Raw genomic sequence first — 56886 nt, 5'->3', positions numbered from 1 at the left:
CAGCGCGCCACAAGCCAAGCCGGTCGATTCGGGATGCAGAGCGGCCAAGTCGCTCAAAGTTCGGTCGAGCACGGCCCCGTCGTTCATTCCGGGGCAAAGCACGATCTGACAATGCGCGTCCACGCCGCCTTCCGCCAGCGCGCGCAATCTCGGCAATATCGGGTCCGCGCCCGCCCGCCCTAGCATCACCGCCCGCATCGAAGCATCGGTCGCATGGACAGAGACATAGATGGGCGAGAGGCGTTGCTCGATCAAACGATCGAACTCCTCCTCGCTCATGTTGGTCAGCGTAACATAGTGGCCGTGCAGAAAGCTGAGACGATAATCGTCGTCCATCAAATAGAGCGAACGGCGCATGCCCTTGGGCATCTGGTGGATGAAGCAAAAAACGCACTTGTTGTTGCACGTGTGAATCTCGTCCGCCAGCTCGAACTCGAACGAGAGGCCGATCTCTTCGTTCTCTTGGCGACGGATCTGAAGGGCCAGCGTTTCGTCGTTGCGCTGGACGGTCAGTGTCGAACGTTGCTCGGCGGTCTGGAAACGAAAGTCGATCAGATCGCGCACAGTCTGGCCGTTAACACTGACTATCCGGTCTCCTGGCAATAGTCCGGCGCGATGCGCGGGGCTGCCGGGCTCTGTGCCGCCAACTCTCAGGCCGTCATACTTGCGCGTTGTCGCCTCGCCCATCGCCGCCCATTATGGCACGGGGGGACGCAGGCCATAATGGCGGCATGAGGACCTATCTGCGGTACATCAATCCCTTAGTGGCTTTGGCCGTGCTGGCTCTATGCGTCTACGCCGGCAGTACGCCGGAAGAAAGTGTGTTTAGACTAAAGGCCATTATGGACGGCGGCTTTGCGACCTACTTCCTCGCCAAGGGGCTCTTCTGCTCTGCCGCGCTCTTCATCCTGGGCCAACTGCTGTTGCATCTGATGGATAAGAACGCCAGCAACCCTTAGAGGCCTACCGCCAAGGCGAAGGCAACGGCCAGCAGAACACGCCCATCGCGCCGCTCTGAGTCTTCAAGTCCAAATCTAGCACGGTGTGATGAAAGCCCGGAACGTCGATCATGACGTGCTCTTTGAGATAGCTTGTGCGCGCGTCTCCCGGCGCCACGGCCAACGGAATGTCGCCTACATGCACCAAACCCCGCGCGTCGGGACTGAACAGCGTAATGGGAACTTCGGCCTCCATCTCGCCGGTCAGCATCATGGCCGCATGGCCGCGAACCATCGCCCGCTCTTGCGCCCCGCCCGGCAAAAACTCCGCCGGCGCCATGCCGCGCCTTTCCAACTTGCGCAGACGCTCCAGCAGCTCCAAATCATAGACGCTGATATAGTTCTCAAAGGTGTTGGTAACATAGGCGTAGTAGCCCTTTCCGCCCGTAACCGGGTTGCTGCGACCGAACGACACGCCGTGCGAGCCCAGCCCGCACGGAAACGTATAGATCGCCTCGGGCATCCCATTGTCGCCCAGCGCGATGATCGTAACGTTGAAGCTCGCCTTGTTACAGACCACCATGTAGCGTCCGTGCGCGCTGGCGTCCGGCGGGCTGACGGCGCATTGGATCGGCATGTGCGCCCAGCGCATCGGTTCCATCATGGGGTCGCTCAGCGCGATGTTGCCCGCCGCGTTGCCCAGCGGCGGCGGCACGTTGACCCGAACGATGCTCTCGAAGCCGGGCGTTGTGTCGACCCGATAGACGCTGATGTCGTCCGTGCCCGCGTTGTTGGTATAGACCGTGTACCGCCGGTCGCCGCGCTTGCCGCTGTTAAAGACCGAAGCGGCCAGAGGCGTCCGACCGCCGGTGGACGCCTGCGCCAGCTCCATGCCGACGCCCGCTCGGCCCTGTTCGTCCGACCAAGCCTTATCGGTGGAATAGAGCGATGCTGTGTTGGCCAGCGTGTTGGCCGTGATAAAGTATCGCCCGTTGTCCAAGAACCAGATACCGTGGGGCGAGAAGGCGGGCTGTCCCAGAAGGCCGCTGGCCTGAGAGATCGGCGGCAGGTTCGGCATCCCGGACACCAGATCCATCAACGGCAGCGCCTCCTGCACCTTGTTGCTGCCCATCAGGGTGATAAACCATCGATCCGCGCCCGTTATGGGATCGACGACGCCGGGCGCGGTCATCACGTGCGCGCTGGCGGCGCCGACCGGAAAGTCGCCCAAATGTTCCTTGGTGTCAATGTCGATGACCGATGCCGTAATGTCGTGCCAATTGGCCCAAACGGACACTCGTCGCCGGTTGCCGTACCAATCGACCGCCGTGCCGCCCCAGCCATTGTGCGGGTTGTTCCCTACGCCCGGGATCAAAGTCGAACTCCAATCGGCGGCGTTAATGATCTGGATCGCGCCGTTGGGCCCGGCGCCGTTGTCGTAGGTTTGTAGGCCGACCCAAACTTCACCCATTCCGCCTCGAGGAGGCAATCCGAGGGGAACTTTACTCGCCCGCGTTAAGGGCATTGGGTCGGCCTCTGGGGTTACTATCTCCAACTGCATGTAAGGATGAAGCTTGCAATAATATTTCTGGGCGCCCGGCACAAGGTCGGGGATCGTCAGGTAGTAATAGCCCACCTCCTCCCAAGGGATGTTGGCCGAATAGCCGATAAAGCCGGTATCGGTAAAACCGTTCGCGCTGGTTACCGTATGCCAGGTTTTGCCTCGATTGACGACCTTGATATAGTCGCCGGGCGAGAGCACGACGCGCCGAGGATCGTTAAACGGGTCGCGGACGTCCGTGCCGTCGTCCATAAACCAAGGCGCTTCGTCCAGAATGCTCACCACGATCTCGCGACCGTTGGGGCGCTGGGGCGGCGGTACACCCTCGCTGGGAACCGCTCCGCCGATCGGCGGCGCGTAGATGAGCCAACGGACGAGGGCTTCCAACTCCGAATCCGAGATGACCTCTCTGCCGAAAGCCGGCATTGCGTTGGTGAAACCGTCTCCGTGGCGGTATGGGCCGTTTCGAACGGCAAAGCGGTACCGCTGTTCCAGCAAGGGTTGGGGCGTCGAGTAACCGTGAGCGATCTCGGGCGCCCATCTATACGGAATCGCCCAACTGAAATAGCCTCCGCCGCCCCGCGCGCCGTGGCACGTTGAGCACGAGGCGGAGTATAGGAGGGCCGGGTCGCGGTCTTCGGAGGCTATCTTGGGCGAGTTGTCGATCTTGGGTTGCGCCGATATGAAGGCAAGGGCGAGGGTGCCGATGGTGGCCGCCACAGTCGCCCGGAACAGGTTTCGTTCGCTAGGGTTCATCGTTGGCTCCTTGGCCATATTATACGCTAAGTCATTAGACCGATTAGGTTAAGCCAGTCAGTGACCAGAAACAAGCAAGAATGCGGGGTTTGGTGTCGGTTTAGCGCCGAACTCTTCTGGGTTTATCCTGCATCTCGGCGCATGTCGAACGCATGTTGAACGCATGTTGAACGCATGCTAAACCTGAGGATCAGGCGCCATAATTCCGCCTATCCATGGCGTTGACGGGATGGAACCGCAGGGAGGCGGCTGGCAGCGTGGGCGATCTGGGCACGGATCTGCCTCTCATTGCCGCCATGATCATCGCCGCAAAGTTAGATGCAGCCAGCGTCTTGATCCTCTTTGGCGCTTTGCAGATCATGACCGGCCTGGTTTACCGCATGCCGATGCCGGTGCAGCCGTTAAAGGCGATGGCGGCGATCGTCATCGCCCAGAAGCTTTCGCCCGAAACGCTGTACGGCGGCGGCCTGGCGATTGGGATCATGGTCTTGGTTTTGGCGGCCTCGGGCGCTCTGGGATGGCTGGCCAAGACGATCCCCACTCCTGTGGTTCGCGGCGTGCAGTTCGGCCTGGGAATGAACTTGGCGACGCTGGCGGGCAAGGAGTTTATCGCCCCGTCGGACGCTGCGGGATGGGCGCTGGCGGCGGTCTCCATTGCGCTCGTGTTCGGATTGTGGGGCAATCGGCGCGTACCGGCGGCTCTGGTTGTTGTGGGCTTAGGCGCGGTCTACTCGGGGATATTCGACATGGATTGGGCGAAGTTGGCGGCGGGCGTCGGCTTTGCCCTGCCTCAGACGCACGTGCCGCAATGGTCGGACATCATGACCGGTTTAGTCGTGCTGGCGCTGCCGCAGCTGCCGTTGTCGCTGGCCAATTCCCTGCTGGCCACGCATCGATTGGCCAAGGACTTGTTTCCCGAGCGGGCGCCCAGCATGAGAAAGCTGGGCCTGACCTATTCCTTTATGAATCTGGTTTCGCCGTTTTTGAGCGGCATACCGGTTTGCCACGGCAGCGGGGGCATGGCCGGGCATTATGCGTTCGGCGCGCGGGTGGGCGCCTCGGTCGTCATCTATGGCCTGTTTTATCTGATTTCCGGGCTTTTCTTTAGCGAATCGTTCCATACGTTGATCATGATCTTCCCCAAGGCGATTTTGGGCGTGCTGCTGTTCATCGAGGGGCTCGCGCTGATGCGCCGCGTCAGCATATCGGGACTGGACGCGCGCGGTTGGATGACGACGCTGATCACGGGGCTTTGCGCGGTCGGGCTTCCCAACGGCTACTTAATCGGCGTGGCGGCGGGCTGGGTCGTGTTCGCGATCTCCAAGAACTGGGAGCTGGAGCGGGATTAAGCCGCGAACCAATGGTAGAGCATGAGGTAGATCAGCACGCCGGTCAGCGACACGTAGAGCCAGATAGGGAGCGTGATCCGGGCGATCCGGCGGTGCTGGTCGAAGCGCTTCGACAATCCGCGAGAGAGAGTGATCAGCGCCATTGGAGCCAGCACGGCGGCTAGCACCGTATGCGTCAGCAGAATGACCAAATAGATCGTCCGCCAGGGGTAAATGTCGGGAAATCGAGTAGAGCCAGCGTAGAAGTGATAGGTCAGGTAACTGACCAGAAAGAGGCAGGAGACGGCGAACGCCGAACCCATGAAGGCGCGATGGGCGTTGATATTGCGTTTGCGGATTTGGACGTAACCGAGGAGCAAGAGGACGAACGAGGTCGAGTTGAGGCAGGCGTTGACGGTGGGGAGCTGGTCGATCCAGTTCATTCGGCCAGCAGTCCGCGGGCGTCTTTGATCATCTGCTTGACGGCTTCCGGGTTGGTGGCATCGTAGTAGCCTCGGATTTGGCCTTTTTTATCGACCAGCGCGGTCTTTTCGCTATGGATGAAGTCGTCCGGGCCGCCGTCCTCGCCTTTGGGCGCGGGTTCGGCGGTCAGCAGGAAGCCGTGCCGCGCCAATTGGTAGATCGCTTTGCGGTCGCCGGTTACAAACAGCCAGCCTTTGGCGTCGGCGTCCCAGTTTTTGCTGTATTCGCTCAGGATTTCGACCGTGTCGCGCTCGGGATCGACGGTGATGGAGAGCATGCGGAAGTTCGGCTCTTTGGCGAAGGCTTTGTGCGCCTGGGTCAGATTCTTCTGCATGGTCGGGCAGATGCCGCTGCACGAAGCGAAGAAGAAGTCGGCGGCCCAGACCTTGCCTTTCAGGTCTTTGAGGGCGATGGGGTTGCCGTCGTGTCCGGCAAGGCTGAAGTCGGGAACGGATTTGACCACAGGCAGGGCGGCGAGCGCCGGTCGATTCTTGAGAAAGAACGCGACGGAGACGCCGCCCAAAACGCAGATCAGGAGCGTCCACAGCGCGAGACGAATATTCATAAAATCACCAAGAGGTAGAAGAGTCCCAGCCAGACGATGTTGAGGAAGCGCCAATAGAGGCCGGTGAGATCGACGAACGAGCGGCGGGCGGCGGAGTAGCGATGAAGATAGGCGCCATAGAGCACGGCGACCAAGAGTCCAAGGCCGACCGCAACGTGCAATGCATGAATCGCTGTAAAGAGATAGAACATGCCGCTGAACGGGTTGGACTGTGCGGTGATGCCGAGCATGAGCAGTTCGACCCAGGCTAGCGCTTGCATGGTGGTGAAGGCGATGCCCAAAGCCAGCGCCCCGCCGACCCAGAGAAGCAACATATTCTTTAGATCGCGGCGGATGGCGCGCTGGCCCAGAAAGTAGGCGATGTCGCTGAGCAGGATCGCCGCCGTGCTGGCCCACAGGATGCGGGGCGCCTCGAAGCGATAGTCGAGGCGGTCGCCCAATCGGTAGAGAAAGATGGCGGCCAGCGCTGCAAAAAGAGCGCCTAGGGAGACGAGGAACAGCAGGACGCCCAAGCGAGTTGTCACTTCGGGATTGGGCTGGGCGTTCGGCCAGTTATCGGGCAGGCGGTCTCGCGCGAGATCGCTCGACGGCGGCGGGACGATGGGTTGTGCGTCGGATGCGCTCATGCCGCCCCCAGAATCAAGAGGATCAGCCAAACCGGCAGAAACGCAACGCTCGCTAACAGGGTCTTCTTTGCGGTCGATTGGTCGGGCTGTTTTGCAAAGCGATAGGCTTTGGCGGCGAACCAGGCGCTGAGGAGGATTGCGCCGATCAGATAAAGGACGGGGCGGTGCAGATAGAGCGCGGGCATCGCGGCGACGGGGATTAGCGCCAGCGCATAGACGAAGGCGAGCAGCCCTGTGGAGCGCTCGGGATTGTTGCGCACGGGCAGCATCAGGAACCCGGCTTTGGCGTAATCTTCTCTGTTCAGCCAGGCGATGGCCCAAAAGTGCGGGAACTGCCAGAAGAACTGCACGAGGAAGAGCAGAAAAGCAAGCGGGGTGATTTCGCCCGTGGCAGCGGTGTATCCCGCCAGTGGCGGTATCGCGCCCGGGATGGCGCCAATGCCCGTGCATAGGGGGGTAACTTTCTTGAGAGGCGTGTAGGCGCCCACATAGAGCGCAATGGAGAGAGCGCCGAGAAAGGCCGTCAGCAGATTGACGAAAAAGGCGAGCTGCAGAACGCCGATCACGCCCCATGCGACGCCGACGGCGACGGCTTCGTCGTAGGAGACGCGCCCGGCAGGCACAGGTCGATTGGCGGTGCGCGCCATTTGGCCGTCTTCTCGATGCTCTAAGGCTTGATTGAGGGCGTTTGCGCTGGCTATCACGAACCAACTGCCGACCAGGGCGTGAAAGACGATCAGAGGGCTGACGGACGCGCCGGAGACCAGGACGCCTGTAAGCAGGCCCGCACAAGTGGTGATCCAAACGAGAAGAGTCACTCGCGGCTTGCTGAGCAGATAGTATTGGCGAAGCCGGTTGGTTCGTTGGCTTACGGTCGCATCGGCAACTGCGGTCGCTTTCATGCGAGCGCCTCTTTCTGGGTCGTTGCGATCGTGGTCATCGGCTCGGTGCGACTGCGGCGTTGGATGACGTAGAGCGCGGTCAGGCCCAATAGCGTCGCGCCGATCAGCACGTGCGTTACAGTAACGTGCACCGACTTTTCGGTCCAGATGATTGCTGCGCCGAGGCAGATCTGTGCGATGACGAGCCCCGTCATCCAAACCGCCGTGCTAAAGCCGGGCTGAGAGCGGGTCTTAGAAGCGTTGAGAAGGTTGATGAAGATAAGAATGGCGATCAAGATGCCGCCGACACGATGGGCGAAATGAACGGCGACTTGAAAGGCCAGCTCCCTGTCTGTAACGGGCATGGGCGCGTTCGGATCGTTGGGAAGGCTGCCGAACGGCGGGATTATTTGGCCAAAGGAGAGCGGAAAGTCGGGGATGGCCAGGCCCGCATTGATGTGCCGCATGACAGCGCCGACGACCAACTGAACGAAAATAACCGCGAAAATCAGTCCGCCTAAACCCAGCCCAGGTCGCTTGACCGGCGAGGCCGCCTTGGCATGGAACACGAAGCCCTTCTGAAGTTCTTGATAGAATCGACTGCTGATAAAGGCCATTGCAAAGGTCAGGGTCAGCACGATTTGGGCAAGGCAGGCATGAGCAACGGCCACTCCCACGCGGACGGGATCGATGTGCTCGACGCCAAAGAGGCGCATCGCGCTCTGCTGGAGTTCCTCGTTCGAGACGACCAATACTCTGAGCCCGCCGAGGATCGCCTGAACGATGACCAGAAAGAGCGCCCAGCCGCTCAAGACTTTCAGCTTCTTCGGCATCTTGAAGAGGAACATAAGGACAAACTGAACGAGGATCATCAGACCGACGAACATGGCGATCATCCGGTGTCCGTGCTCGTAGAAGACGCCGCCCCGCATGGGGGGATTCCAACCGCCAAACGAGGTCGGCCAGTCGGGCACAGCGTCGCCCGAGCCGGTGCTGGTTACAGCCGCTCCGGCTACGATCAGGAATAAGGCGCTGAGCGCCGTCGCTATCGAGAACCAGTAAACGATCGGGCGGCGCGGATTATCCATTGGGCTATTTCTGATCGTACTCGAAGTTCACTGTTTTGCGCTCCCCAGCCTTCACGGTGATTTGTTCGGTCTTAGAGCCGAATTTCTCGTGCCAGACGCCCAGGGTATAGGTGCCGGGCGGCAGATTTTTGATCTCGAAGGTACCGTCGGCCTTGGATACGTCAAAGAAAGGGTGCTCGACGACGCCGCAGTAGGTAACCATCCACTGGTGCACGTCGCATTTGATGCGGATCATCTGTTCGGGCTTCATGAAGACTTTGACGTTCTTCATGCCTTTTCGCGGCTGTCCGATATTGAAAGGCGGGTTGATTTTGGTAACGGCGTGCACGTTGTGCAAAACGGGATCGGAGTTTCGGATTTCGATGGTTTGGCCGGTTTGGACGCCGAAGACGTGCGGTTTGTAGACGCATCCGATCTGATCGAGCACGACCGGCTTTGCTGGCGGCTTGTACGCGCCCTTGACGCCGGAGCGGATCGAGACGAAGCACCACCGCAGGCCGCCGTCCTTGCCAACGACGACTTCTTCGGAGTAGACGGTTTTGTTGCCATGGGCTGCGACGCAGCCGGGATCGTCTTTCATGTTTAAGGCTTTGGGTTTGGGAGGAGTTCCGTTCAGTTTCACTTTGCCAACGATGGTGGCGGTCTGAGCAGAGCAATGCGCGACGAGCGTAAGAGAGAGGGTGAGAATACAAATCTTGGTGGTCATCTTACGGTTAAGGATACCCGATGGGCCAGTCGTCTTAGAGGACGGCGCCCTTCCAATCGATATCGATGCCGCGCGCCATCAAGAGTTCTGAGAGTTGCCCGACATGGCCTTGAATGTGCCGCAGATTCATCATCTGGTGGTCGAGTTTGGGTATCGGGTACCAGTGGAATCCGGTCTCCTTTGCCGAGAGGTCGAGCGCCGCAAGAAAGTCATCAAGGTTTGCTACGACTTCGTTTAGATATTGGATGGTCTCTTCTTTGGTGTAAGGCTCTTCGACGGGCGGGTTTTCCCATAGGCATGGCACGTCTTCTCGATGCTTGGTCCAAGGCACGAAGGCCTCTTCGCCGGTCCTTAGATAGAGGTCGGTATAGAAGATAGTATGGTAGGCAATGCGCCAATAGTTGCGCGGATGCTCGCCAGACAGCCAAAGGTCGTCGGGACATCGCTCGATGGCTTGACGGAGCATGGCGAGACCGGCCAGATACTGCGACTTAAGAGCGGCTTTAACGTCCATGAGGGCGTCTCCTGTGTCGTTTTCGCCTGCCGGTGTAGGCCAGCGCCGCCGCCCCGAGAAAAAGCGCTCCGAAGACGCGCGACCAATGGGTCGGCGGGCCGACGCTCTCCATGGAGACCAGGTCGGCCATGACCAAGGGTTCGCCCTCGCCCAAGAGTTTCACTTTGCCGATCACGTCGCCTTCTTGGGCGCTGACTCGTTCGGGCTCGACTTCGACAACCCACCTGGACGACGCGGCCGCGACGGCGGGCACCAGCGCTTCCTGCACTTGGCCCGCAACGGCCTTGATCTCGCGGTTGCCCACTTTAGCTTTGATCGTGTCGGGCGGTCGCGGGACTGCCGTCCATTGGTTGAAGCCATACTCCATGAGAGCGATGGCGTCGGAGTCTCTGTCGGGGCTGTTGAGGATGATTGCGATTTGTCGGCGCCCGTCTCGCGTTGCGGACGCGGCCAGACACGGGCCGGCTTGTCGAGTATAGCCTGTCTTAAGCCCATCGGCCCATTGGTATTTGCCAAGAAATTTATTAGGCGAGATGAAGACGGTGTCTTCCTGGTTCATGCTTCGCACAATGCAGCAGGTTGGGAGTTTGGCCGTTTCGTTGATCAAGGGGATCTTGATGGCTTCCAGGGCGATCTTCGCCAGATCTCTCGCGGTCGATAGATGCTCCTTGTCGTGCAGGCCGTGCGGATTGCGAAAGGTTGTCGACGTTGCGCCCAAACTTTTGGCCTTTGCATTCATTCTGTCTACAAACTTCTCCAGCGATCCGCCGACATGCTCGGCGACCGCCACGCAGCCGTCGTTGGCCGACCGAAGAAGCAGCGCCTGCAGCATTCCGTGAACCGATACCTCCTCGTCTCGCATCAAATGCATGGAGCTGCTGGGGGTTTTCGTCGCTCTTTCGGATGCGCGGACGATCTCGTCCGGTTGGCAGTTTTCCATGAGGATGAGCGCGGTCATCAATTTGGTAACGCTTGCGGGCGGAAGCTTTTGATCGGCGTTCTTCTCGAAGAGAACTTGGCCTGTGCGGACATCGACGAGGATCGCGGCCTTTGCTTTGACCTCTGGCTGGCGATACGACAGAACAATGGGGGATTGGCCGACAGCCATCCCAACAAGGCAGAAGAAAGCGGGGAGAAGATATGGCCTCTTCACGACCAATAATTATAGCCCAGAGGCCAAAGCAGGAAAATGAAGCGAGATGGAGTAATATCATATCGCTTACAAAAGCACGGAGGGATTCTTGGAGATGCGGGCAGGGCGAGAGAAGGGCAATCGAACGATTTTCCGTACTATTCAACGCCGATTTCTCTCGATCAATCCAAATCTCAACCAGGAGGTAAAAGCATGAAGAACCAAATCTCAACGCCGATGGCCATCGTGATCGTTCTCGTCGTTCTTCTTGTCGTTGCGGCTGGCGGATACATGTGGATGAACAGCCGCGACAGCGGTGAAACCGGCAAGCACCAGCCTACAAGCGGACCGCCGCCGAAGCCATCGACCGAGCCCGGCAAAGTCGGTCAGGCAACGCCGCTCGAGACCAAGTAGAGCGATCCGGCCCAAGCAGAATGGCGGGGAACGCGCGCTGCCTCCCCGCCAATCCAAATGGGGCTATGAGATATAATTAGCCGCATGTCATCTTTGCCCACTGCGCAGCGCCAGACAATCCTCATTCTCGATTTTGGCGGGCAATACACTCAGCTGATCGCCCGGCGAGTGCGCGAGCAGAACGTTTACTGCGAGATCGAGCCGCACACGCTTCCGTTAGACTCCATTCGCCAGCGCAATCCGGCCGGCATCATCCTTTCCGGCGGACCCAGCAGCGTTTATGATCCAGGGGCGCCGGTTCTCCACGAAGACCTCTACACCCTCGGCATTCCGATCTTGGGGATCTGCTATGGCTTACAGTTAATGGCGGTCCAACTGGGCGGCGAAGTCGTCCGAGCAGAGCATCGAGAGTATGGCCGCGCTCAGTTGCGGATTACCGAGAAGGATGCGCTGTTCGAGGGCTTGGCGCGAGAATTGACCTGTTGGATGAGCCACGGCGATCGCGTCGAGAGCCCGCCTATTGGATTTAGGACTACGGCAGTTACTTCCAACGCGCCGGTGGCGGCCATGAGCGATCCTGAGAGAAAGCTCTATGGCGTCCAGTTTCATCCCGAAGTTTCGCACACGCCGTTTGGATCTGCGCTGATACGACAGTTTCTCTATCTGGTGTGCGGCTGTTCTGGCGAATGGACGCCCGTGCACTTTGTAGAGGAGACGGTCGAGGCGATTCGGCAACAAACGGGCGATGCAAGGGTTGTCTGCGGCGTGAGCGGCGGGGTGGACTCTTGTACGACCGCCGCGTTGGTGCACCGAGCGATCGGGGACCGGCTGACCTGTGTGTTTGTGGATCACGGACTGTTGCGGCAGGGCGAGGCCGAGGAGGTTCGAGAACTCTTCACCAGCTACTTCCCTGCCCATTTGGTAGCGGTCGATGCGCGCGATCGATTTCTCGATCGACTTGCAGGAGTTACGGACCCCGAGGAGAAACGCAAAGCCATAGGCGAGGAGTTTGTGCGCGTTTTCGAGGAGACGGCAGACGAAGTGAGCGACTGTCGCTTCTTGGCGCAAGGCACTCTTTACCCCGATGTGATCGAAAGCGGCTCGGCTCACGCGGCCAAGATCAAGACGCACCACAACGTGGGAGGATTGCCCTCTTGGATGCGGTTGGAGACCATCGAACCGCTGAGGATGTTGTTCAAAGACGAGGCTCGATCGGTCGCATTGGAGTTGGGACTGCCGGAGTCGATCGTGCACAGGCAGCCTTTTCCGGGCCCGGGCTTGGCCGTGCGCATAGAAGGCGAAGTGACGTCGGAGAAGCTGGAGCGATTGCGCCTGGCCGACGCCATTGTAATGCGCGAACTTCGGCAAGACGGATGGCTGGGTCGCATTTGGCAATCGTTTGCAGTATTGCCTTTGACGCAGAGCGTAGGAGTCATGGGCGATCAGCGCACGCATCAAAGCGCCATCGTCGTGCGGGCCGTAACCAGCGAGGACGCAATGACCGCAGAACCGGCAGAACTGCCTTGGACTTTGTTGAGGAGAATCGCCGATCGGATAGTAAACGAAGTGGAAGGCGTCAACCGCGTCTTGTACGACTTGTCGAGCAAGCCGCCGGCGACGATCGAATGGGAGTGAAGCAAATATGAGCGCGGTGGCTGCGATGCAAGACTGGACAAAACTCTTTCCCGAGGTTGAGGAGCTCATCCCGGCCGACGCGATCCAGAACCGCATTCGGGAATTAGGGCAGCAGATCGAGCAGGACTACGCCGGATTGGACACCGTGTTCATCGGCGTTCTGAAAGGCTCTATGCTCTTCATGAGCGATCTGTTCCGTGCGGTTCATGCGCCGATCACCTGCGATTTTGTGGCCATCAGCAGTTATGCGGGCAGTCAAGAATCGTCGGGCGTCGTGCGGCTGCTAAAGGACCTGGACGCGCAGTGCATCGGTCGACATCTGCTGATTGTCGAAGACATTGTGGACACCGGGTTGACGCTGCGCTATCTGCTTGACTTATTAATGGCAAGGGAGCCCGCATCCTTGCGGGTCTGTTCGCTGTTGGATAAGCCAGAGCGGCGAAAAGTCGATGTTCCGGTGCACTATAAAGGGTTCTCAATCCCGAACCGGTTTGTGGTCGGTTATGGATTGGATCACGAAGAGAAGTACAGGAATCTGCCGTTTATCGGCGTATTGAAGATCGATCCGCCGATCTTGCGGTAGAGTTGCGCCTTCCGGACGGCTCTTCCACTGTTTTTGGCCTTTTGTCGCACGCTTGCTTAAACTGAAATGGCAAATCTCGTAATCTTGGGGATAGAAGGAGGCGGCACGAAGACGGAGTGCGCCGCCATCACGGACGCCGGGCAACTGTTGGGATATGGCAAGGCTGGGCCTTCCAACCCGAACTTTGTGAGCGCTGAGGAAACTCGGGCCAACATCAAGAGCGCCGTCGCAGACGCGATGGATGGTGTAAAGGGCGAAATTCGGGCAGTGGGCGTCGCTTCCGCCGGAGCGCCAAGCGACATCGGCTGGCTGACCCGACAGTCTCCCAAGCCCAAGTTGTTTCGATTTGACGAGATGCGCGCGGCCATGGCGATCGCCGGCAGCCTGAACGCCGAAGGCGTCGCGGTCATTTCAGGCACCGGATCGAACATCGGCTACTTTCGAGACAACGAGCTGGTCGGTCAGTGCGGGGGTTGGGGCAGTCTCTTGGGCGACGAAGGAAGCGCTTATGATACGGCTATCCGGGCATTTCGGGCGGCCGTGCGGTTTGCGGATGCTCGCGGGCCTAAGACGGCGCTGTTACAGGCCGCGCTGGATCACTTTGGCGTTGCGGAACCTCGGGACTTGGTGCCGGTTTTCTATCAGGCAAGGACGCCTCGCCATAAGATTGCCTCTTTCTCGTGCAAAGTCTGCGAATTGGCTGAAAACGGCAAGGACAAGGTCGCCTATTGCATTGTGGCAGAGGGCGTCGAACAGTTGGCATCGGACGCGATGAGCGGCGCGAAGGCTTGGTTCGACAGAAGCGAACCGGTCGTATGGGCGCTGTCGGGCGGGATGTTTCGGAGCAAACTCTATCTGAGCCTTTTCCGTCAGGCGATCCTATCGCACTATCCGAACGCTCAGATCAAGACCGCGCGACATCGACCGGCGACCGCCGTCGCAAGGCTCGCTTTGAGGGAGCTCAAGCGGCTCGGTTGACGGCTCGTACATGCGCTGAAGAATCGGCTCTCTATGCGGGTTCATGATGCAGAGACATCGCGGGCCGAAGAACTTGACGGCCAGCGCCGCATCCTCCTTCCGCGCAGGGTTGACCTTGCCCGAGCGGCACTTCCCGTCCTCATAGAGATTGCAATCGCGGCAGTCCATGGGGCTAGGCGCCTGCTGCCCGCCGGATGATGGCGAGGGCGATTTCGGAACTTTTGACCAGGGCTGCGATGGGGGTCTGTTCTTGATGCGTGTGGATGTGCTCCATCGGGGTGCCCAACACGACGCTCGGAAGGCCGCGATCAAGGTAGATGCTGCCGTCGCTTCCGCCGCCCGTCGGACGGAAGTTTGGCTCCAACCCGACATCCCGGATAGCCTCCATCGCCAACTTGACTTGAGGCTGGTCGTCGGTCAGCAAATAGCCTGTGTAGTGGCGGTCTTTTTGAACTTCGACCTGTCCGCCCGCTCGAGCCGCTGCCTGCTCAAAGCAATCAATCATATGGCGCGTTTGGGCATCGACCTTTTCGACGCTGCGGCTCCGGGCCTCGGCGCGCACGTTGACTTCTGGACAGACGATGTTGTTGGCCGTACCGCCCTCGATGACGCCAATGTTGGCGGTGGTTTCCTCGTCGATTCGGCCGAGCGTCATTTGGCTGATCGCATCGGCGGCGATCTTTATCGCGCTGATGCCCTTCTCCGGCTGCACTCCGGCATGGGCGGGGCGACCGATCACTTTGAATCGCATAGAATCATGGGTCGGCGCCGAGTTGATCACCGTGCCCACCGGCGATCCAGAGTCGAATACAAATCCGTAGTCGCTATCTACCAAAGCCATGTCGAGATGGCGCGCGCCCAGCAGTCCGACCTCTTCGCAAATGGAAAAGAGCAACTGGATTTGGCCATGCGGCAAGTCGTTCTCCACGACAGCCCGCACGGCCTGGAGAATGGCTGCCATACCCGATTTGTCGTCCGAGCCCAGAATAGATGTGCCGTCCGACTTGATGATCTCGTCCTTGATGACAACCCTTAGATTCGGATTGGGTTCGACCGTATCGAAGTGCGCGCTGAAGAAGATCTTTGGAGCGCCAGAGCGATTGGCGGGCAGCGTTGCGATCACATTGTTCGCGTTGCCGCCGACGGCCTCGCCGGCCCGATCTTCTTTGATATAGAGACCAAGGTTCGATAGGTAGTTCTTGACGAAGTCAACGACCTCGCGCTCTTGCCTTGGCGGCGAGTTGATGCGGCATAGATTGATGAAGAGTTCGACCAACTGCTCACGATCGATCATTGATTTGCGGCCTCCTGGCGCTCGGTAGACGCCCGTATACCACAAGGATACCCTGAGACGCAAGCCATTTGGAAACCTCGGGAACATTGTGAGGTTTATCTGAGTACTAACATGTATCTTTCAGATGCAATAGGAGGTTTCATCATGCATCGCATTCTCGCAGTACTGCTGTTCGTTGTACTCATGATCTCATCTTCCATGGGCCAGGGCGTTGCCCGGATTTTTTTGGATTTGTCCGGCCCCTACGACGAGCCCCCGCCTTTGACCGAACCGACTCCCTATTCGCCGACCAGCCCGAACACCTCTCTCGTAGCGGATGCCGGACAGTACATTCGGGTTACGCTCGGAATCGACCTGGACTTTCGCAACACAGACCGACGGTTGACGATCGGCAACTTCTTTATGGACTTTGCCGATAGCCTGCCTGACGACAGCAACGAGCAATATCTGGAGATTCACCGATACGGCATCGACCCTCGTATGAACGCCCGTGTTCATCCGGACTTCGACTACTCAAACTTGCGCATCATGACGGCGGCTGCAGGCACGCTCTATGCGAACAGCTTGCGTCCATGGGACAGTTCGTTCGATCTTGCAACCGGACACGGCGCCGGTTTCAAGATCGGGTTCGCCGGCGGGATGCAACACGTGCCGCCTACGTTCGTCGGCCACTTTCTCTTACGGGTCAGAGAAGACACTCCGTATGGAACGGAGGTCGTGATTTCGACGACTCGATTGTCGCCAGTCGGACAAGAAGGCGTTACGCTTCGAACCTGTCTGTTGAACACCAATTGGGTTACCTATCCGCACGATCAGGGCACGGTCGAGGTTGCTGGCGCCTATTTAACGCCCGAGCCGGCATCGATGATTGCGCTGATGCTGGGGTTAGGGCTGTTAGGGCGAAGGAGAGAACGGTGAAGTAGACAAATCGAAGGGCGGGCGCAATGCCCGCCCTTCGATACATTACGGTCGGCGAGGATTGCCCATAAACTGTTCGAACATCCTCATGCCTTGTTCCATCATCATGCGTCGTTCGCTTTCGGGCATCTTTTCCCACATGTCCATGCCCATGCGCATGCCCTCCATCATCATTTGACCGCGCAGCTCCGGATTCATGTTCATCCACATGTTCATGCCCTCTCGCATGGCTTTCTGGCGCTCTTCGGGCGTCATTTGCCCTAGCATGTCGAGCATGTTCTGTTGCATGGAAAGGTATCGATCCACGCCTTCCGACCCCATCGAGGCCGCCAATGCGGAAACCGCGCGCGGATTGACCACAACGTAGATCGGTTCGCCTCGGTAGGCCGGCTCCATTTTCTCCAGGCCTTTTTCAAACTCGGAATCGACCGGCCAGTCTTTGATGAACGAGTTCACACGGCTATTGGCGGTGTCCAATACCATCAATCCGCTCGCCTCGATGCTCAAAAGGTTGCGGACGGCAGCGAGAATCTTCGCCTTGTCCGGTTGGGCGCCCAGTTCTTTTCGGACGAAGACTTTTCGCCAGGTCATTCCGACTACTTGGCGGGTTACTTCGTTTAGAGCGCCTTCTAAATCTTCGGCTTCGACCTTCGGATTGACTCGACCCGTTACGGTCGCGTCGAACCAGACTGGAACTTCGTGCTTCTTTTCAAGCTGTGCCAACACATCGCGAACGTCGGTGCGTCCGTCGTTCTGATTCCCCCGGGCACCGCCCTGCTGGGCATGGGAGCAGATCACGGCCAAACATGCCAAAATTGTCCATACGGCGTTTCTTGTCATCGAAATCCTCCTATCGCGCAGGAACACGCGGGCGCGCATTGAACGTAGTATACCAATATCGGACGATGTTTCGTACAATCGACAGGAACGGCTCGGCGCTTGCCGAACTGTGTTATACTAATCGGCATCTTGGCACCAGGGTGCGCCGGAGAGTGAAGAATGGCCATGCTGCGAAAATCAATGGGGGAGTACCTGGTCGAAAAGGGGTATATCACCCGAGAGCAGCTTGATGAAGCGATAAAGATACAGCAGAGCACGAATCAAGACCTTGGGCAGGTTATAGTCGCCAACAACTTCGCCTCGGAGACGCACGTGTACGAGGCCAAGGCTGCGGAACTGAACGTTCCCTACATCGATCTGGATCGCGTGCAGGTCGATCCCTCTGCCGCCAATATTGTCAAGGAGAACATCGCCCGCCATCACAACATCGTGCCCGTGCGCAAGGAAGGCGATCGTCTATGGGTAGCGATGGCCGACCCGCGAGACGTTTTGGCCATTGACGAAGTGCGCCTTGCCTCGCGATGCCAAGTGATACCGGCTATGGCGTCTCCCGGCGCGATCGAGGACGCAATTCGCAAGACCTACGGCGCCGGCAGCGGGGACAGCGGCGATTCGAGCGGGCCTCCCGCGGCCAACGTTGCTCGCGGCATGGACATGATGAGCGCCCTGAAAGGCGACATTGCGGCCTACAGCGCGCGCGGCGATACCGACGTCGATGACGACGATGCCGTTCGACAATCGGAAGAAGGCCCGATCATTCGGGTGGCCAACACCATCATCCAGAACGCGATCAACGAGCGAGCCAGCGATATTCACGTCGAGCCCTCGTATCGCAACGTTCGCGTTCGCTACCGAATCGACGGCGTTTTGCACGAAGTGCTCACCTTGCCCAAGTACGTCCAGCCGCCGCTCATCTCGCGCCTCAAGATCATGGCCGAGATGAACATCGCAGAAAAGCGAATCCCGCAGGACGGACGCATACCGATTCGGTATCAGAACAAAGACTTCGATTTGCGCGTATCCTCGATCCCAACGCCTGCGGGCGAGAAGATCGTTATGCGTATTCTGGATAAGACGAGCGTCCTGCTCGGGTTGAACAAGCTCGGCTTTACGCCCGACACGCAAGCCCGATTGGAAGAACTGGTCATCCAGCCAAACGGAATGTGCCTATCGACCGGACCGACGGGAAGCGGCAAGACCACCACCCAGTACAGCGTTTTGAACAAGTTGAACTCGGTCGAAAAGAACATCCTTACGATCGAGGACCCGATCGAGTATCAGCTTCCAGGCGTCTCGCAGGTCCAGGTGAACAGAAAGGCCGGATTGACCTTTGCCAACGCGCTCCGCGCCTTCTTGCGGCAAGACCCCGATATTATCATGGTCGGCGAGATGCGCGACCTGGAGACGGCCGAGATCGCGATCGAAGCATCGCTGACGGGACACTTAGTCTTGTCCACGCTTCACACCAACGATGCGCCGTCAGCCACCCTTCGTATGGTGGACATGGGCGTCGAGCCATACCTGATCGCAGCGACCGTCATTGGAATCATGGCGCAGAGGCTAGCCCGAAAGATCTGCTCGAACTGCCGAGAGCCGTATCAGGCGCAAGGCGCGGAACTTAGACGCTTTGGATTCAATCCAAAGGAACAGGGCGACACGGTTACACTGTGGCGCGGAGCGGGTTGCGACCAGTGCCGCTTTACGGGATTCCGAGGCCGAATTGGGATTTACGAACTGATGGTCGTCAACAACGAGATTGCCGAACTGATCGTTCGGCGCGCGCCTTTGGCCGACATCAAGGAAGCCTCAAAGGCGAACGGGATGAAAGAGCTGAGAGAAGACGGATTGGTCAAAGTGCTCGAAGGGGTTACGACGCCCGAAGAAGTGATGCGGGTCGTCTTTACCGCCGGGTTCTACTAAATTGCACAAGGAGGAGACGCCCATGGGACTGCCCGGCGCTCAACAGACGACAACCGAGGAGGCGCAACAGCAAGCCGGACAGGCGCGCCGCCTTGAAGAGATCCATATCGACGAACTGCTTTACATCGTAACCGAAAAGGGCGCGTCCGACCTGCACCTAGTGCCGTTCGAAGCGCCGATCATTCGAGTGGACGGGCAGTTGATACGCTTGAACTACGAGAAGGCTTCTGCGCCCGAAACGCAGCGTCTGGTTTACGACATTTTAACGGACGAGCAGATTCAGCGGTTCGAATCGACGATGGAACTGGACATGTCGTATGCTCTCGGCAAGGTCTCTCGTTTCCGCGTCAACGTCTATCGAGACAAGGGCGCGGTCGCATCCGCGTTTCGATTGATTCCGCAACGGATCCCCACCATTCGAGAACTTCACTTGCCAGGCATTTTGGAAGATTTGACCCGAAAGCCTCGAGGCCTGATCCTGGTTACCGGGCCGACCGGTTCCGGCAAATCGACTTCGCTTGCCGCCATGATCAACCAGATCAATACGGAGCGTTCGGTGCACATTATTACGATCGAGGACCCGATCGAGTACCTGCACACCCACAAGTTCAGTATTATCAACCAGCGCGAACTGGGCCAAGACACCAAGTCGTTCGCAAACGCACTCCGCTCTTCCCTTCGAGAGGATCCGGACGTCATCCTCGTAGGCGAAATGCGAGACCTTGAGACCATACAATTGGCGATCACAGCCGCGGAAACGGGCCACTTAGTCATGGCCACTCTGCACACCAACAACGCCGCCGAATCGATCGACCGAATGGTGGACGTTTTCCCGCCCGGCCAACAGGAACAGATTCGAATCCAACTGGCCAACAACTTGCAGGCCATTATCAGCCAGCAGCTGTTGCCCAGAGCCGGACAGCCCGGACGAGTGCCCGCCATCGAGGTGATGACCGCCACTCCCGCCGTCAGAAACCTGATTCGCGAGAACAAAACGCACCAGATTCACACCATGATCCAGACCAGCGCGAACGTTGGAATGCAGACGATGGACATGTGCCTGCGCGATCTTTACATGCGCGGCACCGTTACCTACGAAGAAGTCATGGCCCGCGCCATCAATACGGACGAGTTGAAGAAGATGCTCGCGCCGTCTTCCACCGGCACGACCGCTCCCGGCTCTAGCCGACCAGGCGGACTATAGAGCGAGAACGCTCAGAGAGGATAAGCAATGGCGACCTTTGCGTACACCATTCGAGACGAAAGCGGCGCGACCCGTAGCGGACGCGCCGAAGCGGAAAACGGCGAAGTACTCAAGAAGCGGTTACAGGAAGAGGGTTTTGTCGTCCTTGAAATGACGCAGGAGAAGGGCGGCCAGCGCGTGCCCTCTGGCGGCTATGGGAAGGTCAAACTCTCTAACCTTTCGATCTTCTCGCGGCAATTCTCCACAATGCTCGACGCAGGCGTTTCGCTGGTGCGCTGCTTGGACGTGCTGCAACAGCAAACGAGCGATTCTCGCTTGCGCAAGATCTTGATGGATCTGTCGGCGCGCGTCGAATCGGGCGAGAGCCTGTCGCGATCGATGGCTCGACACCCGAAGGCGTTCTCTCCGCTGATCATCGGTCTGATCCGAGCGGGGGAGGTCGGCGGCGTGTTAGAAGAATCGCTTCAGCGCATCGCGCACTTCTTAGAGAAGGACGTAGAACTGCGGCGCAAGATCAAGTCGGCATTGACCTACCCAACTTTGGTTTTGATCGCGGCTATCGGCATCGTTACGTTCCTGGTAACGTGGCTGGTGCCGCAGTTTGCCGACCTGTTCAAGGAGCTGGGCGTCAAGGACATGCCGTTCATGACCCAGTTCTTGATCGACCTTTCGGCTTTCGTCGCCAATCGTTGGTACGTGCTGATCATCTCGTTGCTGGTGCTGCTAGTCGCTTACCGGCTTTTTGTCAGCACTCGCGTAGGCAGGCGCACTGTCGACCGTATGAAACTGAAAATGCCCGTTTTCGGCCCTTTGCACCACAAGATCGTCATGGCGCGATTCAGCCGAACCATGGGCACGCTGTTAGTCTCGGGCGTACCGATCCTACAAGCGTTAGAAACGGTCGCGGGCGTCGTGGGCAACTCGATCATTGCCGAAGCAGTGATGGAATCCCGCGCGCGAATTCGCGAAGGAGAGCGCATCGCCGATCCGTTGGCCAAAAGCCGGCAGTTTCCGCCTATGGTCGTACATATGGTCAGCGTCGGCGAGGAATCGGGTTCGCTCGACCACATGCTGACCAAGATTGCCGACTTTTACGAGGGCGAGGTGGAGGCGCAATTGGCCAGTTTGACGGCAGCCATCGAACCGTTGATGATCGTACTTTTGGGCTTCGTGGTCGGTTTCATCGTTATTGCGATGTTCCTGCCAATGATCAGCGTTATCAGCAACCTGAGCCAAGCCCAATAATCGGCATATGCTGCCGCCCTGGAGCGTTGTCTTCGGCATCGCCTTCGGGGCGGCAATAGGCAGTTTTCTCAATGTACTGATTTATCGCTTGCCGGCCGGGCTCTCCATCGTCCATCCGCCGTCGCACTGCCCTAACTGCAAAACGCGACTGACCGCGCTCGATCTCTTCCCGATTCTGAGTTATCTCGTTCAGCAAGGCCGTTGTCGGCACTGCAGGGCCTCGATCCCCGTTCGATACTTGTTGGTAGAGATCGTCAATGCGGCTATCTGGGCATGGTTTTGGCATCTGCATTTGGTGCAAGGAGAATCTTGGGTTGCGTTTTTGGGACTGTCGGCGTTTTGCTCATGCCTGCTCGCGCTTTCGATGATCGATCTGCGCTGGTTCATTATTCCGGACGAGTTGAACGCGGCTGCGCTGATCATAGGGTTGCTTGTCGCCGGATTTGCAAGCAGGTTGGCCACGCCTTGGGATTGGGCCGAACCGGGGCGCCTAAGTTTATCAAATGCGCTGATCGGGGCGACAGTCGGCGCCGGCATCTTTGTATTCATCAGCCTCTTGGGGAGGATCGCGTTTCGCAAGGACGCGATGGGACACGGCGACATCAAGCTAGCCAGGGCGATCGGCGCCTGTTTGATGGCGCCGGCGGCGGTCGTCTCCTTTGGTTTGGCCGTCATGCTCGGATTGGTCTTTGGGGTTGTTGGGATGATCTATGCGCGCTTGCATCCGGCTATAGATACGAGCGAAGAACTTGAATCCTACGTTCCCGAATCGATCGCTTCCCTCTTCTTCTTTTCGATCCTCTACCTGCTGTGGCTCGATGTGCTCTATCTGTTTCTCCCGGGAGCCATCAAGAGACGCATCGACGAATGGCTGGAGCGGACGTTTGGCTCAACACAGTCGGAAGAACTGGACGACGAACCGCCGCAAGTTGGCGCCATTCCATTCGGCCCCAGCATGGCTTTGGGCGCGATCCTGACGCTGATCTTTGCCAACCCCTTAGCCTCGCTGGTTCGGGCTTATCTGGATAACATCACGGGCGGGCCATGATCGCCATCAGTGTGTTCTGGTTCGGCGTCAGCTTTTTTTGGGCGGGCATGTTGACGCTGGTCTTGCAGGAGCGCGTTGCCGAGTTCATACCCAAAGAATCTCATGGCGCCTATTTGGGCGTGCTGGCGGCTGGCGGCGCGCTGTTTTCCACCGTTGTCGAACTGATCGCAGGGCCTTACAGCGATCGTTGCCAGTCTCGGTGGGGCCGACGCCGGCCGTTCATTTTTCATGGGGTGATATGGTGCATCCCGTTCATCGTTCTCTTTACTTACAGCGGCTCGTTCTGGCAGCTGATGGTCTGTTTTGCGGCCATTCAGTTCTTTCTAAACTGGGCGAACGGGCCCTATCAAGCGGTCATCCCCGATGTCGTGCCGCCTCATCGGCATGGGCTTGCGTCGAGCTATATGGGGGCGATGACGCTATTGGGAACGGGCTTAGGGCTTGCGCTGGTCGGCGCGCTCCTTGACAAGGAGCCGATGCTGCTATCCCATTGGTCTGCAGATGCGCGCATGAGGCTTGTGGGATGGGTTTATGGGGGCGTGCTGCTATCCACGATGCTCTGGACGCATTGTGGGCTGCGGGAGAAGCCCTGGAGTCCGAAAAATCCTGCGGATGCCAAGGTGAAACTGCGCCATGTGTTCGATATCCGTCTGAAAGACGCGCCCAACTTTCGGCTACTGACCCTCTCGCGGTTCTTCTTCAACGCGGGGTTCTATACAGCGGTCTACTTCATCACCTTCTACCTGCGCGATTCAATCGGGCTTGGCGACGGCTATCTTAAGTCTGCGTTCATTTTATTCGAGATTGTAACCTTCGCAGGCGTGATCGGCACCTTTATGGTCGCGCGCAACGCGGACCGCCACAGCAAGAAGAGTATTATCTTCATGTGCAGCGGTCTTCTCTGCGCAGCGGCGATAGCATTTCTGCTGGTCAGCGATTTTCGCGCGGTGATGCTGTTGGGCGTTCTTTTCGGAATCGCGTGGGGAGCCTTTGCCGCGGTCGATTGGGCGTTGGCCGCAAACTTAGTGCCCAAGGCAGACGAAGCCGGTCGATACATGGCGATCTGGCACATTTCGATGACTTTGCCACAAGTGGTAGCGCCAATGATCGCCGGCCCAGTCGCCGACGCCCTCAATCGATATTCTCCCGGCTTGGGATGGCGGGCGGTCTTTGCTTTCATTCCGATCTATGTATTGGCCGGCGCTGCGCTGCTTCGCAAACTCGACGAGGCGCCCGTACAGCAGGTAGAATCGGAATCTATGCGCGTTCAGCCGCAATAGGAGGGCAAGGATGGTCATCGGCGTACCCAAGGAAGTGAAGAAGGACGAACATCGCGTGGCGATGACCCCGGCGGGCGTTCATCGGCTCACGCAGGACGGCCATAAAGTCATCGTTGAGCAAAGCGCGGGCGTCGGGACCGGATTGTCCGATGACGAGTATGCGGCTGCGGGCGCAACCTTGGCGGACGTGAGCCAAGTTTGGGCGCAAAGCGATCTGATCGTCAAGGTCAAAGAGCCGCTGTCAGAAGAGTTTCCGCGAATTCGTCCCGGCCAAGCGCTCTTCACGTTTTTTCACTTTGCAGCCAGCGCCGACTTGACCCGAGCGATGGTCGAATCGGGCGCAATTTGCATCGCCTATGAGACTATCCCCGATGCGAACGAGAAACTGCCGATATTGACGCCGATGAGCGAGATTGCCGGCCGTATGAGCGTTCAGGCTGGAGCGGCCTGTCTGGAAAAGCACCACAAGGGCCAAGGCGTGCTGCTGTCGGGAGTGCCGGGAGTGCCGCCCGCATCGGTCGTTATCATTGGCGGGGGCGTCGTCGGCACAAACGCAGCCAAGATCGCCGCTGGATTTGGCGCAAGGGTTACGATCTTGGACCTCGACTTAGAACGAATGCGCTATCTGGACGACGTGATGCCGGCCAATGTCAAGACGCTCTATTCCAATCCGACCAACTTGCGAGATGCCGTGCGGCAGGCCGATCTGACCATTGGAGCGATCTACCTGACCGGCGAGCGGACGCCTAAACTGATCGACCGCGCCTTGCTGAAAGAGATGAAAGACGGCTCGGCCTTGGTGGACGTTTGCGTCGATCAGGGCGGCGTTGCCGAGACGACGCGACCGACCACCCACAGCGACCCGACCTATGTGGAAGAAGGCGTCGTGCATTACGCGGTGGCCAATATGCCGGGCGCGGTCGCACGAACCTCCACCTATGCTTTGACTAACGTAACCCTAGGATTCGTCAGGCAGATCGCAAAGCACGGGGCGCGCGAAGCTTTGCGCAATGATCCATTCCTGTTGCAAGGTCTCAACGTGATCGAAGGCAAAGTAACCCTTCAGCCGATTGCCGAACTGTTCGGCTATCCGTACATTTCAGCCGGGCAGGCGCTTTGAGATGCGAATTGCCTTTATCGATCACCATCTGAACAATTACCACGCCAACACCTTCCTCAAACTGCTTCGCGAGGAGGGCGCCGAAGTTGCAGCCTGTTGGGAAAGCCACCCAGATGGCGATGATTGGGCAGCTAAGAACAGCGTGTCGCGCGCCGATTCGATCGAAGACGCAGTCAATGCGGCCGATGCGACCATGCTCTTGGCCCCTGACAATATCGAGCGCCATCTTGATCTTTGCCGCGTGGTTTTGCCGTTTGGTAAGCCGACCTTCATCGACAAGATGCTGGCATTTGAGACGCGAGAAGCCGAGGAGATCGTCGCATTGGCCGCAGAACATAAGACTCCGATCATGAGCGGATCGGCCTTGCGCTGCGCGGTAGAGTTTGAGGCATTTGAAGGCCGCGAGCAGCCCGAAGAAGCCTTTGGCCGGGGGATGGGCAAGTTGTTCGGGTATGGCATTCATACCCTTTCTATGGTGCAGCGCTTGATGGGCGTCGGGGTTCGCCGCGTCATCGACACGGGCACGGAGAATTGTCGATTGATCGCGCTGGATTATGGCGATCGTCGCGCATTTGTCGAATTGAGAACGGCGGACAATCTGTGGGACTCTCTTTCTTGGCAAATGGGCGCCAAATATAGCGGCGAATACGTAACAGAGGTTGTCAAGGATTTTGCCGGGTTCTATCGAAATCAAGCATTGAGCATGTTAGACTTCTTCGAGACGGGACGCTCGCCCTGGCCGATCGAAGAGTCGCTCGAAGCGGTGAAGATACACCAAGCGGCCGAACAATCGCGACGCGAAGGCGGCGCTTGGGTAGGATTAAAGTAATGGAAAACACGATCCAGATGTCCGCTCCCGAAGCCACGATGACCTTGGCACCCGCCAACTGCCCTATCTGCGGCCAGGTCAATCCGCCTGCAGAGGTTTATTGCATAGAGTGCGGCTTGCTGTTAGTCGGCGGCGCGCCGGAAACAGAGCAAGAGCCTCAAGCCGTGCCCAAATTGGTGGACGGCCTGGGGCAGACGCACCTATTGAAGGCCGGAGTCAACATCGTTGGCCGAGACTCTGCGTCGGACATTTTGATCAACGATCCGGCGGTCAGTCGCAAACACGCACAGATAACGATAGCGGACGATACGGCGACCATCGAGGATTTGGGCAGTGCGAACGGCACCAAAGTGGACGATGTCGCTGTCGAGCCAGAACAACCAGTCGGGCTGGCCAACGGCGCATCGATCAAGTTTGGCAGCATACTGATGACGCTCGAGCTACCAGAAGGCTTTGTCGCGCCGGAGCCTCCGCCCGAAGCGCCCGCCATTGCCTACATGGTGAGCGGCGATCAGCGATACGCTCTTAAATCGGGCGTCAATGGCGTTGGCCGAAAGCCCGGCAACGACATCGCGATCAACGATCCCTACGTATCCAGCCAACACGCAACGATCGAGTTGGTGGGCGACCTTGTAAAGATCACCGACCTCGGCAGCGCAAACGGCGTTTACATCAACGAGGGTCGGATCACACCGAACGTCGCGACCGAATGGCCTGAGGACGCGATTGCGAAAATCGGGCAGTCCGAATATCGGTTAGAGTGGGCAGAGGCCGTCGAAGAAGAACCGGGCGAGGACGATGCGTAACATCTTCGCGGTCGCTCTCTTTGTGGTACTAGTGCTGGCAGTCGGCGTCATTACTTGGTTGCGCTTAAATCCAACGCCGCCGCCCGAACCACCCAAACCGCCGAACGAAGTGCACGTCTTTGTACCAAGGACCGAAGACGGCGAGACGGTCTATGACAAGAAAGCGCTCAATTTGGAGGGTGCGGAGAACGCCTATCAAGCGACGTTCGAACATCTGTTGCAAGAAAGTCAAGAAGCGCCCCGCACGGCGAAGCTGTTGGGCGCAGAGGTGAAGGAGAAAACCCTCGTTCTGAACTTTAACGCCGCGATGACGACGGATTTTGAGCAAGGCTCGACGGGCGAGGCCGCCTTGATCAACGCCATCGTGCGCACGGCTGGCTCCTTCCCCGAGATCGACAAGGTGCAGATTCTGATAGAAGGCAAAGAGGCTGAGACTTTGGGCGGGCATATCGATATTACTCAGGCTTTGCCAGTGGAGAGGGAGAAATAGATGCTTTTGGAAGGCAAGCGCGGGGTCATCTTTGGATTGGCCAACCATCGTAGTTTGGCGTTCTCTATAGCACGGGCCTGCCAAGCCCAAGGCGCGCGACTGGCGGTGGCCTATCAGAACGAACGGCTGAAGGATCACATGGAGAAGTTGTTGCCCGAACTTCCGGGCGCTTTGGCTTTGCAGTGCGACCTCAATCACGATGAGGAGATTATCGGCGTGGCCAAGCGGTTGGAAGAAGAGTGGGGACAGGTCGATTTCGTAGCGCATTGCGTGGCCTACGCGGTGCGGGATGATTTGATGGGTCGGTTTGTCGAGACCTCTCGCGAGGGGTTCAAAATTGCTCTTGAGACGAGCGCCTATACCTTGGTGGCGGCTTGTCGAGCATTGGACCCCATACTGAGCGATTCGGCCTCCATTCTGACGCTTAGTTATCTGGGCGGCGAGCGCGTGGCGCCCAACTACAACGTGATGGGCGTAGCCAAGGCGGCATTGGAGGCCTCGGTCCGATACTTGGCATGGGATTTTGGCCCTCGAGGCATTCGGGTCAATGCGCTTTCGCCCGGCCCGGTACAGACTTTGGCAGCCCGCGGCGTGCGGGACTTCAACTCGATGCTGGAACATGTACGAAGCAAATCGGCGATGAAACGGGATACCGATCCAGAGGAAGTGGCGAGCGCCGCAGTGTTCCTCTTCAGCGATCTGGGGCGAGGAATAACGGGCGAAACGATCTACGTGGACGCGGGCTACAGCATCATGGCGCTTTGAGCGAGCGTTCGTAGAGAATCGTCCAGACCATCAGGGCTGCTAGACGGCTGGTTTGATCGGCAACGTCTAACGGCGGCGAGACTTCGAAGATTCCGAATGAACGGGCATAGTTTGCGCTCAGACGTGCAATATCGAGCGCTTGCTGGGGCGTTAGACCTATGGGCGAAGGTGCGCTGCAACCGGCCATCCCGGCCACGCAATCGATATCGAAGCTGACGCCAATCGCCGACGTTCGTTCGGCCAACTGCCCAAAAATGTTCTGCAGATGGCCGACCGGATCGTCTCGAACATGTTCCCACGGATAAACTTCAACGCCCTTCTCGGCCGCATAATCGAGATAGCCCGAAGCATTGGAGTGCGCCTGAATGCCAAACTCGATCAAGTTGCCCGGTTCAAGGCCTCGGTCGATGAGCCTTCGGAAGGCCGTGCCGCTATTGATGCCCTGGTCGTATTCTCGAAGGTCTAAATGAGCGTCGATATTGACCACGCCGACCGGCCCGCCCGTGCGGTCCATCAGAGCGCTCAGATCGCAGTGCGCAAGATCGTGCCCGCCGCCCAAAGCGATAACAGCGGCCCCGGCGCTGAGCGCGGTTCTGCACATCTCGGCGCCGGCTTCGTGCATGGCCTCGATGCTGTCGCCCGGATCAACGTCGCCTAGATCGATCCATTTCAATTTCTCGATCGCGCCCTTAGGGCCAGGGGTCGTCTTGTATAGATAGCGTCGAATGGCTTCTGGCGCTTGGCGGGCGCCCGGTCGACCGTTGTTGGCTACAATGCCCCTGTCATCGGGCAGACCAATAATCGCGATATCCGCGGCATCCAGCGGCGCTTGGGGCAGATCGCCCAAACGGCGATCCAGGGTCATACCATCTCACCGATCGCCTGCTCCACCCGCTCGACCACGTCTTCGATCTGCAGGACTTTCTCGATCATCGGCGCTAGGGGCGCGTCCGATTCTAAAAACGGCACGGCTTCGCGGACGGCTTCGAGAGCAGTCCCCGTGCCTTTTGCTGCTTTCAAGCCGGTCTCCCGCTTGCGAAACTCGAGCCCTTGAGCGGCGCAGAGCAGTTCGATGGCGACGACGGTTTGGGCGTTCTTAAGGACATCCGTCGCCTTGAGCGCGGCGGTCATCGCCATCGAGACGTGATCCTCTTGGTTGGCGCCGGTCGGGATCGAATCGACCGAGGCAGGGTGGCATAAGGTCTTGTTCTCCGACACCAACGCGGCGGCGGTGTACTGGGCAATCATAAATCCAGAGTTCAGACCCGGCTCGGCCACCAAAAAGGCCGGCAGCCCGCGCGACATGGAGGCGTCCAAGATTCGGGCGGCGCGCCGCTCGCTGATCGAGGCGATCTCGGCCAGCCCCATTGCGGCATAATCGAGCGCGAAGCCGACCGCTTGACCGTGAAAATGCCCCGCGCTGACGGCTTCTCCATCGACTAGCAACGGGTTATCGGTAACGCTCTCAAGCTCTCGCAGGAGCGTTTCGCCCAAGTGCAAGTGCGTCTGTCGAGCGGCGCCCAGTACATGGGGCGCGCATCGCATAGAGTAGGCGTCTTGAACCTCGGCGCACCCGGCGTGCGAAGCGACGATAGCGCTTCCAGCCAGCAGCCGATCAAGGTTGGCCGACGACGCTAACTGCCCCGGATGGGGCTTGAGGCGGGCCACCGAGCCAAAGGGCTTAGCCGAACCTAACATCGCCTCGATGCTCATGGCGGCGGCGATTTCGGCAGTCTTGATCAGCCGCTCCATGTCGGTCCACAGCAAGCAGGCGATGCCCGTGTGCGCGTGGGTGCCATTGATCAGCGACAGACCGCACTTAGGGGTGAGTTCGATTGGCGACAAACCCGCCGCCGAGAGCGCTTCCCTACCCGGCATCCGCCTGCCTTGATAGACCGCTTCGCCTTCGCCGATGAGCACGAGCGCGGCATGGGCGAGCGGGGCGAGGTCGCCGCTGGCGCCCAACGATCCGCGGCTGGGAACGACGGGCACGATATCGTTGTTGAGCAGATCGACCACTGCCTGTGCAAGGCTGGCCGGAACGCCCGATGCGCCTTTAGAGAGCGAAAGCGCTAAGAGCGCCATCATTGCGCGGGTTTGGTCTTCTTTTAGCGGCGGGCCGACGCCGCAAGCATGGGAACGTATAAGGTTGGTCTGCAGTTGGGAGGCTTTTTCGAGGCTGATACGTTCGGACTTGAGGGGACCAAAGCCAGTACTGACGCCGTAAATGGTCTCTCCGGTGTTGAAGAGCGCCTGCAGCCGGCGATGCGCATCGTCCATCCGGCTGAGGTCGTCAGGGGTTAATTCAAGCTTATCTTGACGGCGAGCGACGCGGACGACTTTGCGGATCGAATCGTGCTCGCTGCCCACGGGTTGATTATAGCGCAATCCCAAACTCATGCTTGATGAGCGGCTTGACGTAGCAATCTTCGTGCGCAGCAGGATAATCGGGCACGAAGGAGCAGAGACCCAATGGATGCACGGGGCACTCGGCGTGCGGGCAGCCGTGCTTCGTCGGTTTACCCTTCGCCCGCGCCAGCAGGCCGTTCGCAGCGCCCATGATCATCGAGAAATCTGCCATGCTCTTGGCAAAGAAGTCGGGCTTTTCCTTAAACCCCTGAGTCGGCGATACCCAGTAGCCGCCGTCCGAAAAATGAATGACCGGAGGATGAAAGCCGAGCAACAACCGTTGACGAAAGAACGGATTGCCCGGGAAAACAAACTCCTCCAAGAACATTACCTCCAGGTCGTATTCGCTCTTGTCCGGCCACTTGTGCTTGGCCAGCGACATCATCATTTGGACGCTGTCTTCCAAGATCGGATGGCCGGTCAGCGGAAAGTCCTCCGGCACCAGGCCCGCATACTGCATCTTCCATTTGACATATCTCTTGTGCGCGGTCTTGTAGCACGACATCGGCCCATAAGGCACGGGGTAAAATCGCCCCCACTTTGCCGCGTTGCCCCATGCGATCAGCCAGGCCTCTTGAAAATTCATGCCCACAGGCACTTCAAAGGGATCGTCCGCATAGATCTTCAACGATGTGTCGAAACAGCGAACGGGTTCCTCAGAGCAAAGCGCGAGATAAGCGAAAATGGGAAAAATGATAAAGGCAACGTTGCCCACCGTGTCGTAAGCGTGCGCGTAAGCTTCGCTGTAAGTGGGCGAATCTTCCTTGATCAAGCTCGATACGATTCCATCAAACGTGAATCCGGCGCAAATCGTAACGTCCCAGTAGCGAGCGAGGCCCTCGAACAGGTGGGACGTCGAGAGCGGCGGATCCGGCGCCTTCGCATAGAAGTCTGATAGAAGTTGGAAGGGTTTGTACCCCTCGAACGTCCAATCTGCGCCGATTTGGGTCAGGTCTTCGCCTTTGCGGCTGGCAAAGCGCAAGGCGTTCATCGACTTAAGGCAATCAAAGGCAAGGTATATGCCCTGGAAGGTCGATATGCTGTGCCAAAAGTGGACGCTCTCGTGCAGGATGTGGCGCATCTCTGGATAGAACGACGGGTTGTCCCACATCTCGGTTGGATCGATCTCTGGCTTGGGATGCTCTACAAAGATCGTCCAGCTAAGCGGATCGATCCGCGACGGCAGCGCCATTAGTCACATCCGCTTTCGAGTATCTTGGCAATGTCCTCGCCGTTCATGTTGGCGCGCACGCTCAGTTTCTTGCCATTTGGGCATTCCAGAGTAACGGTGCCGTTGGGTCGCTGGCTCAGCCAGTTCTTAACCCCGTCGGCCAGACTCTTGACCGCGCCAGGCACCTTGGTCAGTTCCTTCCAGGCGCTCAGCAAGAATCCGCCAACGCCGTCGGCAAAGCCAAAGGCGCCTTCTGGAGGGGCGTCGGCCGAGACTAAAGGCCCTGCCGGCGCCTGAATGCCAGAGTTGTTGAGCGCAGAGAGAATTTCTTGCTGCAGGGCATCCGCCTCGTCCGGGCTGATGTTCATCTTGTAAGCATATTGATCCGCCATGTTCATCGCTCCTTTTACCGGTAGTTTTGACAGGCGATTTCCGGTTCCTGCCCGTTTAGTCTGCAGACCGATCGATCTGCTCGGCCCGCGCTGCCCACTCCTTCTTACCGAAAACCCAAAAGAGCGCCGGAGTAACCATTTGGTCTAAGAGGGTGCTAGACACCAATCCGCCCAGAATCGTTATTGCAATAGGATGTAGAAGCTCCTTGCCCGGTTCTCCGTGGGAAAGCGCGAGGGGCAACAATCCGAGCGAAGCGGCCAGCGCGGTCATCAGCACAGGCACGAGACGCTCCTGAGTGCCGCGCAGAATCGTCTCTTTGGAGAAAGGCGCGCCCTCTTCCTGCATTAGGTACGAATAGTGCGACAGCATCATGATGCCGTTTCGCGTGGCAATTCCGAACAGAGTAATAAAGCCCACCATCGACGCAACCGATAGCATGCCGTCGGTCAGATAGACAGAGACGACGCCGCCAATCAATGCTAAGGGCAGATTGACCATGACTTGAAGCGCCATTCTCCAAGACTTGAGCGCAACGAGAAGCGCCAAGAAAATCCCTACGATGGTAAACGCGCCAAGAACCAATATGCGGCGCATGGCGCTTTCTTGGCTTTGAAACTGGCCGCCATACTCCACATAGTAGCCGCGCGGCCAAGACGATTGGATTTCTCTCACTTTGCCTCTAAGTTCGCCGACGATGCCGCCCAAGTCTCGGCCTTCCACGTTGGCTTGAATGACGATGCGACGAGAGACGTTCTCGCGATTGATCGTGTTGGGGCCAGTGTTGCGGCTCACCTTGGCGATCTCGCCCAGAGGTATCGGTCGGCCAGTCGGAGCGCTGATAAGAATCGACCTGATTTGATCCAAGTCGCCCCGGGCTTCAGGCGTAAACCAGACGACCATGTCGAACGTCTGCTGCCCCAGCAAGACCTGCGACGCCTTCTGTCCGGCGAACCCGATTTCGAGGCTCTCGGCCAAGTCGTACGGAGAGATTCCGTACCGTGCCGCCGCTGGCCGGTCGATTTCTATGCTGGCTTGGGGCACCTCGACTTGAGGTTCTATCTGCAAGTCGACAATGCCTTCAACGCCCTGCATCACTCCGTTCACTTGGTTCGCTATGCCCCGGAGGATATCGAGATCCGGGCCAAATATCTTGATTGCGAGCGCTGCGCGGACGCCCGACGACAAGTGGTCCAATCGATGTGAAATGGGTTGGCCGAAGGAGGTGTACACCCCCGGAATGCCGCCTATCTTGGATCTTAACTCTTCGATGGCGAGCGCCGAACCACGCGGAGAATCGGCTAAACCGACGTCCAGTTCGGAGTGATTGACGCCCTCCGCATGCTCGTCCATCTCTGCGCGCCCAGTCCGGCGACCGATGTAGGTAACTTCCGGCACGGTCAAAGCAGCACGTTCGATAATCGTGCCTATGCGGTTGCTCTCCTCCAGACTCGAGCCGGGCGGCAGAATGACGCTTATGGAGAGCGATCCCTCATTGAACTTTGGAAGAAACTCACGGCCCAAGTTGACGACCGCGAGAATCGCCAAGCCAGTCAACATTGCAACAACCGCCATCACCAGCCAGGGCCTGCCCATTGCGCCGAGCACTAAAGGAGCGTTCAGTCGTTTGAGCAGTCGGACCAGCCTGGTTTCTCGCGCCTCGGCCGCTGAACTTTGTTTCTGGGCGATCGCGCAAAGCGCCGGGGTGAGCGTTAGAGAGACGAGCAACGAGGCAGCCATAGAGCAGGTGAACGCGATCGCCAAAGGCGCGAACACGCGGCCTTCGATGCCTTCGAGCGACAAGAGGGGCACAAACACCAAGACCACGATCAGCGTGGCGTAAACGATGCTGTTGCGCACTTCGGCGCTGGCGCGAAAGATCACGTCTAGAATTGGTTTTGGCGAGTTCGAGACCGAATTCTGCCTCAGCCTGCGAAAGACGTTCTCGACGTCCACTATGCTGTCGTCGACCACAAGGCCGATCGCGATTGCCAGCCCTCCCAGCGTCATCGTGTTGATCGCTATGCCCATTCGGGCCAGTAGCAACAGGGTCAGCACGAACGACATTGGGATCGAAACGATCGAGATCAGAGTCGCCCGAACGTTCATCAGAAACGCCAGGATGACGATCAGCACGATGACGGTGGCCTCAAGAAGCGCCTTGGACACGTTCTCGATCGAGAGCGAGATGAACCGCTCTTGTCGAAAGAGGTCGCGATTGACCTGAATGTCGTCGGGGAGCGATGCCTCTATCTCGCGCAATGCGACGTCGACCTCTCGCGTAAGTTTCAGGGTGTTCGCTTCGGGCTGCTTTTGTACAGAGAGGATAACGGCCGGATCGCCGTTGACGCTCGCGTCTCCGCGCTGCAATCCCTTGTCAAACTTCACCTCTGCGACCTGACCGATCGTGATCGGGACGCCATTAACGGCTTTGATCACCGTTTGCTCGATGTCCTTGATGTTGTTGATTCGGCCCTTGATGCGGATGATCTCTTCTCGTTGAGCCTCCAACAGGAATCCGCCTCCCGCGCTCACGTTGCTTTTGGAGGCCGCATCGGTCAGTTCGGTCAGCGTGATGCCATGCTGCTTTAGGCGCGATGGATTCGTGAGTATTTGAAACTGTCTTGTTCCGCCACCGATCGCGACGACTTGAGACACGCCGGGCACGCCCAACAATCGAGGTCTGACGACAAAATCCGCAAGCGCCCGCACCTCTGTCGGCGCAGTGTCGCCGCTCTTGCTCGACAGAGCGATCAGCATAATTTCGCCCATGATCGAGCTGATCGGGGCCAGCGAGGCAATCGACCCTACCGGAAGGCGCGCCTGCACCAACTGGAGTTTCTCGCTGACGATCTGCCGCGCTCGGTAGATCTCCATGTCCCAATCGAACTCTACAAAAACGATGCTAAATCCCGCGCTCGAAGAGGAGCGCACTCGATGCACTCCAGTTGCGCCGTTCATCATCGCCTCAATTGGAAAGGAAACAAGCGTCTCGGTCTCTTCTGGCGCCAACCCGTGCGCTTCGGTCATGATGGTAACGACGGGTCTGTTCAGATCCGGCAGCACGTCCACATTCATTTGGGGCACTGTGTAGATGCCGTACAAGATTGTTAGCGCCGCGAATGCGATGATGATAACCCTGTGCTTAAGACTCTCTTGAATAACGCGATTAAGCACGCAAGTTACCTCCCCGCAAGCGCTAGCAGTTGATACGAGCCGGCCGTGGCAACCGTCTGACCTGGTTTCAGGCCTTCGACGACCGTTCGACTGTCTCGCCGCACAAGGGTGCGGACGATCGTCTTTCGAAAGCTCCGATCGCCCTCCTTGACAAAGACGTAGTCGATACCGCCTTGTCGCTGTACCGCGGAGGCTGGCACCGTTACCGCCGACGTATCGTTGTCTCCAATCGTTACTCGTACGAACATGTGCTGTTTGAGAATCTCGCCGGGATTGTCGATCACAATCCTGACCGGCGTCGTGCGAGCCTCCGGATTCACTTCCTTGTGTATGAATGAGACTCGACCTTTGAAAAGCAGGTCGGGGTGGGCGTCGGCGACAATCTCGACCGGTTGGCCAACCCGGACCTTCGGAATGTCCTTTTCGTACAGGTCGGCGAGTACCCACACAACGTCCGCATTCAGAAGCTCGAACAGAGGCTGCCCGACCGAGACCGTCTCGCCAACGCTGACCGTACGCCTCTCGACTTCGCCCGAGATGGGAGCCGAAACGACGACTTGGCTTCCTTGATTGGGCGCGCCGCCCAACTGGGCTATCCTGACCTGTGCAAGCCTGAGCGCACTTTGCGCCTTTTCCAGTCGGGCGCGGTGTTGGCTTTGCTCGCTCTGTAACGAACGGACGCGCGATCGAGCGATGATTACGGCGCCTTCGGCCGCTTCGAGTTCTTTGGATGTGCGGATTCCACCTCTCGCAATGCCTTCTTCTCTTTGAAGCGCAGCCTTTGAAATCGACTCGTTCTGGACGGCTTCTTCAACTTTGGAAGCGGTCTCCGCAAGGTTTGCTTCAGTGGCCTCTAAGTCGTTTCGAGAAACTACGCCCGACTGAAAGCCGCGCCGCTGGCGTTCGAGCAAGCTGGCTAATGTGCTCTGTTGGGCTTTGAGCGCCTTGTGCTGTGCGACGGCCATAGCATGTTCCTTGCGCGCCCTCTCCAAAGAGGGCGCGTCAAACTCGCCTAACTCGGCCAGTTTGCGCTGCCTTTCCCAGGTTTGCTCGGCGATCTGAAGCTCCGCTAAGGCTTGTGCAAGCGCCGCTTTGCCAACCTCAATGCCTGACTGCGCATCGGTTATCTGGACATTCGCGCTCCGGTACTCTGCTTGGGCATCGGCTAGCTCGGCGCTTTCGATAATCGCAAGGGGCTGGCCCTTGCGAATTTCAGTGCCAGGGATCGCTCTCAGAGCAACGATCTTGCCTGAAGCAATCGCGTTGACGGTTACAATGCCGTCCGGGCTGGCGCTGATCTGTCCGGTGGCTTGCAAAGAGCTTGCGGCGGCGCTCTGTGTTGCCTGCGCGGTCTCAAGACCAATCTTGCTTGCTTCCGCCTCGGTCAAGTAGACGACGCTTGGATCCGGCTCGATCGTCTCGTTCTCAATCGATAGCACGAATGTGATGCCATCGACGGTCTTCGACGCATCTAATTTCAAATCGCCAGAAGCGTAGGCCAGAATCTTCGGGGCGCCCGCTTGCTGGGCGCCGGCATCGGCAAGAATGTGGCGCCCATCCGGACCATGAGCATGACCCTCCCCTTCTTCTCCTGCAGTCGCCGACCTTAGAGTCAAAGCCCCCATCGATAGGTACAGAGCGAGCAGAACCGCGCCGGTTTGGCGAGCGTTTCGCGCTCCAAAGCGATAGGCTGCGTAAAGCCCGGATAAAAAGACGAGCGCTCCGATTCCAACCATGACGGGCGAGATCGCGGGTTTGGCGGCAGTCGAGGCGGCCGTTTCCGATTCGGCCCTCGCAAATATCGGAAACTCCACATTGAGCTTTCGCCCATCCGGCATCGCCACGGCCTGAGAAAGCACATAATCGCCCTCTTCTTGATAGGTCATGTGAGAACCGTAAACGCCGTTCTCTGGCTCGTAGACGTTCCTTTCTCGATGAACGACTTCCTCAGGCTTTCCCGCACGATAGATCGTAGAGTCGATGACGACGTTTAGAACAGGCTTGCCGTCCTCGGTTAGCACCTTCATGTCGTGGTGGCTGAGGACGTAGCCGCTCCGGCCTTGCCGCTCGTCAACGGTAACAATGTGCCGACCGTCCGGGCCGTGCGCGTGGCCGGGACCTTCGCCTCCGGCCATCGCGGCCTTTGTGGCCAGCGTCAGAAAGATCAAAAGATGATTGAGTTTCATCGACTTGCCTCCGCGCCGGGGAGTCTGCCCAATGCTGCGAGCAACTCGACCTCGGCTTTGTAAACGGCCAACCTGGCCTGTGATTCTTCTGCGTTCAAACGCCCTAGGGATTGCTGGGCTTCCAAAACCTCTGCAAGCGCGACTAGTCCGGCTTCGTAGCCCGCGCGCAACGATTCCAAGATGGCCGTTGCCATCGGAATCAGTTCTTCTCTGTATGCTTTGTGTCCGCTGCGCGCTGCATCCAACTGGAATCGAGCTTGGCCGAGTGCGAGCGCCGACCTTCTTTGAGCCTCTGCAAGCATCGCCCTTGAGCGGGCTAAACTCGCTTCGGCCGCTCTCAACGCATTTGAGCTTTGTCCAAGATCCACAATCGGCGTTGTCAGCAACACTTGGAAGCCGATGTTGTTCCTCGTCGTCGGGTTTCTGTCTAAGCTCCAGAAGTCGGCAACAATGCCTGCGGTAACAGAGGGTAGGCGAGAGGCCCTGCTCAAGCCAATCTTGGCCTCAGCGATGGTAATTTCCGCCAAGGCAGCCTTGACGCTCGGAGATGAAGGAGCGACTGCGCCACCCTCGTCGCTGGAGGCGATCCAGCCCTCAAACGAGACTTCTTCCTCCGGCTTGGCGCCAATCAAAGAGAGCGCCGCCATTCTGGCTTGGTGCAAGGTCGCCTTTGTGGCATTCAACGCTTGACCGGCGCGCAACGCATCTAACTCGGCTCTTCTAACTTGAACGAGGGTGGCCGCGCCAATCTCGTGCCGTTTGCGCACGGTCTCAGCGATGGCTATGGCCGTTGCTAAACCTTCTTCTGAGGCTGCGACCATTGATTGGGCGGTCAAGACCTCGGCATAGACGGACAGCGCCTCTCGCGCCGCTTCAAGCCGAACGCCGACGCCCAATGCCTCTGACAACGACCTCTCCGCCGCCTCTACCCTAGCGGCGATTCGATTCTTGCCGAACAGATCGATGGTCGAGGCTAGCGCTAGGTTGCCATTGGTCGCGCCAACGCCTGGCGCAAGCTCAATGGTCGGATTAGCCGGAGCGCGGGCGGACTTTAGCTGGGCAAGAGCCCTCGCAGCGTCTGCGTCCGCCGCTTGGACGAGAGGGTGCGCGGCCAAGGTCCGGAGCACAAACTCCTCAGCCGTAATCGCCCTCTGTCCGAACGAGCCGAGCCCGCACACGAGCAGAAATGCCCCGATCGCGACCCGATAAATGATCATGATTGCCTCCTGAGTTCTAAAATTGACTAAGGTCAGACAGGGCGTCGCCGCCCTGCAAACAACTTAAGCCAATGAATCAGGAGGGGCTCGGAGGCCGACCGGTCCTACAACTGCGGCCCGCCGTTTGGCGACCGGGCCTAAAGGTTGACAAACGGTCTCAGATTCGTCGCTTAGTCGAATCTCTTGTGCCGAAGGCATCGAAGCTGGAGCAATCCAAAACCGTTTCCAGACTATGGCGATCGATGAAACTAAGTCGCCATGATCCGCCAATAGCGGATCGCACGTAAATTGAACGCGCGAATGATGCCGATAGTGGCTAAGGCCTTGATGACAGTCATGGGCGGCGTCGCAATGGGCATGCCCGCTTCCGCCGACTCCGTGATGATGATGGGGCACAAAACTGTGGACAAGAGGCGACAAGAGACAGCAACACAGCAAAATCGACCAAACCGAGCCTCTGACGCCTCTAGTCATCGTTTCTTATTTTGGCCGATCGACCACTTTACCGCCTTCGAATCGGACTTCCCGGTCTTCGTAGACCCAAATGTCGATCTCGGCGCCGCCCGGTCCGTGCTCATGCTTGGCCTCTTTGGGAGCGCCTCGTAGTTTCTTCACTTCGGCCATATCCATACCGGCTTTGACTTCAGTGGCTTCAGTGGCCGTTGCGGGCGTAGAGGAATCGGTCGAGCCGGTCGCTTCTGTAGACGCAGGCGCTGTAGTCGTCGTCCGCGCCGAATCGTCCGTTGTCGCAGTCGTTTCGGTCGAGTCTTTTTGGCATCCTGAGAGCAACAGTACAACAAGGAGCGTTATCGACCCATTTCGCTTCATGGCCGAATGTTATACCAGATGCCTGCCATCGCAACAACTGCGGCTTTTGCTCGGTCGCTTAGCGGACGACGCCTCGGCAGCGAGTTTCTGGGCCGAACCTATGATATAATCATCATCAATGCCGAGAGAGCCTATGCGTGCCAGTAGGCACAAGGTTGACAGGAGGAATGCGCAATGTTAAAGATAGTTAGCAGAAGGTTGGCACGGTGGTCGTTGGTAGCGTTGATCATCGTAAGTGCGGGATCGGCCATTGCACAGCCGTCGCCAATTCCCGTCAAGAACGTAGCGATTTATGCCGATTCCGGCGTCGTCATGGCGCCCGCCGATGGAGACCCGAATATCGCTGTGCCGATCTATTCGACATGGGTCTGGGTTCCGCACTCCGAGTGGCTCCGTCTGATGTTCGACGTTGTCGTACTTTCGGGCGATCCCTACCAAGGCACTGGGTCTTACATTAAGATGACCTCTATATTCGACGGCGCGCATCAGACCATGGATGTGCGACATTTGGCCGACTGGAGCTACTCGTCTGCCGTTTTCAATGGTGAAAAGGTCTTGGTTGAATTGTTTGCTTATCCGGGCACCGGCGGCAATCGGCTATCGATGACGAACGTAATGGCCAGCGATGGTCCTGCGGCAGAATTGCAATCGATTTGCGGCAACAGAGACGACCGTGTTCGATCGTTCGACCCGCGTCAAGGCCGCCTGTGGCCGATTGGATGCACTGCATGGCTGATCGACCGGGGAGACTGCACGAATCGCTTCCTGACTGCCGGCCACTGCATCTCCACCTCAACGACCAATGCTATCGTACAGTTCAATGTGCCGCTGTCCACATCCGACGGCACGGCGGTCGCCCCGCCTCCGCAAGATCAATTCCCGGTGCTCAACTCTTCCATACAAACCAGCGGCAGCGGCGGCACTGGCAACGATTATGCCCAATTCTTCACTGGCGCAAACTCGATCACTGGTAAGCACGCACGGGCCCACATGGGCGGAACGGCGTACCGACTGGCTGGCGCGGCCCCTACCGGCTCTGGACAAACGATCCGCATAACCGGCTATGGCACGACAAGCCCAAACACCCCCAGCGGCGGCGGATTGCCTCGCGAACTCAGCCTGGTGCAGAAAACCCACACCGGCCCATACAGCGGGCTGTCAGGCACCCGAATCCAATACGCCGTCGACACCACCGGCGGCAACTCTGGGTCTCCCGTTGTAACCGAGGCGGACGGCCTAGCCATAGGTGTCCACACCCATGGCGGATGCACGACGACGGGCGGCTCCAACTCGGGCACGGCTGTCCAACATTCGGGGTTGCAGAGCTACCTTGCAAATCCAAGAGGCATCTGCTCGCCTATTGGCGACGTAAGCGGCAACGGATGCGTGGACGACACCGACTTGGCCCTAATTCTGGCAGCGTTTGGCACCAGCGGCGCCCTAATGCGGGAAGACCTAAATAGCGATGGCACGATCGACGACGTTGATCTGGCCATTGTGCTGGAGAACTATGGGGTGGGGTGCTAGCTAAGGTATAGCGAGATGCAAAGCAGTAGGGCGCCGAAATGCCTCTACTGCTTTGACCAAATGCGCGTGTTAAGATTGAGCTGATCGGCTAGATCGAGCGCAAAGCGAACGTCGAACTCGTGTTCGTGAACCTTTTCCGGGCTCAGCGAATGCTCCAGCGGCTGATAGAGACTGGGCGCTTCAAAGTAATCCTGCTTCGACGACACCGCGACATACAAGTTAGCGCCGAAAAAGGCACAATGCACGTCGGACTTCAGCGCTTGCCGAAAGTCCAAAATCCGCCGCATCAGCGAGGGAGTCAAGATGTACCGCGCTTCCACCTGATCGGTCGAGTAGACCTTGAAAAGTTTCTCGAACTCCGGGTCTTCCAACTTCACCAACTCGCCCTTTGCTAGGCCCAGTTTCCCTGCCCACTTCTGAAGCGTCTCGCCAAATCCGCCGAGCCACGAAGCCTCGCGATCCGGCAATACCAAGGTGACTCCGTTGAAGTGCTTGTTAAAGTCGAACACGAACATTCGACCGCGAAAAATGGTGTGCCAATGCGTCGTCCGATTGCCCTTGCTATCGACGCTCTCGGTCTTGTACTCCGCATGGATTTCGGCACACTTGAGCTTAGTCTTTTCGTGCGTCCCGTGCATCAGGTCTTCGGTCGAATAGCGATCCGGTTCCTGATTGAAGAGACCGGTCGCCATGAACTCCCATTCTTCGATGCCTGCGTTCGGCTCGTATTCCAAACCGTGCTTGCGAGCGACCGTAGCCACAAAGAGATGCTTGAAAGAGTGGTTCCAGCGAGAAGCGGCCATGGAATGCGCAATGAGGCCGCCAATGATAGCCGCAACGGGAGCAGTCACCAAGCCGATCGGGTTCTGAAGATAGATCGCAACGCCTGCGCCGATAACGCCGCCGACGATGAGCGAAATGATCGCCGTGCGCTTAACGCCGGACGCCTCTTCGGCTCGGGTCGCCTCCAACTGGGCGACGATCCGACCGATGTCGTCGCCCGTCGAGGTCATTGCTTAAACAGTTCTGCGACCTTGGGAGTCTCTCGCTCCTGATCTTCGGCTTCGAACACCTGGCGGCGCATCAGCCCCATGCCCGACGCGAACAGACTGCCGGGGAACATCTCAATGGCGTTGTTATAATCCGTAACCGCCGCGTTATAGGCTCGTCGAGAAGCGGCGATCTGCTCCTCGGTCTCATTCAACGACGCCTGCAATTGAAGGAAGTTAGAGCTGGCTTTCAGATCGGGATAGGCCTCGACCTGCACCATCAAACCTCTCAGGGCTTGGGTCAGCTGAGCCTCGATCGGTCCTCGTTCGGCGGGCGATGCGGCGATGGCCTGCGACCGTAGCTCGGTAATCTTGGTCAGCGTGCCCTGCTCGTGGCTCATGTATTGCTGAACCGTCGCGACCAAGTTGGGGATCAGATCGTGCCGCCGCTTGAGCATCGCATCGACGGCGCCCTCGGCGTTCTCTACGGCGTTGCGCTTGCCGATCAGGCCGTTGCGAATGGCGATGTAGGCGATCAGGATGACGACGACAAAGGCGATGGGGATGATCAGCCACGGTTCCATCTGCTCCTCCTTGCCCAATCGCAGGGAATGGTGGGCCGCACAGGACTCGAACCTGTGACCCGCTGATTAAGAGTCAGCTGCTCTACCGACTGAGCTAGCGGCCCCCAGCAACCAATTGGGGCGGGCAATGGGAATTGAACCCACGACCTCCTGAGCCACAGTCAGGCGCTCTAACCACTGAGCTATGCCCGCCATGGGCAGAACATTATAGACTATGGGCGCCGTGAAAGTCAATCGGTCGGGTCGCCGCGATAGTATACGAACGTATGCCACAATGGCCGCATGGAAAAGATCAATGCGCTGGTGGCGGCATGGGACGAAGGGCACTGGGAGTTCACGCTCGTATTCGAAGGCCTGTCGGACGAAGACCTGTGGAAGCGGCCGCATCCGAAACTGCTAAGCGTCGGCGAATTGGCCGGGCACATTGCCTATCACGAGGCCAGCATGGCGCCCGGCGGCACGTTCGACAGCCCGCTGGTGGACAAACGGTTCAACTATTACGACGACCACGCGGATCATCCCGTGCATCTGCCGATGACCGTCGCTCAAACGCTTGAAGAAGTGAAGAAAGTGCACGAGGCGGCGAAAGCCGGCATCGCGAGCGTCCAAGACTTTGATCAGTTAGTCCCTTGGCGGTCGGACTGGACTTGGGGAGCATGCCTGCAGTACAAGGTGTTTCACACCGCATACCACTGCGGCCAAGCGTATTCGGTTCGTCACCTATTGGGGCATACGACCACAGATAACTGAGGCTAAAACCCCAGAAAACGGGCGGCCAGCGCGCCGGCCACAGCGCCCAAGCCGCCCGCAATCAGCGCAGTGCGAAAAAGCAGCGAGGAGATGCGCGCTTGGGTCTGGCTCCTTTTTGCGCCTAGGCGCACCTTGGTCAAGTGAAAGCTCTTCTCGCTCATGCCGTCGTTCGCCGTGAGTTTGCCCGTCCGCTCGTCAAACTTGACCACGGTTGCCTTGTACCAGCCCCAGAAGGGCCAATCCACTTCGACTTTTTGACCGGGCAAGAATGAGGCGGAGTGCAGGTCTGCGACCGCAAGCGTATGATCGCCGCCGCTGAGGAAGCGAACCTTTGCCGTGCGGCCGTCAACCTCGGTTACAGTCGCAATATAATAGGCGTTGTCGGCCGATTTGGCGAATACGCGGTCGCCGACATTAAAGGATTGGAGAGTTTGGCCGGTCTTCTCACGGATGGCCTGCAGGACGGCCTCTCGGCTAATGCCGACCTCTTCTGCTGCCGCGATGAACTGTTCCAGATCGTGAGCATCGGTCGCGCCGGTAAGACTCCCGACATCGATCTCCTGCGCTCGATGCAACACTTCGGCCAGCTCTTCTTCTTTCAGATGCGAGAGTTCGGAAGCCACACCCGAGTTTACCTGGGTGGTGTCAACCGTCCACTTCGATCTTAGCCCACATACCCCGTCGATAAGACCACATCGTCGAACCAAACCGTGTTGTCCTGTTGCGCCCGATGCACATAGGCGTCCAGCCCAAACCGCTTGAGCCGCACCGCCGGGCTGCTGCGCCACCGAAAGCCCTTAAAATGCAGATAGAGCCGTCCGTCCACCCACGCCGCCAGCTCCCCGTCCGCCTCGCCCGGCTTGTTCAGCCCGATCATCTGCTCCATCCAATGCCACTGCCCGCGCTTGGGCACAATCCGCTCCGCCGGCGCCAGCAGGTTGCCCCAATAGTTGCCGTCTCGGTCTCGCCGCATGTCCATCCAATAGACATAGCAGAACAGGTAGCCCGGCGACGGGTGGCGCCCATAGTCGCGCCACGTCTCGAACCGGCTGCTCAGGTGGTCGTCGCCCTTCGGCTTCTGCCCCGCCGTTCCCATGCCCTGCCACTTGTTGTCGCCCGATACCGCCGACAGCCCGCCGCCCGTGTGATTGAGGTTGCCCTGATCGTAATCGGGCGCGAACTTCATCCGATAGCGCAGGTAGACCCGATCCTGCGCCCGATCGCCGAACCAATACGACACGCCCGCGCCCGACTCGCGCCCAGCGTTCGCCGTCGATGTAACCCGGAGCGCGCCGTCCTCTATCTTGACTTTGCCCTCTTTCAAGCCTCGAATCTCGAAGTAAGCCTTCAGATCGCCGTCGAATCGATCTTCGAACAGCCTAACGCCCGGCCTCTCCAGCCGAGCCAGTTCCGCGCAGTTCTTGCGGGTTTCATCGGTTACATCGACCGGATAACTGTCCATGAGAGACCTATTCGAGGCGAAGGGGAATATCCCTTGGCGGGGCAAAGAGAGCAGGTGCGAATTCAGACCCGCTGCTCGTCTGTCTTAGAACTAACTTCGGTATAAGGCTGGGCGCTCCTGTAAGCCCGTTCTCTATCGCGAGACAACTATGGACCAATGGCGCGGAGAATATAGGCGCTCAGATGCGCGCTTAAGATCGCTTTCGCAAGCGATAGTCAATCGGGTTTGCCCCAGATGCCGAGTTGAGGCCCCTCAGGGCCGTTCTCTAGTACCCAGATCTCATCCTCGCCCTTTACGCTCTCAACGATCGTCTGGACGATGACAAGATGAAAAAACTCTCGGATGATGGATATCTGTTCGCCCTCATTCGAAGGCCACTCCAGACCTTCCATCTGAAGTGAAAGTTGATCCTCCTTGGAATCTGATCCGAGCGGCACGATAAATCTCACTACCGCAGTCGTCTCATCGGCAAGGTATTGATCTCCCTTTTCGACAAGTTCGGCGGCCTCCTTTCTCGACTTGACGACATCTGTGATTCGAAATCGGCCAGAAACGTGGCTGATGGAGTAGCCCGAGAATAACCTTCCCATGAACTCTACCACTGCTGTTCGCAGTTCACCAATGTCTAACCTCAAGGCGTCGCAAGACCTCAAGCACTTGCGGATGTCCTCATCCTCCGTCCCGTCGACAAACTTCACAAGCCCGTCATGATGAAACAAACGGTCTAATTGTGTCCTCAGTCGCCTTTCATGAGTAAGGGGCATGAAGAAATCGAACACCAGCGCCCGCCTGGGCTCTTTAGGAATATAAGAGTGCACCGGAGGGTTCGCCTGACGGTAGCCCATTGCAAAGTCCTCAAAATCAAGCCGCAGCACCTTGCGCTTGACTGCGTATCTCCCATCCAGCTGTGCCTCCACCAACCCTTGGGTGTGCTTAGAAATGTAGGTCTTGAGAGATTCCATTCTCATATTGGGTCTGCACTCAGCCTTCCATTCATCCAGCGTGAAGGACTTTCTTTCCCTTGCCATCCTCTGGAAGAATTGGTAGTCCTGCGATATCTTCTTAGTATCGTCTCGTCGTGCCATGCGTTTCAAGAGTAATCCCGGAACGCTGCCCTTCCGGGTGGCATTCCGGTGTGAAAGCCGAGAGCGCAATCTCTTCATTCAGACGCCGCAACCGCATCAACTTAGCCCCTTTTCAAGTTCAATCTTACCCTTTGGCGCAACTCGGATCTCGCCGCTGTCAACGCGAATGTTGCCCACTACGTGCAAGGCTTCGACAGGGGTTGTGAGGCCGATTGCCACGTTATTGTTGAAGTTTGAAACTCCATTGACAGTAAGAGTGTTGCTGGGCGAGGTTGTCCCAATTCCGACGCGACCGGTATGCGTCCACCACAGTGCCAAGGTAACGCCGCCCTGGGTGGTGCCCAGCGCGCCGCCTGCCCAGCCGTAAAGAATTGGGCCATCCGGCATGTGCGTGCCAAACGGTTTGCCCGTCCCAAACCAGCCTACGCCATGGTTGAAATCGTTCTTCAAAAGAAGGGTGCCGTTTGTAGGCAACGCCACGTGCACATTGTTACTGATCAGGACGCCGTTAGAAACCTTTGAGAGCGAGGCGGCGTCGTTCGCTAATTTTGTGGCAGTTATTGCATTGGCGGCAATAGTCGGATTGGGATAGGTGCCTGTCAGATCGCCTCCTGCGGCGCCCGATGGCGGACCGCCCGGATTGACCTGCCATGTTCCGATACCTGAGGCATCGGAGACGAGCATTCGGCCAGCCGCGGCGCCTGTTGTCAACTGAAATCCCGTCATCCTTGTCGTGCCGGCAACGTCTAACTTTGCAACTGGCGCGGTCGTGCCCACGCCAATATCGCCCGTTGAGGTAACGGTCAGGCGTATTCCGCCATGAAAGAGCTTCCACTTGTTGCCATCCGGTCCGTCCAGATAGTGGTATGCGACTGGCACGGCATTCTGCGAATATCCATAAAAGGGTTGTCCGCCAGTATTCGTATTGACGTACATACCGCCGAAACCGGTCGTCGCTTGGCTGACCACAAATCGCGCATTGCCAATCGCAGCGCTAGTACCAATGCCGATGTTCGCGCCATTGACGAACATATTGCCTGCCGATACCTTGTTGAGCGATGTCCCATCGCTGGCCAGCATGACGTTGGAGATGCCGTTGTTCGCAACGCTGAAGGTGGTTCCGCCAAGAGAGAGGCCGCTACCGGCTGAATAGGTCGTGTCGTTGTCGATACCGTCTGCAAATCCTGCCGGTACGCCAGACAGGCCGGTCCAAGGCGCCTTGGTCGCAAAAGTCGCATAAGGCGCCATATTGAGTTTAATTCGCGGCGAAAGCGTGTTGGAACCGACAGCGATCTCTAGCCATCTATCCGAGCCGCTGAAGTGAGAGGCCGAGAACGTGAGCGATTGGCTAAAGAGCCCGTTGGTCACGGTAACGGCAGTCGGTCCAAATGTCTCTAACGCCGCTCCGCCCGAGGCTGCGCTAAAGAGTCGAAAAGTCATGTTGAAACTGCCATTTGCGGGCGAACCATTCTCTCGCAGCTGGCCCTGGTACGTCATGACTGTGGTCTGCGCCGAAGCGATAGACGCCATCGCAAGAACTGCAAGAGCACCAAGTATTCGAGTTTTCAACGTTGCCTGCCTCCTATGAATCACGATAGTATACGCCGGATTCGAGCGATTAGAGCCGAATCTGGCGCAATCAAAACCGCTCATGTTTCTCATTGTCGGACGCTTTGAGGCCACAGCTTCCTTGGCCATGAGGTAGATTCTTGTCCACATTCAATGGCTTGGGAGGCTACAACCGCATGAGCGCCGTAAGAGTTTTGGTCGGTACGAAAAAGGGCGCGTTCGTTATCACATCGGACGGAAAGCGCGAGAATTGGAAGATCGATGGCCCATTTTTTGGCGGATGGGAGATTTATCACGTCAAGGGTTCGCCCGTCAACCCGAACCGCATCTACGCGTCGCAGACCAGCGGCTGGTTCGGCCAGGTGATGCAGCGCTCGGACGACGGGGGGAAAACTTGGGAGCCGGTGGGCAACGAGTTCGCCTATGCCACGCCGACCGGCAATCACCTGTGGTACGACGGCACGCAGCATCCGTGGGAGTTTAAGCGCGTTTGGCACTTAGAGCCGTCGCTGACCGATGCCGATACCGTCTATGCCGGCGTGGAGGATGCCGCAATCTTCCGTTCGACCGACGGCGGCGCCAGCTGGCACGAGCTCCCTGGCTTGCGCGATCATGGCACCGGGTCTCAATGGCAGCCGGGCGCGGGCGGCATGTGTCTGCACACGATTCTGCTGGATCCGACCGATGCGAACCGGATGTTTATCGCCATCTCGGCCGCGGGCGCGTTCCGCACCGACGACGGCGGCGCCAGTTGGAAGCCGATCAACAAAGGGTTGCGCTCCGAGTACATCCCCGATCAGGATGCAGAGGTCGGCCATTGCGTGCACCGGATCGCGTTTCATCCCTCGAAACCCAGCACGCTGTTTATGCAGAAGCATTACGACGTGATGCGCAGCGACGACGCGGGCGACAACTGGCACGAGGTGAGCGGCAACCTGCCTGGCGACTTTGGTTTCCCTATCGATGTGCACGCGCACGAGCCGGAGACGATCTATGTGGTGCCGATCAAGAGCGATTCGGAGCACGTCCCGCTTGAGGGCAAACTGCGCGTCTATCGCAGCCGTACAGGCGGAAACGAATGGGAAGCCCTGACCGACGGCCTGCCCCAGAGCCACTGCTATGTGAACGTGCTGCGCGATGCGATGTGCGTCGATTCGCTCGATCCGTGCGGCGTCTACTTTGGCACTACGGGCGGGCAAGTGTACGCCAGCAACAACTCGGGCGACCGCTGGGCGCCCATTGCCGAGCATCTGCCGGGCGTACTCTCGGTCGAGGTGCAGACGCTGGCATGATTCGGGTAACGCTTCCCTTTCACCTTCGCAATTTGGCCAAGGTCGAAGGCGAGGTTCGTTTAGAGATGGAAGGCGCGGTTACGATCGGCGCGATCTTGGACGCCCTTGAGGCTCGATACCCGACCCTCAAGGGCGCCATCCGCGATTATGGGACGCTAAAACGCCGGGCGTTCATCCGGTTCTTTGCCTGCGGCGAAGATTGGTCGAACGAACCGGCAGACGCGCCTTTGCCCGAGGCTGTGGCCAAGGGCGAAGAGCCGTTCATGATCATCGGCGCAATTGCAGGGGGGTAGGTTTAGGATACTACTCCACCCGCTTCCATTCGCCGCCGGAGGATTGGATGGTGTTCGCGTCGATTAGGTCAAACGTCATTGGCTTCCAGCCATCTTCTTCGCCGCTTTGGAACCGGTAGAGCACCTCGGCTGTGAAAGCGCCGGGTTTTTGGGGGTCTTCTTTGATGTTGCGCACGCCCAACTCGCCCTTCTTAAAACCAAAGTTGGCTAAGTGAGCCAGTTCTTCCCAGTATCCGTTCGAACCCTCGATGCGCAGAACTGGGCCGTCCGGCATCTTCCAACTGCCGTTTATGCTCGGCTTGGGCGGCTCTATTGGCTCATCGATCACACGGGGCAGTCCTTGTGATCCAAAACTCTTGTCGGTGATCACCAACGTCTTGATTGATGCGCCATCCCCTTTGCGCCCGCCGTCCACTTCGATGAAAGCCACATCCACGAACGGGCTCTTGCCAGGCTCGGTCGGTTCTTTCTTGGGTTTCGCTACGACTAGAATTCTGTTCTTTCCTAGCTCAATGACGTCTTCAAACGTCTGTACGCTGACAGGCGATACTAGGCCAGAGGCTTTACCAATCCCTTCGACAGTCAATTCGATCGTGTAGTCGGTGTTGTTCTCAACTTTCAGGTCGATGCTCCGGTCGGTCTCTCGAATGGATTGGAACACTCTGTTCGGAATGTCGATGTTAACCGGTCTGAGCGGCCTGCCCTCGGCAGCTCGGTAGACCACCTCGTTCGACGGCCAGACCATGGCATGGCTATTCTGGTCGCCCTCATCCTCGTTCTTCTCTCTGACGACCACAAAAGGGTTGATGCCCACTTTGAATGCCCCATCAACCAAGAGGCTTTCCCGAGGCTTGATCGGCCCAATCCACTGACGGTTCTCCTTAACGAACACGTAGACCTTGTACGACGACTGGTTCTGAAACGTTACATCGGCGCGATCCGACGGTTGCGGAGCAAAAGCCAACAATAGGGCAGGTAGGAGTAGTTTCATGGCTCTACTTCCTATTATGCCAGGATTACGGAGTTCTGGAGCGAATCTCGAATCTCATGGAGCAGAGGATTCTGTTAGGGCCGGGGCCGAGCATGGTTCCCGAAGAGGTGTACCAGGCCATGCAGAGGCCGGTGGTCGGTTATCTCGACCCCGAACTTTTCGAAGTTCTGACTTCTATTCAAAAGCGCCTCCGCCTAGTTTTTCAGACCCAGAACGAGGTCGCGCTCGCCCTGCCCGGCACGGGGATGAGCGGGATGGAGGCCGCCCTCGGCAACTTGATCGAGCCGGGCGACAGCGTCATCATCGCCGTGCACGGGTTCTTTGGCGCTCGAATGGTCGAGATCGCCCGACGCTACGGCGCCAACTGTAAGGTCGTTCAGCAAACCTGGGGTCAACCTATCGATTCTGAGATGGTCGAGGCCGCGCTAAAGGAAACTCCCAATCCCCGCTTGGTCGCGATTGTACATGCCGAAACGAGCATCGGCATTGCCCAACCCATTCAGGATATTGCTCGACTTGCGCACGACTACGGCGCTTTGGTCGTGGTCGATTGCGTTACCAGCCTTGGCGGGCTGCCGGTGCACGGCGATCGGGTCGATGTCGTCTATTCCGCAATGCAAAAGTGTATTGGCGGGCCGCCTGGCCTGGCTCCCATCACCGTCAGTCCTCGCGCTTGGGAGCGCATTCAAACTCGTCGGTCGCCCAACCTCAGTTGGTATTTAGACCTTAGGCTGCTTTGGGATTACTGGAACGAGCCGCACATTTATCACCACACGGCCAGCCCAACCCTGCTCTATGCCATGGACGCCGCTTTGCGACTGATCGAAGAAGAAGGTCTGGAGAATCGCTATCGGCGCCACCTCGAAACCGCTCAGGCGCTTTGGCAGGGCTTAGGCGAACTGGGATTCCGTTTTATGATCGACGAACCGAATCGCTTGCCCATGCTCACCAGTATCGAAGCGCCCGTGAACGAGGCCGAACTGCGCCAGAGGCTGTTGCGAAACTGCAACATCGAGATCGGCGGCGGACTGGGCGAATGGAAGGGCAAGGTTTGGCGGATCGGTCTTATGGGGCGGTCCTGCACGAGGGAAAACGTCGATCTTTTGTTAGGCGCGTTAACGGAGATGCGTTAGCATGGAGATCATCCCTGCCATCGACCTGTTGGACGGGCGATGCGTGCGACTGACGCGCGGCGAGTTCGGTACGGAGACGTATTATTCGAACGACCCGATCGCCGTGGCGGTCGATTTCGAGCGCCAAGGGGCGCGGCGGCTGCACGTTGTCGATTTGGCGGGCGCCCGCGACGGAATTCCAGTCGCTCATGCTCTGATCGCCCAAATCTGTAGCGCGGTCGGCATCCCTGTGCAGGCGGGCGGCGGCATCAGGACGCTTGGGTCTGCGCGGATGCTGATCGATGCCGGCGTTGATCGCTTGGTCATTGGCACGGCGGCGGTGGAGGGCGATGCTTCGTTCTATAATGAGTTCGGCGAGAAGGTCGCGCTGGGGTTAGATGTGAAGTTCGGCGAGGCCGCCACGCACGGGTGGGCAAGCATGGCGGGCGACTACCTGAAGGCGGCCAAAAGCGCCGAACAGGCGGGATGCAAGCGCATTGTGTTTACCAACGTCATGCGAGACGGATCGATGCGCGGGATCGACCCGGAGCCGGTTCGCGCTTTACTCGCCGCGGTTTCGATTCCCGTCATCGCCTCGGGCGGCGTGGCCTCGATGGCCGATGTTAAGACGCTGTTCGACTTGGGCGTCGAGAGCGTGATCGTCGGCAAAGCGATTTATGAGGGTAAAATAAGTCTAAGCCACGTTACGGGGGAATAAAGTGGACGATGGAGTTTTCATCATAACGTCAGTCGGCATCATGGTGATGCTGATCTTGATCGGCATTGGCATCATGATCCGATTGGTTCGGGCGCCGAAGTCGTTGCCGCAGTCAGAATCACAAAGGCAGTGGACAGGCGCGATCGGCGAGGAACTCAAGAAACTTCGCAGCTCGACGACCGAGCATTCGCTCAGCTTGCAGGAGCGATTGGATCACATGGAAGATCGCTTGAAATCGATGGAAAATCGGATCGGCGAGGTCGAAGCGGCTCAAGAAGTGCAGAGAATGCTGAGGGAATAGCCCGGAGGAGATAGGCAATGCCTCAAAACAAGCTGATTTACTTTGGACTGCTGATCATTGTCGCCACGGCGGCGATTTACGTCGGAGGCAAGCTAATCAGCCAGATCGAGTGGTTCTTGCCCTACGCTGCCGGCGTCGGCCTACTCGTTGTTGCCGCTGGCATTGTTCAGGAGGCGAAGAAGAAGCAGACGCCCAAACCCGAAACGCCGCCCAGCGAGCCAAGCCAATCGTCAGAGGCGGGATGAAGCCTTAGGGCCTCGTTTCCGAAGCAGGGGCCGCCTTCTCTCTCGGTAACAGGGTCTCCGCATTCGCCAACAAGTAGGACGCGATCGCGCTGTTCACACTGCTCTGCACCAAGTACTCAGGTATGCACGTTTCAAACTTATCGTGCTGGGTGTGATGGTGATGCGTGTAGTTGTTGCGGCCCGTCTCGTGCCAGAAGAAGCCCGGCACGCCGACCGCATTGAACGGCGCATGGTCGCTGCCGCCGCCGCGGGGCATTCGATCCTGTACGGTTACCTTCATCGGTAAGTCGGGAAAGGCCTTCATTGCCGGCTCGATCACCGTCTTCAGCATTGGCTCCATCTCAGCAATGCAGGTTAGGCCGCCTTGATAGTTCGAGCCGCCGTCGTCCACGAACACGGCCGAAATCTTGTCCAGCTTGTCCTTGTGCATCTCCACATAGGCGCGCGAGCCGAGCAAACCTTGCTCCTCGCCGGTCCATAGGATAAAGCGGATCGTGCGCTTGGGCTTTGCGCCGGATTTCATCAGCAATCGTGCGGCTTCTATGGCCACCATTGTGCCCGTGCCGTTGTCCTGCGCGCCTTCCGATCCAGGCCCGTCCCAACTGTCCAGATGCCCGCTGACGATGACCATCTCGTCGGGCTTCTCCGTGCCAGGAATGTCGGCGATCACATTGTACAGAGGCACCGGCCCCCGCATAAACCGTTGCTCAAGATCGAACTCAAGGAGCGGTTGCTTGCCGGCAGCGATTTGCTCCATCACAGCGTCGTAATCGGACTTTCGGACGGTGATGCGCACCTCGGTCGGCAAACTCTCCCAGGTGAGGTTCCTAAATGAGCCGCTCGTGCGCACCAACTCGTTTTGCGAGCCAAAAACCTTGCCTAACGCACCGCTCGCCGCTATCGCCTTCTCCAAATCGGTAGGCTGGGCGTCCGGAGCGCGCCGTCCTCCGCCTTGAGTGGGCGGCATCAGCAGCCATGCGCCCTTCAGTGATTCTTTGACCTTCTCGAACTCTTCCATGTCGGCAGGCGCCTTGACCGCGCGGCCTCGCTGCAGACCGTTCGTTCCTGGCGTCCAAGCGGGCGAAGTAAACTCAAAGTCGCGCCGCTCAGGTTCGACCATTCGAGCGATCTGCCGCTTCCCTCTCTCAAATCCGACCGGAACTTCGCCCCACTTTTCCAAAGTTACGTTCTGGAGCCCGTACTCGCGAAACTTCTGCGCCGTCCATTCGCAAGCTGTTTGAAGTCCAGGCGATCCGGTCAGGCGCGGACCGATCTGCTTGGTCAGATGGCGCAGATGTTCCATCACCTGATTGTTTTCTTTGCCTTCCTTGATGATGCGCTCGATAACGGCTTCATCCGACTGGGCAAACAGCGCGACGGCGATGAGCGAGAGCCAGAAGCTAACAAGAGGCCGTTTCATAATCATGATTACCCATCTTCGCTCTCAAGGTTCCAAAATCCTGCAGGTAAAATCAATCATCTCCCACAACCGAGGTGACAACATGGCGCTGGCCGACCGACTGGGCACAAAATCGACGCTCAACCGACCCGAAGGCTCGTTCGCGATCTATAAGCTGAGCGCGCTAGGGGCGAACATCGATCGTCTTCCTTATTCCATTCGCGTTCTGCTCGAAAACCAGCTCCGCTCTCCGTTCGGATCGGACGAGGTCGCTCTTGCCGTATCTCAATGGCAGCCCAAACCGGCCAGCGTGGAGATCCCCCTCATGCCGGCCCGCGTCGTTTTGCAGGATTTCACCGGTGTGCCCGTGGTGGTCGATTTGGTCGCCATGCGCAACGCCATGAGGGATCGGGGAGGCAACGCGACGATCATAAACCCGGTCGTACAGACCGATTTGGTCATCGATCACTCGGTTCAAGTCGACCAGTTCGGATCGCAGTTTTCAGCTCTGTTTAATGTAGAGAAGGAGTTCGAGCGCAATCACGAGCGGTATGCCCTGCTCCGATGGGCGCAGCAGGCTTTCGAGAACTTTCGCGTCGTTCCGCCCGGCACTGGCATCGTGCACCAAGTCAACTTGGAGTATCTAGCATCGGTCGTGCTGTCTCGGCAAGAGAACGGCGAGACTCTGCTGATGCCCGATACCTTGGTCGGTACTGACAGCCATACGACGATGATCAACGGTCTGGGCGTATTGGGCTGGGGCGTGGGCGGCATCGAGGCCGAGGCGGTCATGCTTGGCCAGCCCTACTATATGGTAATGCCCGAAGTGGTCGGCTTCAAGATGGCTGGCGAATTGCCGAAGACCACGACCGCCACCGACATGGTGCTGACCGTTACAGAAATGTTGCGAGCCCGCGGCGTAGTCGACAAATTCGTGGAGTTCTTTGGACCCGGCCTTGCTAACCTGACAGTAGAGGACCGCGCGACCATTGCCAACATGGCGCCGGAGTATGGCGCGACGATGGGATTCTTCCCTGTCGACCAAAAGACGCTCGACTATCTCCGCTTCACCGGTCGTCACGAGTCTCTGATCAACTTGGTCGAGGCCTATACAAAGGAACAAGGGCTGTTCCGAACGGACGACGCGCCCGATCCGATTTATTCCGACCTCTTAGAGCTTGATCTTTCGACCGTCGAGCCGAGCCTGGCCGGGCCAAAGCGTCCGCAAGATAGGGTTCCGCTCAGTCAGATGCAGTCGAAGTTCCAAGCGATTCTGCGCACGCCGCCCACAGAAAGAGGCTTTGGGCTGACCGAAGAAGAGATCAAGACTGCCTGCCCCCGAGTGATCGCGCCCATGATCGGCGGCGGATACGATGTAGCCGAAAAAGATGCGAGAAAGGAAGTGCAAACTGAAGAGTACGCGCTTCGCCACGGAAGCGTCGTGATAGCGGCCATCACCAGTTGCACCAACACCTCGAACCCAAGCGTAATGGTAGCGGCCGGACTACTGGCCAAGAAAGCAGTGGAGCGCGGCCTCAAAACCCAACCTTGGGTGAAGTCGAGCCTTGCGCCCGGATCGCGCGTGGTGTCGGACTATCTGACGGCGGCAGGCCTGATGGAGCCGTTAGAGGCGCTCAACTTTCACGTGGTCGGCTACGGCTGCACCACATGCATCGGCAACAGCGGCCCCCTTCCCGAACACATTGGAAAGGCGGTGGACGAAGGCAATCTGGTGGTCGCCGCCGTGCTCAGCGGAAACCGAAACTTTGAAGCCCGCATCAACCCCCAAGTCAAGGCGAACTATCTGGCATCGCCGCCCTTGGTGGTTGCGTACGCATTGGCCGGCACGGTGGATCTCGACCTGCAGACCGAGCCGCTGGGCACAGACCGAAACGGCCAGCCTGTTTATCTGCGCGACATTTGGCCGACTTTTGACGAGGTGCGCGCAGTAATCGGCGGATCGCTAAGGCCAGAGATGTACAAGAGCCGATATGCGTCCGTGTTCGCAGGCGACGAGCGATGGCAGGCGCTGCCCGTGCCCAGCGGCGAGATCTACGACTGGAGCGGCGATTCGACCTACATTCAGCGGCCTCCCTACTTTGACGGAATGCCGGACGCCCCCCCGCCGATGACCGATATCGACGGCGCGCGAATCTTGGCCGCTTTCGGCGATTCGGTTACGACCGATCACATCTCGCCCGCAGGAGCGATATCGCCCAACAGTCCGGCGGGGCAATATCTTCAAGAGCGCGGCGTCCGTCCGCATGAGTTTAACACTTATGGTTCGCGGCGGGGCAACCACGAGGTGATGATCCGAGGCACGTTTGCTAACGTGCGCATCCGCAACCTGCTGATTCCAGGCAGCGAGGGCGGTGTAACCATCCACTGGCCGACGGGCGATCAGATTTCGATCTATCAGGCCGCCGAACGCTATCGGGCGGGCAATGTGCCGCTGGTGGTACTGGCCGGAAAAGAGTACGGCACGGGCAGCAGCCGAGACTGGGCGGCCAAGGGCACCGCGCTAATGGGCGTGCGGGCAGTGATAGCGGAGAGTTTTGAGCGCATACATCGGGGCAACCTGGTGGGCATGGGCGTATTGCCGCTGGTGTACGAACCGGGTCAGAACCGAGAAACCCTGGGGCTGACGGGCGAAGAGACGATCTCGATCCAGGGTGTGGCCGATTTGGCGCCCAAAAAGAGGCTCACCGTTACAGCGCGTCGTCCCGACGGAAGCATGTTCGAGTTCGGCGCCATTGCTCGGGTCGATGCGCCGGTCGAGGCAGAGTACTACCGGCACGGCGGCATTCTTCCCATGGTTTTGAGAAAGATGGGATAGGCGCGTTTCTGCGCAGATTCGTACTCAGTTTTGTGCTACATTTGCGCAGATTCCCGTTCGGCTCGTCGAGAATGTCTCGGGAGGGCGAGCGTCCCCGCGAGCCGAAAGACGGAGCGCCGCCCTTCCGGGCGGCAGGCCAGGCGGAAGGTTCCCAACCGTTCGGGAGGGCGAGCGTCCCCGCGAGCCAAAAGACGGAGCGCCGCCCTTCCGGGCGGCAGGCCAGGCGGAAGGTTCCCAACCGTTCGGGAGGGCGAGCGCCCCCGCGAGCCGAAACGCCGTGCCAGGCGGAAGCCTGGCGTCCCGCTGAAGGAGCGCGTTGCGGATCGATACTACGATCCGGTCAAGCGAGCCCTGCGGGCGTTGAAGCTGGCGAAATAAAGAGCGCCCCTCACTCCTCGCAGCCGAAGC

The 56886-nt window shown here is 58.5% G+C and carries 55 protein-coding genes and 2 tRNA genes (1 of these 57 only partly in view); 26 read left to right on the top strand and 31 right to left on the bottom strand.

Annotated elements, in window-relative coordinates:
* Positions 1–687, bottom strand: the 5' portion of a protein-coding gene (locus HUU60_05160; GenBank protein NUL82100.1) for a DUF512 domain-containing protein. 666 nt of this gene lie to the left of the window's left edge; only the first 687 of its 1353 coding nucleotides appear in the window; the start codon lies at positions 685–687; its stop codon lies beyond the left edge, outside the window.
* A 44-nt stretch (positions 688–731) separates the two neighbouring features.
* On the opposite strand from HUU60_05160, the gene HUU60_05155 reads away from it, so the two are divergent.
* Complete coding sequence (locus HUU60_05155) at positions 732–959, top strand: hypothetical protein (protein ID NUL82099.1); 228 nt, start codon at positions 732–734, stop codon at positions 957–959.
* Between the two features lie 4 nt (positions 960–963).
* Here the strand turns inward: HUU60_05155 and HUU60_05150 are convergent, their stop codons facing one another.
* Positions 964–3255 carry a c-type cytochrome gene (locus HUU60_05150; GenBank protein NUL82098.1) on the bottom strand — a complete coding sequence of 764 codons (2292 nt, stop codon included), beginning with the start codon at positions 3253–3255 and terminating at the stop codon, positions 964–966.
* 257 nt (positions 3256–3512) lie between these two features.
* Between HUU60_05150 and HUU60_05145 the strand changes: the two genes are divergently transcribed.
* On the top strand, positions 3513–4604 hold the full coding sequence (locus HUU60_05145) for a transporter (protein NUL82097.1): 1092 nt from the start codon (positions 3513–3515) through the stop codon (positions 4602–4604).
* On the opposite strand, the gene HUU60_05140 is transcribed toward HUU60_05145, so the two are convergent.
* Genes HUU60_05140 through HUU60_05105 form a run of 8 tightly spaced genes read right to left on the bottom strand, consistent with a single transcriptional unit; the run spans position 4601 to position 10599 of the window.
* On the bottom strand, positions 4601–5026 hold the full coding sequence (locus tag HUU60_05140; GenBank protein NUL82096.1) for a DUF420 domain-containing protein: 426 nt from the start codon (positions 5024–5026) through the stop codon (positions 4601–4603). The two genes, HUU60_05145 and HUU60_05140, sit on opposite strands and share 4 nt — an antisense overlap.
* The gene (locus tag HUU60_05135; GenBank protein NUL82095.1) at positions 5023–5631 is read right to left on the bottom strand and encodes an SCO family protein; all 609 of its coding nucleotides are present in this window, start codon (positions 5629–5631) and stop codon (positions 5023–5025) included. The genes HUU60_05140 and HUU60_05135 overlap by 4 nt, the downstream gene beginning before the upstream one ends.
* A complete protein-coding gene (locus HUU60_05130) occupies positions 5628–6257 on the bottom strand; it encodes a heme-copper oxidase subunit III (protein NUL82094.1) in 630 nt (209 codons plus the stop codon). The genes HUU60_05135 and HUU60_05130 overlap by 4 nt, the downstream gene beginning before the upstream one ends.
* Positions 6254–7159: a protoheme IX farnesyltransferase gene (cyoE, locus tag HUU60_05125; protein NUL82093.1), complete on the bottom strand. Its 906-nt coding sequence runs from the start codon at positions 7157–7159 to the stop codon at positions 6254–6256. The genes HUU60_05130 and cyoE overlap by 4 nt, the downstream gene beginning before the upstream one ends.
* Complete coding sequence (locus HUU60_05120; protein NUL82092.1) at positions 7156–8226, bottom strand: COX15/CtaA family protein; 1071 nt, start codon at positions 8224–8226, stop codon at positions 7156–7158. Before HUU60_05120 ends, cyoE begins: the two co-directional genes overlap by 4 nt.
* A 4-nt stretch (positions 8227–8230) precedes the next feature.
* Positions 8231–8932, bottom strand: coding sequence for a carboxypeptidase regulatory-like domain-containing protein (locus HUU60_05115; protein ID NUL82091.1), 702 nt, complete (start codon positions 8930–8932; stop codon positions 8231–8233).
* 34 nt (positions 8933–8966) lie between these two features.
* On the bottom strand, positions 8967–9446 hold the full coding sequence (locus HUU60_05110) for a DinB family protein (protein ID NUL82090.1): 480 nt from the start codon (positions 9444–9446) through the stop codon (positions 8967–8969).
* Complete coding sequence (locus HUU60_05105; GenBank protein ID NUL82089.1) at positions 9436–10599, bottom strand: D-alanyl-D-alanine carboxypeptidase; 1164 nt, start codon at positions 10597–10599, stop codon at positions 9436–9438. The genes HUU60_05110 and HUU60_05105 overlap by 11 nt, the downstream gene beginning before the upstream one ends.
* A 192-nt stretch (positions 10600–10791) precedes the next feature.
* Here HUU60_05105 and HUU60_05100 point away from each other — a divergent pair, with 192 nt between their 5' ends.
* The 4 genes from HUU60_05100 to HUU60_05085 all read left to right on the top strand — a co-directional run bounded on the left by HUU60_05100 (position 10792) and on the right by HUU60_05085 (position 14188).
* On the top strand, positions 10792–10992 hold the full coding sequence (locus HUU60_05100) for a hypothetical protein (GenBank protein NUL82088.1): 201 nt from the start codon (positions 10792–10794) through the stop codon (positions 10990–10992).
* A gap of 84 nt (positions 10993–11076) precedes the next feature.
* Positions 11077–12627, top strand: a complete 1551-nt coding sequence (gene guaA / locus HUU60_05095; protein NUL82087.1) for a glutamine-hydrolyzing GMP synthase — start codon at positions 11077–11079, stop codon at positions 12625–12627.
* Positions 12628–12652: 25 nt separating this feature from the next.
* Complete coding sequence (hpt, locus tag HUU60_05090) at positions 12653–13210, top strand: hypoxanthine phosphoribosyltransferase (protein ID NUL82086.1); 558 nt, start codon at positions 12653–12655, stop codon at positions 13208–13210.
* Positions 13211–13276: 66 nt separating this feature from the next.
* Entirely contained in the window at positions 13277–14188 is a 912-nt protein-coding gene (locus tag HUU60_05085; protein ID NUL82085.1) for a hypothetical protein, read from the top strand.
* Between the two features lie 172 nt (positions 14189–14360).
* Here the strand turns inward: HUU60_05085 and HUU60_05080 are convergent, their stop codons facing one another.
* Positions 14361–15482, bottom strand: coding sequence for a M20/M25/M40 family metallo-hydrolase (locus HUU60_05080; GenBank protein NUL82084.1), 1122 nt, complete (start codon positions 15480–15482; stop codon positions 14361–14363).
* A gap of 144 nt (positions 15483–15626) precedes the next feature.
* Here HUU60_05080 and HUU60_05075 point away from each other — a divergent pair, with 144 nt between their 5' ends.
* Positions 15627–16400, top strand: a complete 774-nt coding sequence (locus HUU60_05075; GenBank protein NUL82083.1) for a PEP-CTERM sorting domain-containing protein — start codon at positions 15627–15629, stop codon at positions 16398–16400.
* 45 nt (positions 16401–16445) lie between these two features.
* Here HUU60_05075 and HUU60_05070 read toward each other — a convergent pair whose 3' ends face one another.
* A complete protein-coding gene (locus tag HUU60_05070) occupies positions 16446–17240 on the bottom strand; it encodes a hypothetical protein (protein NUL82082.1) in 795 nt (264 codons plus the stop codon).
* Positions 17241–17399: 159 nt separating this feature from the next.
* On the opposite strand from HUU60_05070, the gene tadA reads away from it, so the two are divergent.
* From tadA to HUU60_05020, 10 genes are read left to right on the top strand one after another with little or no spacing between them, the layout of a single operon-like run.
* Entirely contained in the window at positions 17400–19160 is a 1761-nt protein-coding gene (gene tadA / locus HUU60_05065) for a Flp pilus assembly complex ATPase component TadA (GenBank protein NUL82081.1), read from the top strand.
* 22 nt (positions 19161–19182) lie between these two features.
* Positions 19183–20364 (top strand): type IV pilus twitching motility protein PilT, encoded by a 1182-nt coding sequence (locus HUU60_05060; GenBank protein NUL82080.1) that lies wholly within the window; start codon positions 19183–19185, stop codon positions 20362–20364.
* Positions 20365–20391: 27 nt separating this feature from the next.
* Positions 20392–21609, top strand: a complete 1218-nt coding sequence (locus HUU60_05055; protein NUL82079.1) for a type II secretion system F family protein — start codon at positions 20392–20394, stop codon at positions 21607–21609.
* 7 nt (positions 21610–21616) lie between these two features.
* Entirely contained in the window at positions 21617–22657 is a 1041-nt protein-coding gene (locus HUU60_05050) for a prepilin peptidase (GenBank protein ID NUL82078.1), read from the top strand.
* Positions 22654–23937, top strand: coding sequence for an MFS transporter (locus HUU60_05045; GenBank protein ID NUL82077.1), 1284 nt, complete (start codon positions 22654–22656; stop codon positions 23935–23937). The genes HUU60_05050 and HUU60_05045 overlap by 4 nt, the downstream gene beginning before the upstream one ends.
* A 10-nt stretch (positions 23938–23947) precedes the next feature.
* Complete coding sequence (ald, locus tag HUU60_05040) at positions 23948–25057, top strand: alanine dehydrogenase (protein ID NUL82076.1); 1110 nt, start codon at positions 23948–23950, stop codon at positions 25055–25057.
* A 1-nt stretch (position 25058) separates the two neighbouring features.
* Entirely contained in the window at positions 25059–25886 is an 828-nt protein-coding gene (locus HUU60_05035) for a hypothetical protein (GenBank protein ID NUL82075.1), read from the top strand.
* Positions 25886–26692 carry an FHA domain-containing protein gene (locus tag HUU60_05030; GenBank protein ID NUL82074.1) on the top strand — a complete coding sequence of 269 codons (807 nt, stop codon included), beginning with the start codon at positions 25886–25888 and terminating at the stop codon, positions 26690–26692. The genes HUU60_05035 and HUU60_05030 overlap by 1 nt, the downstream gene beginning before the upstream one ends.
* Positions 26685–27182 carry a GerMN domain-containing protein gene (locus HUU60_05025; GenBank protein NUL82073.1) on the top strand — a complete coding sequence of 166 codons (498 nt, stop codon included), beginning with the start codon at positions 26685–26687 and terminating at the stop codon, positions 27180–27182. Before HUU60_05030 ends, HUU60_05025 begins: the two co-directional genes overlap by 8 nt.
* On the top strand, positions 27183–27947 hold the full coding sequence (locus HUU60_05020; protein ID NUL82072.1) for an enoyl-ACP reductase: 765 nt from the start codon (positions 27183–27185) through the stop codon (positions 27945–27947). It begins immediately after the preceding gene.
* On the opposite strand, the gene HUU60_05015 is transcribed toward HUU60_05020, so the two are convergent.
* The 9 genes from HUU60_05015 to HUU60_04975 form a co-directional block, all read right to left on the bottom strand.
* A complete protein-coding gene (locus tag HUU60_05015; GenBank protein ID NUL82071.1) occupies positions 27934–28812 on the bottom strand; it encodes a formimidoylglutamase in 879 nt (292 codons plus the stop codon). The genes HUU60_05020 and HUU60_05015 overlap by 14 nt on opposite strands.
* The gene (gene hutH, locus HUU60_05010; protein NUL82070.1) at positions 28809–30347 is read right to left on the bottom strand and encodes a histidine ammonia-lyase; all 1539 of its coding nucleotides are present in this window, start codon (positions 30345–30347) and stop codon (positions 28809–28811) included. Before hutH ends, HUU60_05015 begins: the two co-directional genes overlap by 4 nt.
* Positions 30325–31548, bottom strand: coding sequence for a hypothetical protein (locus tag HUU60_05005; protein NUL82069.1), 1224 nt, complete (start codon positions 31546–31548; stop codon positions 30325–30327). Before HUU60_05005 ends, hutH begins: the two co-directional genes overlap by 23 nt.
* Complete coding sequence (locus tag HUU60_05000; GenBank protein NUL82068.1) at positions 31548–31919, bottom strand: hypothetical protein; 372 nt, start codon at positions 31917–31919, stop codon at positions 31548–31550. Before HUU60_05000 ends, HUU60_05005 begins: the two co-directional genes overlap by 1 nt.
* A 55-nt stretch (positions 31920–31974) precedes the next feature.
* Complete coding sequence (locus HUU60_04995; protein ID NUL82067.1) at positions 31975–35094, bottom strand: efflux RND transporter permease subunit; 3120 nt, start codon at positions 35092–35094, stop codon at positions 31975–31977.
* 5 nt (positions 35095–35099) lie between these two features.
* On the bottom strand, positions 35100–37280 hold the full coding sequence (locus HUU60_04990; GenBank protein NUL82066.1) for an efflux RND transporter periplasmic adaptor subunit: 2181 nt from the start codon (positions 37278–37280) through the stop codon (positions 35100–35102).
* Complete coding sequence (locus HUU60_04985; GenBank protein ID NUL82065.1) at positions 37277–38497, bottom strand: TolC family protein; 1221 nt, start codon at positions 38495–38497, stop codon at positions 37277–37279. The genes HUU60_04990 and HUU60_04985 overlap by 4 nt, the downstream gene beginning before the upstream one ends.
* Positions 38498–38745: 248 nt before the next feature.
* A complete protein-coding gene (locus HUU60_04980; GenBank protein NUL82064.1) occupies positions 38746–38907 on the bottom strand; it encodes a hypothetical protein in 162 nt (53 codons plus the stop codon).
* Positions 38908–38977: 70 nt separating this feature from the next.
* Positions 38978–39325, bottom strand: coding sequence for a hypothetical protein (locus HUU60_04975; protein NUL82063.1), 348 nt, complete (start codon positions 39323–39325; stop codon positions 38978–38980).
* A gap of 174 nt (positions 39326–39499) precedes the next feature.
* Here HUU60_04975 and HUU60_04970 point away from each other — a divergent pair, with 174 nt between their 5' ends.
* On the top strand, positions 39500–40852 hold the full coding sequence (locus HUU60_04970) for a hypothetical protein (GenBank protein NUL82062.1): 1353 nt from the start codon (positions 39500–39502) through the stop codon (positions 40850–40852).
* Between the two features lie 44 nt (positions 40853–40896).
* Here the strand turns inward: HUU60_04970 and HUU60_04965 are convergent, their stop codons facing one another.
* The 4 genes from HUU60_04965 to HUU60_04950 all read right to left on the bottom strand — a co-directional run bounded on the left by HUU60_04965 (position 40897) and on the right by HUU60_04950 (position 42617).
* On the bottom strand, positions 40897–41865 hold the full coding sequence (locus HUU60_04965) for a DUF3137 domain-containing protein (GenBank protein NUL82061.1): 969 nt from the start codon (positions 41863–41865) through the stop codon (positions 40897–40899).
* The gene (locus tag HUU60_04960) at positions 41862–42425 is read right to left on the bottom strand and encodes a LemA family protein (protein ID NUL82060.1); all 564 of its coding nucleotides are present in this window, start codon (positions 42423–42425) and stop codon (positions 41862–41864) included. The genes HUU60_04965 and HUU60_04960 overlap by 4 nt, the downstream gene beginning before the upstream one ends.
* Positions 42426–42453: 28 nt before the next feature.
* Positions 42454–42529, bottom strand: a tRNA-Lys gene (locus HUU60_04955).
* Between the two features lie 12 nt (positions 42530–42541).
* A tRNA-His gene (locus tag HUU60_04950) sits at positions 42542–42617 on the bottom strand.
* Positions 42618–42707: 90 nt separating this feature from the next.
* On the opposite strand from HUU60_04950, the gene HUU60_04945 reads away from it, so the two are divergent.
* A complete protein-coding gene (locus HUU60_04945) occupies positions 42708–43175 on the top strand; it encodes a DUF664 domain-containing protein (protein ID NUL82059.1) in 468 nt (155 codons plus the stop codon).
* A 2-nt stretch (positions 43176–43177) separates the two neighbouring features.
* On the opposite strand, the gene HUU60_04940 is transcribed toward HUU60_04945, so the two are convergent.
* The 4 genes from HUU60_04940 to HUU60_04925 form a co-directional block, all read right to left on the bottom strand.
* Entirely contained in the window at positions 43178–43798 is a 621-nt protein-coding gene (locus HUU60_04940; GenBank protein ID NUL82058.1) for a hypothetical protein, read from the bottom strand.
* Between the two features lie 41 nt (positions 43799–43839).
* Positions 43840–44637 (bottom strand): hypothetical protein, encoded by a 798-nt coding sequence (locus tag HUU60_04935; GenBank protein ID NUL82057.1) that lies wholly within the window; start codon positions 44635–44637, stop codon positions 43840–43842.
* Between the two features lie 215 nt (positions 44638–44852).
* Positions 44853–45722, bottom strand: a complete 870-nt coding sequence (locus HUU60_04930) for a hypothetical protein (GenBank protein ID NUL82056.1) — start codon at positions 45720–45722, stop codon at positions 44853–44855.
* Positions 45723–45818: 96 nt separating this feature from the next.
* Positions 45819–47291 carry a hypothetical protein gene (locus HUU60_04925; GenBank protein NUL82055.1) on the bottom strand — a complete coding sequence of 491 codons (1473 nt, stop codon included), beginning with the start codon at positions 47289–47291 and terminating at the stop codon, positions 45819–45821.
* Between the two features lie 176 nt (positions 47292–47467).
* Between HUU60_04925 and HUU60_04920 the strand changes: the two genes are divergently transcribed.
* Both HUU60_04920 and HUU60_04915 read left to right on the top strand, forming a co-directional pair.
* Positions 47468–48583, top strand: coding sequence for an exo-alpha-sialidase (locus HUU60_04920; protein NUL82054.1), 1116 nt, complete (start codon positions 47468–47470; stop codon positions 48581–48583).
* Positions 48580–48876: a MoaD/ThiS family protein gene (locus HUU60_04915; GenBank protein ID NUL82053.1), complete on the top strand. Its 297-nt coding sequence runs from the start codon at positions 48580–48582 to the stop codon at positions 48874–48876. The genes HUU60_04920 and HUU60_04915 overlap by 4 nt, the downstream gene beginning before the upstream one ends.
* A 10-nt stretch (positions 48877–48886) precedes the next feature.
* On the opposite strand, the gene HUU60_04910 is transcribed toward HUU60_04915, so the two are convergent.
* A complete protein-coding gene (locus tag HUU60_04910; protein ID NUL82052.1) occupies positions 48887–49867 on the bottom strand; it encodes a hypothetical protein in 981 nt (326 codons plus the stop codon).
* Between the two features lie 56 nt (positions 49868–49923).
* On the opposite strand from HUU60_04910, the gene HUU60_04905 reads away from it, so the two are divergent.
* The 4 genes from HUU60_04905 to HUU60_04890 are packed head-to-tail and all read left to right on the top strand — an operon-like array spanning position 49924 to position 52243.
* Entirely contained in the window at positions 49924–51000 is a 1077-nt protein-coding gene (locus tag HUU60_04905; protein NUL82051.1) for an alanine--glyoxylate aminotransferase family protein, read from the top strand.
* 1 nt (position 51001) lies between these two features.
* Positions 51002–51697 (top strand): 1-(5-phosphoribosyl)-5-[(5-phosphoribosylamino)methylideneamino]imidazole-4-carboxamide isomerase, encoded by a 696-nt coding sequence (hisA, locus tag HUU60_04900; protein NUL82050.1) that lies wholly within the window; start codon positions 51002–51004, stop codon positions 51695–51697.
* A gap of 1 nt (position 51698) precedes the next feature.
* Complete coding sequence (locus tag HUU60_04895) at positions 51699–51998, top strand: hypothetical protein (GenBank protein NUL82049.1); 300 nt, start codon at positions 51699–51701, stop codon at positions 51996–51998.
* Between the two features lie 17 nt (positions 51999–52015).
* Positions 52016–52243, top strand: coding sequence for a hypothetical protein (locus tag HUU60_04890; GenBank protein ID NUL82048.1), 228 nt, complete (start codon positions 52016–52018; stop codon positions 52241–52243).
* A 4-nt stretch (positions 52244–52247) separates the two neighbouring features.
* Here HUU60_04890 and HUU60_04885 read toward each other — a convergent pair whose 3' ends face one another.
* On the bottom strand, positions 52248–53663 hold the full coding sequence (locus HUU60_04885; GenBank protein NUL82047.1) for a M20/M25/M40 family metallo-hydrolase: 1416 nt from the start codon (positions 53661–53663) through the stop codon (positions 52248–52250).
* Between the two features lie 82 nt (positions 53664–53745).
* Between HUU60_04885 and acnA the strand changes: the two genes are divergently transcribed.
* Entirely contained in the window at positions 53746–56478 is a 2733-nt protein-coding gene (gene acnA / locus HUU60_04880) for an aconitate hydratase AcnA (GenBank protein NUL82046.1), read from the top strand.
* Positions 56479–56886: the final 408 nt, after the last annotated feature.

Source organism: Armatimonadota bacterium (assembly GCA_013359125.1).
Classification (GTDB): Bacteria; Armatimonadota; Fimbriimonadia; order Fimbriimonadales; family GBS-DC; genus JABWCR01.
This window is presented reverse-complemented; position numbering and strand designations above follow the sequence as displayed.

What these genes read in the sequence shown, in the direction of transcription:
- HUU60_05155 (NUL82099.1), top strand. Translation starts at nt 732, where the DNA reads ATGAGGACCTATCTGCGGTACATCAATCCCTTAGTGGCTTTGGCCGTG.
- HUU60_05150 (NUL82098.1), bottom strand. Translation starts at nt 3,255, where the DNA reads ATGAACCCTAGCGAACGAAACCTGTTCCGGGCGACTGTGGCGGCCACC.
- HUU60_05140 (NUL82096.1), bottom strand. Translation starts at nt 5,026, where the DNA reads ATGAACTGGATCGACCAGCTCCCCACCGTCAACGCCTGCCTCAACTCG.
- HUU60_05135 (NUL82095.1), bottom strand. Translation starts at nt 5,631, where the DNA reads ATGAATATTCGTCTCGCGCTGTGGACGCTCCTGATCTGCGTTTTGGGC.
- HUU60_05130 (NUL82094.1), bottom strand. Translation starts at nt 6,257, where the DNA reads ATGAGCGCATCCGACGCACAACCCATCGTCCCGCCGCCGTCGAGCGAT.
- cyoE (NUL82093.1), bottom strand. Translation starts at nt 7,159, where the DNA reads ATGAAAGCGACCGCAGTTGCCGATGCGACCGTAAGCCAACGAACCAAC.
- HUU60_05120 (NUL82092.1), bottom strand. Translation starts at nt 8,226, where the DNA reads ATGGATAATCCGCGCCGCCCGATCGTTTACTGGTTCTCGATAGCGACG.
- HUU60_05115 (NUL82091.1), bottom strand. Translation starts at nt 8,932, where the DNA reads ATGACCACCAAGATTTGTATTCTCACCCTCTCTCTTACGCTCGTCGCG.
- HUU60_05110 (NUL82090.1), bottom strand. Translation starts at nt 9,446, where the DNA reads ATGGACGTTAAAGCCGCTCTTAAGTCGCAGTATCTGGCCGGTCTCGCC.
- HUU60_05100 (NUL82088.1), top strand. Translation starts at nt 10,792, where the DNA reads ATGAAGAACCAAATCTCAACGCCGATGGCCATCGTGATCGTTCTCGTC.
- guaA (NUL82087.1), top strand. Translation starts at nt 11,077, where the DNA reads ATGTCATCTTTGCCCACTGCGCAGCGCCAGACAATCCTCATTCTCGAT.
- hpt (NUL82086.1), top strand. Translation starts at nt 12,653, where the DNA reads ATGCAAGACTGGACAAAACTCTTTCCCGAGGTTGAGGAGCTCATCCCG.
- HUU60_05085 (NUL82085.1), top strand. Translation starts at nt 13,277, where the DNA reads ATGGCAAATCTCGTAATCTTGGGGATAGAAGGAGGCGGCACGAAGACG.
- HUU60_05080 (NUL82084.1), bottom strand. Translation starts at nt 15,482, where the DNA reads ATGATCGATCGTGAGCAGTTGGTCGAACTCTTCATCAATCTATGCCGC.
- HUU60_05075 (NUL82083.1), top strand. Translation starts at nt 15,627, where the DNA reads ATGCATCGCATTCTCGCAGTACTGCTGTTCGTTGTACTCATGATCTCA.
- HUU60_05070 (NUL82082.1), bottom strand. Translation starts at nt 17,240, where the DNA reads ATGACAAGAAACGCCGTATGGACAATTTTGGCATGTTTGGCCGTGATC.
- tadA (NUL82081.1), top strand. Translation starts at nt 17,400, where the DNA reads ATGGCCATGCTGCGAAAATCAATGGGGGAGTACCTGGTCGAAAAGGGG.
- HUU60_05060 (NUL82080.1), top strand. Translation starts at nt 19,183, where the DNA reads ATGGGACTGCCCGGCGCTCAACAGACGACAACCGAGGAGGCGCAACAG.
- HUU60_05055 (NUL82079.1), top strand. Translation starts at nt 20,392, where the DNA reads ATGGCGACCTTTGCGTACACCATTCGAGACGAAAGCGGCGCGACCCGT.
- HUU60_05050 (NUL82078.1), top strand. Translation starts at nt 21,617, where the DNA reads ATGCTGCCGCCCTGGAGCGTTGTCTTCGGCATCGCCTTCGGGGCGGCA.
- HUU60_05045 (NUL82077.1), top strand. Translation starts at nt 22,654, where the DNA reads ATGATCGCCATCAGTGTGTTCTGGTTCGGCGTCAGCTTTTTTTGGGCG.
- ald (NUL82076.1), top strand. Translation starts at nt 23,948, where the DNA reads ATGGTCATCGGCGTACCCAAGGAAGTGAAGAAGGACGAACATCGCGTG.
- HUU60_05035 (NUL82075.1), top strand. Translation starts at nt 25,059, where the DNA reads ATGCGAATTGCCTTTATCGATCACCATCTGAACAATTACCACGCCAAC.
- HUU60_05030 (NUL82074.1), top strand. Translation starts at nt 25,886, where the DNA reads ATGGAAAACACGATCCAGATGTCCGCTCCCGAAGCCACGATGACCTTG.
- HUU60_05025 (NUL82073.1), top strand. Translation starts at nt 26,685, where the DNA reads ATGCGTAACATCTTCGCGGTCGCTCTCTTTGTGGTACTAGTGCTGGCA.
- HUU60_05020 (NUL82072.1), top strand. Translation starts at nt 27,183, where the DNA reads ATGCTTTTGGAAGGCAAGCGCGGGGTCATCTTTGGATTGGCCAACCAT.
- HUU60_05015 (NUL82071.1), bottom strand. Translation starts at nt 28,812, where the DNA reads ATGACCCTGGATCGCCGTTTGGGCGATCTGCCCCAAGCGCCGCTGGAT.
- hutH (NUL82070.1), bottom strand. Translation starts at nt 30,347, where the DNA reads ATGAGTTTGGGATTGCGCTATAATCAACCCGTGGGCAGCGAGCACGAT.
- HUU60_05005 (NUL82069.1), bottom strand. Translation starts at nt 31,548, where the DNA reads ATGGCGCTGCCGTCGCGGATCGATCCGCTTAGCTGGACGATCTTTGTA.
- HUU60_05000 (NUL82068.1), bottom strand. Translation starts at nt 31,919, where the DNA reads ATGGCGGATCAATATGCTTACAAGATGAACATCAGCCCGGACGAGGCG.
- HUU60_04990 (NUL82066.1), bottom strand. Translation starts at nt 37,280, where the DNA reads ATGAAACTCAATCATCTTTTGATCTTTCTGACGCTGGCCACAAAGGCC.
- HUU60_04985 (NUL82065.1), bottom strand. Translation starts at nt 38,497, where the DNA reads ATGATCATTTATCGGGTCGCGATCGGGGCATTTCTGCTCGTGTGCGGG.
- HUU60_04975 (NUL82063.1), bottom strand. Translation starts at nt 39,325, where the DNA reads ATGAAGCGAAATGGGTCGATAACGCTCCTTGTTGTACTGTTGCTCTCA.
- HUU60_04970 (NUL82062.1), top strand. Translation starts at nt 39,500, where the DNA reads ATGTTAAAGATAGTTAGCAGAAGGTTGGCACGGTGGTCGTTGGTAGCG.
- HUU60_04965 (NUL82061.1), bottom strand. Translation starts at nt 41,865, where the DNA reads ATGACCTCGACGGGCGACGACATCGGTCGGATCGTCGCCCAGTTGGAG.
- HUU60_04960 (NUL82060.1), bottom strand. Translation starts at nt 42,425, where the DNA reads ATGGAACCGTGGCTGATCATCCCCATCGCCTTTGTCGTCGTCATCCTG.
- HUU60_04945 (NUL82059.1), top strand. Translation starts at nt 42,708, where the DNA reads ATGGAAAAGATCAATGCGCTGGTGGCGGCATGGGACGAAGGGCACTGG.
- HUU60_04935 (NUL82057.1), bottom strand. Translation starts at nt 44,637, where the DNA reads ATGGACAGTTATCCGGTCGATGTAACCGATGAAACCCGCAAGAACTGC.
- HUU60_04930 (NUL82056.1), bottom strand. Translation starts at nt 45,722, where the DNA reads ATGGCACGACGAGACGATACTAAGAAGATATCGCAGGACTACCAATTC.
- HUU60_04920 (NUL82054.1), top strand. Translation starts at nt 47,468, where the DNA reads ATGAGCGCCGTAAGAGTTTTGGTCGGTACGAAAAAGGGCGCGTTCGTT.
- HUU60_04915 (NUL82053.1), top strand. Translation starts at nt 48,580, where the DNA reads ATGATTCGGGTAACGCTTCCCTTTCACCTTCGCAATTTGGCCAAGGTC.
- HUU60_04910 (NUL82052.1), bottom strand. Translation starts at nt 49,867, where the DNA reads ATGAAACTACTCCTACCTGCCCTATTGTTGGCTTTTGCTCCGCAACCG.
- HUU60_04905 (NUL82051.1), top strand. Translation starts at nt 49,924, where the DNA reads ATGGAGCAGAGGATTCTGTTAGGGCCGGGGCCGAGCATGGTTCCCGAA.
- hisA (NUL82050.1), top strand. Translation starts at nt 51,002, where the DNA reads ATGGAGATCATCCCTGCCATCGACCTGTTGGACGGGCGATGCGTGCGA.
- HUU60_04890 (NUL82048.1), top strand. Translation starts at nt 52,016, where the DNA reads ATGCCTCAAAACAAGCTGATTTACTTTGGACTGCTGATCATTGTCGCC.
- HUU60_04885 (NUL82047.1), bottom strand. Translation starts at nt 53,663, where the DNA reads ATGAAACGGCCTCTTGTTAGCTTCTGGCTCTCGCTCATCGCCGTCGCG.
- acnA (NUL82046.1), top strand. Translation starts at nt 53,746, where the DNA reads ATGGCGCTGGCCGACCGACTGGGCACAAAATCGACGCTCAACCGACCC.